Origin of the sequence: Clostridium coskatii (assembly GCF_001675205.1) — a bacterium.
In the GTDB taxonomy this organism is placed as follows: domain Bacteria; phylum Bacillota; class Clostridia; order Clostridiales; family Clostridiaceae; genus Clostridium_B; species Clostridium_B ljungdahlii.
In genome coordinates this window covers 1-53,683 of sequence record NZ_LROR01000026.1, presented here as the reverse complement: position 1 = coordinate 53,683, position 53,683 = coordinate 1, and the positions used below count along the sequence as shown (strand labels likewise).

54 protein-coding genes and 1 pseudogene are annotated in these 53,683 nt (G+C 30.7%); 46 read left to right on the top strand and 9 right to left on the bottom strand.

Annotated features, from left to right (window positions below):
* The first annotated feature begins 159 nt into the window (after positions 1-159).
* The 20 genes from CLCOS_RS02365 to CLCOS_RS22225 all read left to right on the top strand — a co-directional run bounded on the left by CLCOS_RS02365 (position 160) and on the right by CLCOS_RS22225 (position 17,236).
* On the top strand, positions 160-1,701 hold the full coding sequence (locus CLCOS_RS02365) for a flagellar hook-length control protein FliK (RefSeq protein ID WP_082853615.1): 1,542 nt from the start codon (positions 160-162) through the stop codon (positions 1,699-1,701).
* A 27-nt stretch (positions 1,702-1,728) separates the two neighbouring features.
* Complete coding sequence (locus CLCOS_RS02360) at positions 1,729-2,457, top strand: flagellar hook capping FlgD N-terminal domain-containing protein (protein ID WP_063602221.1); 729 nt, start codon at positions 1,729-1,731, stop codon at positions 2,455-2,457.
* Between the two features lie 18 nt (positions 2,458-2,475).
* Positions 2,476-2,880 carry a TIGR02530 family flagellar biosynthesis protein gene (locus CLCOS_RS02355; protein ID WP_063602220.1) on the top strand — a complete coding sequence of 135 codons (405 nt, stop codon included), beginning with the start codon at positions 2,476-2,478 and terminating at the stop codon, positions 2,878-2,880.
* An 89-nt stretch (positions 2,881-2,969) separates the two neighbouring features.
* Positions 2,970-3,941, top strand: coding sequence for a flagellar hook-basal body protein (locus CLCOS_RS02350; protein ID WP_063602224.1), 972 nt, complete (start codon positions 2,970-2,972; stop codon positions 3,939-3,941).
* A gap of 257 nt (positions 3,942-4,198) precedes the next feature.
* Positions 4,199-4,393: a flagellar FlbD family protein gene (locus CLCOS_RS02345; RefSeq protein WP_063602219.1), complete on the top strand. Its 195-nt coding sequence runs from the start codon at positions 4,199-4,201 to the stop codon at positions 4,391-4,393.
* Between the two features lie 79 nt (positions 4,394-4,472).
* Positions 4,473-4,997: a flagellar basal body-associated FliL family protein gene (locus CLCOS_RS02340; protein ID WP_063602218.1), complete on the top strand. Its 525-nt coding sequence runs from the start codon at positions 4,473-4,475 to the stop codon at positions 4,995-4,997.
* Between the two features lie 36 nt (positions 4,998-5,033).
* Positions 5,034-5,438, top strand: a complete 405-nt coding sequence (locus CLCOS_RS02335) for a flagellar biosynthetic protein FliO (RefSeq protein WP_013237698.1) — start codon at positions 5,034-5,036, stop codon at positions 5,436-5,438.
* Positions 5,435-6,235, top strand: a complete 801-nt coding sequence (gene fliP / locus CLCOS_RS02330; RefSeq protein WP_153042897.1) for a flagellar type III secretion system pore protein FliP — start codon at positions 5,435-5,437, stop codon at positions 6,233-6,235. The genes CLCOS_RS02335 and fliP overlap by 4 nt, the downstream gene beginning before the upstream one ends.
* Before the next feature lie 10 nt (positions 6,236-6,245).
* Positions 6,246-6,515: a flagellar biosynthesis protein FliQ gene (gene fliQ, locus CLCOS_RS02325; RefSeq protein WP_013237700.1), complete on the top strand. Its 270-nt coding sequence runs from the start codon at positions 6,246-6,248 to the stop codon at positions 6,513-6,515.
* 34 nt (positions 6,516-6,549) lie between these two features.
* Positions 6,550-8,370, top strand: a complete 1,821-nt coding sequence (locus CLCOS_RS02320) for a fused FliR family export protein/FlhB family type III secretion system protein (protein WP_063602216.1) — start codon at positions 6,550-6,552, stop codon at positions 8,368-8,370.
* Positions 8,371-8,425: 55 nt separating this feature from the next.
* The gene (gene flhA, locus CLCOS_RS02315; RefSeq protein WP_430392607.1) at positions 8,426-10,441 is read left to right on the top strand and encodes a flagellar biosynthesis protein FlhA; all 2,016 of its coding nucleotides are present in this window, start codon (positions 8,426-8,428) and stop codon (positions 10,439-10,441) included.
* Positions 10,441-11,634, top strand: a complete 1,194-nt coding sequence (gene flhF, locus CLCOS_RS02310) for a flagellar biosynthesis protein FlhF (protein ID WP_063602214.1) — start codon at positions 10,441-10,443, stop codon at positions 11,632-11,634. The genes flhA and flhF overlap by 1 nt, the downstream gene beginning before the upstream one ends.
* Positions 11,628-12,506, top strand: a complete 879-nt coding sequence (locus tag CLCOS_RS02305) for a MinD/ParA family protein (RefSeq protein WP_013237704.1) — start codon at positions 11,628-11,630, stop codon at positions 12,504-12,506. The genes flhF and CLCOS_RS02305 overlap by 7 nt, the downstream gene beginning before the upstream one ends.
* Positions 12,507-12,520: 14 nt before the next feature.
* The gene (locus CLCOS_RS02300; RefSeq protein WP_013237705.1) at positions 12,521-13,192 is read left to right on the top strand and encodes a flagellar brake protein; all 672 of its coding nucleotides are present in this window, start codon (positions 12,521-12,523) and stop codon (positions 13,190-13,192) included.
* 3 nt (positions 13,193-13,195) lie between these two features.
* Positions 13,196-13,921, top strand: coding sequence for a FliA/WhiG family RNA polymerase sigma factor (locus tag CLCOS_RS02295; protein WP_013237706.1), 726 nt, complete (start codon positions 13,196-13,198; stop codon positions 13,919-13,921).
* Positions 13,922-13,948: 27 nt separating this feature from the next.
* Complete coding sequence (locus CLCOS_RS02290) at positions 13,949-14,431, top strand: hypothetical protein (RefSeq protein WP_063602213.1); 483 nt, start codon at positions 13,949-13,951, stop codon at positions 14,429-14,431.
* 2 nt (positions 14,432-14,433) lie between these two features.
* Positions 14,434-14,628: a hypothetical protein gene (locus CLCOS_RS02285; RefSeq protein WP_035788091.1), complete on the top strand. Its 195-nt coding sequence runs from the start codon at positions 14,434-14,436 to the stop codon at positions 14,626-14,628.
* Positions 14,625-15,392: a flagellar basal-body rod protein FlgG gene (locus CLCOS_RS02280; protein ID WP_013237709.1), complete on the top strand. Its 768-nt coding sequence runs from the start codon at positions 14,625-14,627 to the stop codon at positions 15,390-15,392. The genes CLCOS_RS02285 and CLCOS_RS02280 overlap by 4 nt, the downstream gene beginning before the upstream one ends.
* Positions 15,393-15,416: 24 nt before the next feature.
* The gene (locus CLCOS_RS02275; protein WP_013237710.1) at positions 15,417-16,205 is read left to right on the top strand and encodes a flagellar basal-body rod protein FlgG; all 789 of its coding nucleotides are present in this window, start codon (positions 15,417-15,419) and stop codon (positions 16,203-16,205) included.
* 632 nt (positions 16,206-16,837) lie between these two features.
* Entirely contained in the window at positions 16,838-17,236 is a 399-nt protein-coding gene (locus tag CLCOS_RS22225; RefSeq protein ID WP_082853614.1) for a hypothetical protein, read from the top strand.
* Between the two features lie 65 nt (positions 17,237-17,301).
* Here the strand turns inward: CLCOS_RS22225 and CLCOS_RS02265 are convergent, their stop codons facing one another.
* Positions 17,302-18,933, bottom strand: coding sequence for a putative manganese-dependent inorganic diphosphatase (locus tag CLCOS_RS02265; RefSeq protein WP_013237712.1), 1,632 nt, complete (start codon positions 18,931-18,933; stop codon positions 17,302-17,304).
* Between the two features lie 493 nt (positions 18,934-19,426).
* On the opposite strand from CLCOS_RS02265, the gene CLCOS_RS02260 reads away from it, so the two are divergent.
* Together CLCOS_RS02260 and CLCOS_RS22635 are read left to right on the top strand one after the other, a co-directional pair.
* Entirely contained in the window at positions 19,427-21,967 is a 2,541-nt protein-coding gene (locus tag CLCOS_RS02260) for a calcium-translocating P-type ATPase, PMCA-type (protein WP_063602211.1), read from the top strand.
* A gap of 40 nt (positions 21,968-22,007) precedes the next feature.
* Positions 22,008-22,145, top strand: a complete 138-nt coding sequence (locus CLCOS_RS22635) for a hypothetical protein (protein WP_192847937.1) — start codon at positions 22,008-22,010, stop codon at positions 22,143-22,145.
* Between the two features lie 34 nt (positions 22,146-22,179).
* Here the strand turns inward: CLCOS_RS22635 and CLCOS_RS02255 are convergent, their stop codons facing one another.
* The gene (locus CLCOS_RS02255; RefSeq protein WP_063602210.1) at positions 22,180-22,584 is read right to left on the bottom strand and encodes a hypothetical protein; all 405 of its coding nucleotides are present in this window, start codon (positions 22,582-22,584) and stop codon (positions 22,180-22,182) included.
* A 225-nt stretch (positions 22,585-22,809) separates the two neighbouring features.
* Here CLCOS_RS02255 and CLCOS_RS02250 point away from each other — a divergent pair, with 225 nt between their 5' ends.
* Entirely contained in the window at positions 22,810-25,131 is a 2,322-nt protein-coding gene (locus CLCOS_RS02250; protein ID WP_063602209.1) for an AAA family ATPase, read from the top strand.
* Positions 25,132-25,240: 109 nt separating this feature from the next.
* On the opposite strand, the gene CLCOS_RS02245 is transcribed toward CLCOS_RS02250, so the two are convergent.
* Positions 25,241-26,014: an MFS transporter gene (locus tag CLCOS_RS02245; protein ID WP_343217886.1), complete on the bottom strand. Its 774-nt coding sequence runs from the start codon at positions 26,012-26,014 to the stop codon at positions 25,241-25,243.
* A gap of 110 nt (positions 26,015-26,124) precedes the next feature.
* Positions 26,125-26,373, bottom strand: coding sequence for a hypothetical protein (locus CLCOS_RS02235; protein ID WP_063602206.1), 249 nt, complete (start codon positions 26,371-26,373; stop codon positions 26,125-26,127).
* A 92-nt stretch (positions 26,374-26,465) separates the two neighbouring features.
* Here CLCOS_RS02235 and CLCOS_RS02230 point away from each other — a divergent pair, with 92 nt between their 5' ends.
* Positions 26,466-27,074 (top strand): TetR/AcrR family transcriptional regulator, encoded by a 609-nt coding sequence (locus CLCOS_RS02230; protein WP_063602205.1) that lies wholly within the window; start codon positions 26,466-26,468, stop codon positions 27,072-27,074.
* Positions 27,075-27,241: 167 nt separating this feature from the next.
* Here CLCOS_RS02230 and ychF read toward each other — a convergent pair whose 3' ends face one another.
* Positions 27,242-28,339, bottom strand: a complete 1,098-nt coding sequence (gene ychF / locus CLCOS_RS02225; protein WP_013237717.1) for a redox-regulated ATPase YchF — start codon at positions 28,337-28,339, stop codon at positions 27,242-27,244.
* Positions 28,340-28,619: 280 nt separating this feature from the next.
* Here ychF and mraZ point away from each other — a divergent pair, with 280 nt between their 5' ends.
* The 20 genes and pseudogenes from mraZ (at position 28,620) to CLCOS_RS02125 (ending at position 46,224) form a co-directional block, all read left to right on the top strand.
* Complete coding sequence (mraZ, locus tag CLCOS_RS02220; protein ID WP_013237718.1) at positions 28,620-29,048, top strand: division/cell wall cluster transcriptional repressor MraZ; 429 nt, start codon at positions 28,620-28,622, stop codon at positions 29,046-29,048.
* A gap of 80 nt (positions 29,049-29,128) precedes the next feature.
* Complete coding sequence (gene rsmH / locus CLCOS_RS02215; protein ID WP_013237719.1) at positions 29,129-30,058, top strand: 16S rRNA (cytosine(1402)-N(4))-methyltransferase RsmH; 930 nt, start codon at positions 29,129-29,131, stop codon at positions 30,056-30,058.
* An 18-nt stretch (positions 30,059-30,076) separates the two neighbouring features.
* Complete coding sequence (locus CLCOS_RS02210) at positions 30,077-30,565, top strand: hypothetical protein (RefSeq protein WP_242872323.1); 489 nt, start codon at positions 30,077-30,079, stop codon at positions 30,563-30,565.
* Positions 30,566-30,571: 6 nt separating this feature from the next.
* Positions 30,572-32,347 (top strand): annotated as a pseudogene (locus tag CLCOS_RS02205) (stage V sporulation protein D); the annotation flags it as partial.
* A gap of 215 nt (positions 32,348-32,562) precedes the next feature.
* Positions 32,563-34,011, top strand: coding sequence for a UDP-N-acetylmuramoyl-L-alanyl-D-glutamate--2,6-diaminopimelate ligase (locus tag CLCOS_RS02200; protein ID WP_063602203.1), 1,449 nt, complete (start codon positions 32,563-32,565; stop codon positions 34,009-34,011).
* A gap of 352 nt (positions 34,012-34,363) precedes the next feature.
* Positions 34,364-35,758 carry a UDP-N-acetylmuramoyl-tripeptide--D-alanyl-D-alanine ligase gene (locus CLCOS_RS02195; RefSeq protein WP_063602202.1) on the top strand — a complete coding sequence of 465 codons (1,395 nt, stop codon included), beginning with the start codon at positions 34,364-34,366 and terminating at the stop codon, positions 35,756-35,758.
* A 34-nt stretch (positions 35,759-35,792) separates the two neighbouring features.
* A complete protein-coding gene (gene mraY / locus CLCOS_RS02190) occupies positions 35,793-36,746 on the top strand; it encodes a phospho-N-acetylmuramoyl-pentapeptide-transferase (RefSeq protein ID WP_063602223.1) in 954 nt (317 codons plus the stop codon).
* Between the two features lie 92 nt (positions 36,747-36,838).
* Positions 36,839-37,951, top strand: coding sequence for a stage V sporulation protein E (spoVE, locus tag CLCOS_RS02185; protein ID WP_063602222.1), 1,113 nt, complete (start codon positions 36,839-36,841; stop codon positions 37,949-37,951).
* Between the two features lie 397 nt (positions 37,952-38,348).
* A complete protein-coding gene (locus CLCOS_RS02180; RefSeq protein WP_063602201.1) occupies positions 38,349-39,119 on the top strand; it encodes a cell division protein FtsQ/DivIB in 771 nt (256 codons plus the stop codon).
* A gap of 14 nt (positions 39,120-39,133) precedes the next feature.
* Entirely contained in the window at positions 39,134-39,847 is a 714-nt protein-coding gene (locus CLCOS_RS02175) for a DUF881 domain-containing protein (RefSeq protein ID WP_013237727.1), read from the top strand.
* Between the two features lie 17 nt (positions 39,848-39,864).
* Positions 39,865-40,206 carry a small basic family protein gene (locus CLCOS_RS02170; protein ID WP_013237728.1) on the top strand — a complete coding sequence of 114 codons (342 nt, stop codon included), beginning with the start codon at positions 39,865-39,867 and terminating at the stop codon, positions 40,204-40,206.
* A gap of 10 nt (positions 40,207-40,216) precedes the next feature.
* Complete coding sequence (locus CLCOS_RS02165; RefSeq protein ID WP_063602200.1) at positions 40,217-40,942, top strand: DUF881 domain-containing protein; 726 nt, start codon at positions 40,217-40,219, stop codon at positions 40,940-40,942.
* 123 nt (positions 40,943-41,065) lie between these two features.
* Positions 41,066-41,734, top strand: coding sequence for a YggS family pyridoxal phosphate-dependent enzyme (locus tag CLCOS_RS02160; protein WP_041705052.1), 669 nt, complete (start codon positions 41,066-41,068; stop codon positions 41,732-41,734).
* Positions 41,735-41,746: 12 nt separating this feature from the next.
* On the top strand, positions 41,747-42,211 hold the full coding sequence (locus CLCOS_RS02155) for a cell division protein SepF (protein WP_013237731.1): 465 nt from the start codon (positions 41,747-41,749) through the stop codon (positions 42,209-42,211).
* Positions 42,212-42,243: 32 nt separating this feature from the next.
* Positions 42,244-42,510 carry a YggT family protein gene (locus CLCOS_RS02150; RefSeq protein ID WP_013237732.1) on the top strand — a complete coding sequence of 89 codons (267 nt, stop codon included), beginning with the start codon at positions 42,244-42,246 and terminating at the stop codon, positions 42,508-42,510.
* Between the two features lie 36 nt (positions 42,511-42,546).
* Positions 42,547-43,320 carry an RNA-binding protein gene (locus CLCOS_RS02145; protein ID WP_013237733.1) on the top strand — a complete coding sequence of 258 codons (774 nt, stop codon included), beginning with the start codon at positions 42,547-42,549 and terminating at the stop codon, positions 43,318-43,320.
* A 17-nt stretch (positions 43,321-43,337) separates the two neighbouring features.
* Positions 43,338-44,021, top strand: a complete 684-nt coding sequence (locus tag CLCOS_RS02140; RefSeq protein WP_013237734.1) for a DivIVA domain-containing protein — start codon at positions 43,338-43,340, stop codon at positions 44,019-44,021.
* A 125-nt stretch (positions 44,022-44,146) separates the two neighbouring features.
* Positions 44,147-44,839: a 5'-methylthioadenosine/adenosylhomocysteine nucleosidase gene (locus CLCOS_RS02135; protein ID WP_013237735.1), complete on the top strand. Its 693-nt coding sequence runs from the start codon at positions 44,147-44,149 to the stop codon at positions 44,837-44,839.
* Positions 44,840-44,870: 31 nt separating this feature from the next.
* Positions 44,871-45,326, top strand: coding sequence for a signal peptidase II (lspA, locus tag CLCOS_RS02130; protein WP_013237736.1), 456 nt, complete (start codon positions 44,871-44,873; stop codon positions 45,324-45,326).
* Positions 45,316-46,224 (top strand): RluA family pseudouridine synthase, encoded by a 909-nt coding sequence (locus CLCOS_RS02125; RefSeq protein ID WP_063602199.1) that lies wholly within the window; start codon positions 45,316-45,318, stop codon positions 46,222-46,224. Before lspA ends, CLCOS_RS02125 begins: the two co-directional genes overlap by 11 nt.
* A gap of 57 nt (positions 46,225-46,281) precedes the next feature.
* Here CLCOS_RS02125 and uraA read toward each other — a convergent pair whose 3' ends face one another.
* From uraA to CLCOS_RS02110, 3 genes are all read right to left on the bottom strand, one after another.
* Positions 46,282-47,580, bottom strand: coding sequence for a uracil permease (gene uraA, locus CLCOS_RS02120; RefSeq protein ID WP_013237738.1), 1,299 nt, complete (start codon positions 47,578-47,580; stop codon positions 46,282-46,284).
* Positions 47,581-47,623: 43 nt separating this feature from the next.
* Positions 47,624-48,157: a bifunctional pyr operon transcriptional regulator/uracil phosphoribosyltransferase PyrR gene (gene pyrR / locus CLCOS_RS02115; protein WP_013237739.1), complete on the bottom strand. Its 534-nt coding sequence runs from the start codon at positions 48,155-48,157 to the stop codon at positions 47,624-47,626.
* 314 nt (positions 48,158-48,471) lie between these two features.
* On the bottom strand, positions 48,472-50,208 hold the full coding sequence (locus tag CLCOS_RS02110) for an Rqc2 family fibronectin-binding protein (RefSeq protein WP_063602198.1): 1,737 nt from the start codon (positions 50,206-50,208) through the stop codon (positions 48,472-48,474).
* Between the two features lie 154 nt (positions 50,209-50,362).
* On the opposite strand from CLCOS_RS02110, the gene dapF reads away from it, so the two are divergent.
* Positions 50,363-51,184 (top strand): diaminopimelate epimerase, encoded by an 822-nt coding sequence (gene dapF, locus CLCOS_RS02105; protein WP_063602197.1) that lies wholly within the window; start codon positions 50,363-50,365, stop codon positions 51,182-51,184.
* On the top strand, positions 51,184-52,263 hold the full coding sequence (locus tag CLCOS_RS02100; RefSeq protein WP_013237742.1) for a hypothetical protein: 1,080 nt from the start codon (positions 51,184-51,186) through the stop codon (positions 52,261-52,263). The genes dapF and CLCOS_RS02100 overlap by 1 nt, the downstream gene beginning before the upstream one ends.
* Positions 52,264-52,542: 279 nt before the next feature.
* On the opposite strand, the gene CLCOS_RS02095 is transcribed toward CLCOS_RS02100, so the two are convergent.
* On the bottom strand, positions 52,543-53,142 hold the full coding sequence (locus tag CLCOS_RS02095; protein ID WP_063602196.1) for a nitroreductase family protein: 600 nt from the start codon (positions 53,140-53,142) through the stop codon (positions 52,543-52,545).
* Positions 53,143-53,683: the final 541 nt, after the last annotated feature.

Sequence of the window (53,683 nt, the reverse complement as noted above, 5' to 3'; positions counted from 1 at the left end):
TTCTGAGGTATATGGTGATTTTGTTTCTTTACAATTCAATTTTACCATAAATCAGTGAGGAGTTATTTTATTTTACGACAAAAAATATCCCGCATTTATGCGGGTTACAGCGTTTCGCAAACGCCTAATAATTTTTTATTTTGAAAGGAGGTGAAATAAATGAACGTAAATGGATTAAATTTCATGTCTTCTATGAATGTACAGTCACCAAAAGTTCAATCAAGTTCTTCAAGTGAAAATAATGGCTTTGCTTCTTTTGTTAAATCCAACAGCAGTAATGATAACAATAAGGTTGATACTAAAGACACTACGTATAAAGCATCTAATGAATCTATAGATAAAAATAATAACGTAAGTGTGGATAAAAATACAACAAAGGTACAATCATCAAATTCCAATAGCGAAAATAAAAATGCTGTAGATAATGAACAAAATGATGATTCTAAAATTGAAACTTATTTAAGGAAAGCTGGATTTACAGATGAGGAGATAGCAGATATTAAACAGAAGATTAAAGATGGCAGTATAGATAAGAACAGTGTACTTTCACTTTTAAGTTTGCTATTTGGAAATAATCAGGGTATTCAAAGTAAATCCAATGATTTTCTAAATATGGTAACCAAAGAATTAAGCAGTGAAATTTCAAATGTTTCAACAAATGGAGATTCTCTACAATCTAGTTTAAATCAGGAAATATCTAAAAGTCTTAGTGATACTTCAAATAAAGATGTATCAGGTAACGTTAAAGATGTCTTAAATAAGACATTAGATAAGAAACTTGATTTCCTAGTGGATATTCTAAATAAATTTGATAAAAGTGGACAACTTACTCAAAAGCTTTCTAAAAAAATAGCAGATAATATTATGTCCAAGTTATCTAATGTTATGTCAAATTCATCTGGAAATGATATAAGTGATTTAAAATCTCAAATATACACTGAACTTTTACAAAAGTTAAATCCAAAACTAGCAGACAATTTAAATTCGGGAAAGAATGTATCAACAAATAATTTATTCCAAATTATAAGCCAAAATAGACAAATGATAGAGAATTTAGATACAACAGGTAGTTCTCTTCAAAATTCTTCAAATGGTAATAAAAATTCTACAGGTGGTAACAGTAAAAACACTGATATATTGAATAAAATACTAGGCAGTGATGGAGAAGATACTAAGGACAATAAAATTTCTAAAGCAGTTAACTTTATGACGCAATTTAATAACGTCAAGGGAGGAAATATACTTGTAAATGCTACTGATGCTCAAAGTCTTAATTTAAATAAAGCTACTTTTAATTCAGATATGATAAAAACACTTAAGTATATGGATTTAAATAATGTGAAACAGTTAACTGTTAAAATTAACCCTAGGGAATTGGGAGATATAACTATAAATCTTGTTATGGAAGAAGGAAAGATGAAAGCAGTTCTCACAGCTTCAAACAAAGATGCCTATAATCTCTTAAATTCAAATATGCAGGATTTGTCAAATAAGCTTCAGAATAATGACATAAAAGTCCAGAGCTTTTCATTGAACTTATATCATGAAGACACAACTTTCTTCAAAAATGGAGATAATGGAAGACAGAATCAAGATAATGAAAAAAGAAATAGAACTTTAACTGTAAATAGCATACAGGAGGAAGATGATCCAGAGAAAAATGACTATTACAGTGACAGCAACGTAAATATGCTGGCCTAGTTTTAAATTTAATAAAGGAGGAAAAAAATGGCTATTGATCCGGCATCAGGTACAGATAACAATAGTACCAATCAGAAAAGTTATTCTTATCCTATTTCTACCGATAATACTTCAAATAATACTTCAAATGGAACTAAAGTAGTTAAAAAGAATAATGACATAGATAAAAATATGTTTTTAAAAATACTATCTGCAGAGCTTGCAAATCAGGATCCAACTAGCAGTGATTCTCAAAGTTCAACTCAGTATATAAGTCAGCTGGCACAATTTTCATCTCTAGAACAGATGGCAAACTTAAATAGTTCAACTAAGATGGGGACTGCAAACTCACTTATGAATAAATATGTGACCTTTAGTGATACAGATGACCAGGGAAATAATGTAAGTGGACAGGTAGTTGGAGTTATTAAAGATGGAGATGATATAGAGCTTAATGTGCTTATGGGACAGGAAAAAGACAAAGATGGAAATATGGTTGATAAATATGAAAAGTTCAATATAGATGATGCAGAAAAGATTGTTGATTTAGGAGATACAACTAATTTCACTGTTAGTAGTAATATGTTGTTAAATGCAACTTCACTTATAGGAAAAAAGGTTAATTTAGATGATAAAGATTCCAGTGGAAATAATTACAGCGGGGTTGTACAATCAGTATCAAGACTATTTGGTGGAATAACAGTAAAAGTAAAACTTTCAGACGGAAGTACAAAGGATTTTGATTTTAAGGATGTTTCAGATGTAGAAAATTCATAGATAAGAAGGTGAATATCTATGGGCTATAGGGTTATTAATGGCAAGTTGTATTTTGCAGCAAATTTAAAAGCAGTATGTAACGAGAAAAATAGTATAAAAAATAATTTGAATGATTCTAAAAGTAAAATATCCTTTAAGGATACTTTAACTAGTGAAATTAATAAAGATTCAGGCTTTACTATATCAAATCATGCTGCAGAAAGGCTAAGAAGTAGAAATATAAACTTAAATGAAAATGATATGAAAAATATAAATTCTGCCATAAATAAGGCAGAAAATAAAGGATGTAGTGAATCTGCATTGCTTTATAAAAATTCAATATTTATTATATCTATAAAAAATAGAACAGTAATTACAGCACTGGATAAGAATTCAAATAGCGACAATGTATTTACTAACATAGATAGTTTAGTAATAGTATAAAAAGTGGCTGGACCCAAGTGGAAGCCATGTTCTGTGGAGTGAAAGAAGCAGAACAACAATACATTAATAAAAAAATTGGAGGAAAAAATATGTTACCATCATTATATACAGCAATTAGCGGACTTAGAGTAAATCAGCAAAAGTTAAATGTAACATCAGATAACATAGCAAATTCATCTACTACGGGTTTTAAATCTAAAAATATGATTTTTGAAGATATGCTGAGTCAAAATCTTTCTGATCCAAGTGCACCAGTAGATGGCGGTCTTGGAGGAATAAATGCGAGACAAAGTGGCCTTGGAGTTAAAGTAGCAGGGATAAATACGGATTTTACTGCAGGAAGTAGTCAAACTACAAATAGAAGTTTGGATTTTATGGCGAATAAGGGAGGAAGCTATTTTGTAGTTAGCCCTGACGGAGATGTCAGCAATGCTAATGGCGGCAATGCTAGTGATACTACTAGTAAAAGTTATTATTATACAAGAGATGGAGCTTTTACTTTAGATGAAGCAGGTAATCTTTTGACCCAAGATGGTTACCACGTTATGGGATATAATGTAGATGATAAAACTGGTGCAATTACAGATACTGCTTCTGGAACAGATACTAGTAATATTGTACCCCCCAAATGTCTTCAAATTGCTCAGTATTATACTAAGGATGGTGCAGTTGATACTGCTCCTGCAGATCAGACTACTGCGGATAATGAAAAGGTTACTTCTTGGTCTGTGGGGCCATCAACGGGAATTATAACTGTAAAAACTGCGCTTGGTTCACATCAGGTGGGACGAATAGCACTAGCTTCTTTTCAAAATGAAGGGGGTCTTGTAAAGGATGGAGGAAATTTGTATGAATCATCTCCAAACTCAGGTGATGCAGCTTATGGAACCCCTGGTACAAATTATGGTTCTCTTAATCAAGGAGCTCTTGAAATGTCAAATGTAGATTTAGCGCAACAATTTACAGATATGATAGTAGCTACCAGAGCTTTTCAAGCTAATGGAAAGATAATAACTACAGATGACACTATACTAGAGGATTTGGTTAATTTGAAGAGATAGACATAATTAAAGCTTAAAGTTCAAATATCAAAGTTTAAATAATGATTATCATTAATCTAGTATTTATTCTTTGTTATGTGATCTTTAGTAAAAGGTGATAGGTGACAAAGTTAGTGAAATATTGCCACCTATCACTAAAAAATTATTTTTTAGAATAAATATGACGTTTTTAACTCCTGCTAAATGAAAAAATTGTACATATGAACTCAAATTGGAATTATAATATAATATATAACAGTACATTTAGGAGGGTTTTTATGATAAAATTAACTGGACTCGACAATAAAGAATTTATTATAAATGCAGATACTATAGAAAAATTAGAGGCTATACCTGAAAGTTTAATAACTTTAACTAATGGCAAAAAATATTTAGTAAAAGAATCTAATGAGGAAATAGTAGAAAAAGTAATAAAATATAAAAGAAAAATATACACAGGAAATTTTGATTAATTAATAATTAATAGTTAATAATTAATAATTAATAATTATTAATTATTAACTATTAACTATTAAGTAAGGGGGATACACTATGGAAAATAAAGCAGAAAAAAAAGGTTCATCTAAAATTAAAATTATTGCTATAGGTATATTAATACTGGCAGTGGTAGCAGGAGGAGCCTTTTTTGGATATAATAATTTCATAAAAGACAAAAAAAGCACTGCTAAAAATACTGTACAACAGGTTAATACTCAGCAGATTGTAAGTAATGGACAAACTGCTGGAACAGTTGTAAATTCATTAGATCAGGTTGTATCTTCCCAAACTTTTCAACTTGATGAGGTTACAGTGAACTTGGCAGATGAAGGTGGAAATAGATATTTAAAGGTTGCAGTTTATCTGGGATTTAATGATAAAAAACTTACGTCTGAATTGACTGCAAAAAAACCAATTGTAACTGATGCAGTTATTGAAATTTTAAGAACAAAGAAAGCAGCAGATATAAGTGCTAAAAATATGAACAATATAAAATTGGAAATAATTCAAAAAATAAATCCTATGCTGGAAAAGGGACAGCTAAACAATGTATATTTCACAGACATTATAATTCAATAGTACTTTTATGAGTTTATCCTAAAAAGGAGAATATAAATGGATTTACAATTTATGTGGATGATTTTTAGAACAGTAATAGCTCTTCTATTTGTAATTTTTTTAATATATATTTCTGCAAAATATGGTGGAGAAAAACTTAAGAATGTTCAAAAGGGTAAATTTATAAGAATAATGGAAAGAGAGCAACTGTCAAAAGAAAATAGTTTACTTGTAGTAAAAATAGGAGAAAAAATGCATGTTGTATCTTCTGCATCAGGAAAAATTGAAATAATATATGAATTGAATGAAGAAGAAGTTTCGGAGTTCAAAAATAGAAGTACTATACCAGAATATAAAAATTTAAAAGATTTTTATACAAGATCAGGAATGGAGCAATTAGTTAAAAGAGCAAGTGGCAAGTTAACTTTAAAAAAACTTATAGATAAAAAGGAAGATAAATGATGAACAGAAGAGATAAAAAGATTTTTATAACTATTTCAATTTTAATATTTGTCATTCTTGTTTTCAAAGCACATAGTGTATATGCAGCTCCAGATGCATCACAGACGATGCCTATACCAAATATAAATGTATCTATGGATAATGCAGGTACTTCTACTCCACAGCAGTATGTACAAAATATAAAATTGCTTATATTTCTGACAGTTATAACATTGCTTCCATCTTTTGTAATGATGATGACGAGTTTTGTAAGAATTATAGTGGTATTTGGTTTTTTAAGAAGTGCTATGGGAACACAGCAGTCCCCCCCAAATTCAATTTTGATTGGACTTGCACTATTCATGACAATTTTTATTATGTATCCTGTTTATTCAAAAATGAATACAAATGCCATTGAGCCCTACATGCAAAATAAAATAACCCAGCAGCAGGCAATAGATGAAGGGGCTAAACCAATTAGGAGTTTCATGCTTAAGCAGACATATAAAAAGGATTTACAGTTATTCATAGACCAAGCTAAATTAAATTACAAGGTTACTGCAGATGGACAAAATGCACCACTCTATGTAGTAGTTCCGGCCTATATGATAAGTGAGCTTAAAACTGCCTTTGAAATAGGATTCTTAATTTATATACCGTTTATGGTAATAGATATGGTGGTATCAAGTGTACTTATGGCCATGGGAATGTTCATGCTCCCACCAACTATGATATCTCTGGCATTTAAACTACTTTTATTTGTAATGGTAGATGGATGGTATTTACTTGTAAAATCTTTAATTGTAAGTTTTTCATGAGGTGAATTGAATGAGTGAAAATATGGTAATTGGTATTATAAAAGATGCAGTACAAACGGGACTTATAGTAGGAGCTCCCATACTTATAGTTTCAGTGGTGGTAGGTCTTATAATAAGTATATTTCAGGCAACTACTCAGATACAGGAGCAAACACTTACTTTTGTACCTAAGCTTATTGCAGTGGCTGTAATAGGACTTATTACAGGAAGCTGGATGTTACAGCAGGTTGTAGCTTTTACTGAGAGAATTTTTACGTATATAGCCCATATAACACAATGAACATTGCTGCAAAGTATAATTGGAGAGGAATAAATTGATAAATACATTATATTTTACCGCCTTAATTTTAGTATCAATAAGAATTTTTTCTTTTTTCATATTGGTTCCAATATTTTTCCCAAGTGGAATTCCAAATGTAGTTAAAGTGGGACTAACAGTAGTTATGGCATATATATTGATGCCAGGTATAGATTACTCTTCTATAAGCAGTATAGATAATACAATGTTTTTTGTAATGAATTGCTTAAATGAGGCAGCAGCAGGTCTTACCCTTGGATTTTTAACTAGCTTGTGTTTTTCTATGGTGAGAATAGCTGGAAATCTTATGGATATGCAAATGGGATTTGCTATGGTTAGTATGTTTGATCCTACTTCAAATAGTAATACTACTTTAGTTGAACATTTACTTTATTGGTTTAGTTTGGTTATTTTCTTTATAGTAGATGGACACCATATGCTTATAAAATCTTTAATTCAAAGTTTTAGCGTAATAAAACTTGGAAGTTTCTTTTTAAATCAAGCTTCAATTAATATAATTTTTAAAGCCTTCATAGAGTATTTTGGCATTGCAATTCAAATAGGAATACCTATAGTTTTAATACTCCTATTTACAGATTTAACAATGTCACTTATAGCTAGAACAGTTCCGCAGTTAAATATAATGATATTGGGACTGCCTGTTAAAGTACTGATAGGGTTTGCATCATTTTGTTTTGCACTTCCAATTTTTCTTAAATTAATAGAAAATTTATTTACAGCTATACCTAATTCCATAGACGGTCTTTATAAGGCATTGCCACTGCTTTTGATATTTGCAAAAGATGATAAGACAGAAGAGGCTACTCCTAAAAAGAAAAGTGATTCTAGGAAAAAAGGTCAGATAGCTAGAAGTAAGGAAATAGGACTTACTATGACACTGCTTGCATCAACTTTAGTTATAGCAGTTCTAGGAGGATATGTTGGAACATCTCTTGGTTCCACAATGGTAGCTTTTTTAAATGACTATATAAATACATCGCTTAATTACAGTAGTGTAAATAAAATAATGTTTATAACCATATGGAGAATAGCTATAGTTTTTCTACCTATAGCACTTCCAATACTTGCGATAGGAGTATTGGCCAATATGGTTCAAACAAGAGGGCTTATAACTTTTGAAACTTTAAAACCAGACTTTTCAAAATTAAATCCTATAAGTGGATTTAAAAGAATGTTTTCTGCTAGGTCTGTCATGGAACTTTTGAAGGATACCGCTATAGTGTCTATAGTAGGATACGTAGGGTACAAATTTATAAAAGACAATTATATGTATATATTGAACTTAGGTCAATTGGACTCTAGGGCTGTAGCAAAGGCTATAGGAAGCTTAGCTGTGGGTATATTTTTTAGAATAACTTTAATTATGCTTATAATTGCAATTCTTGATTATATGTTTCAAAGATATCAATATAATAAAGACCTTAGGATGTCAAAGCAGGAAATTAAAGAAGAATTTAAACAAGATGAAGGAGATCCACAAATAAAGGGCAAGAGAAGACAAAAACAGAGAGAATTAGCTATGCGAAGAATGATGCAGGAAGTTCCAAAGGCTACTGTAGTAGTTACAAATCCTACTCATGTTGCTGTGGCTTTAAAATATGAAGAGGGGCAGAATGCACCTGTCCTTGTGGCAAAGGGATTAGATGCTGTAGCCCTTAAGATAAAAGAAATAGCAAAGGACAATGATGTGCCAATAATTGAAAACAGGCCACTTGCAAGGCTTATATATAAAGAAGTTGAAATTGATATGGAAATACCAGCTGAGATGTATCAGGCAGTGGCGGAAATACTTGCGTTGGTTTACAAGATGAGGTGATATTTTGGAAAGAAGTAAAAAAAAGTTTAGACTAAAAGATAACTTAGATATAATAATGGCATTAGTAGTTATTACAGTAGTGTTTATGATTATAATTCCAATGCCCGCAGGACTTTTAGATGTATTGATTTCATTTAATATAACATTATCTATAATAATTATACTTTTAACCTTGTTTACTACGGAAGTATTACAATTTTCTATATTTCCTACTTTACTTTTAATAACTACAATTTTTAGATTGGCTTTAAATATATCCTCTACAAGACTTATACTTAGAGATGGATATGCAGGGGAAGTTATAAATGCTTTTGGCAGCTTTGTAGTGGGAGACAATTATATAGTAGGAGTAATAATATTTTTGATTATAATTATCATACAGTTTGTTGTAATAACAAATGGTTCTGGCAGAGTTGCGGAAGTTTCTGCAAGATTTACTTTAGATGCAATGCCAGGAAAACAAATGAGTATAGATGCAGATTTAAACTCTGGTTTAATTGATGAAAAAGGTGCTAAAGATAAGAGAGAAAAACTTCAAGAAGAAGCAAGCTTTTATGGAGCTATGGATGGTGCATCTAAATTTGTAAAAGGAGATGCTGTTGCATCGCTTTTAATTGTAGTAATAAATGTAATAGCAGGTATTGTAATAGGTATAGTAATTAAAGGACTTGGGGCTTCTGAAGCTGCCCAAACTTATGCAAAGCTTAGTATAGGTGATGGACTTGTATCTCAGGTTCCAGCACTACTTATATCTACAGCTTCAGGTATACTTGTCACCCGTTCAGGAAGTGCCGAAGGTTTTGGTACTCTTGCTATTAAGCAGTTGACAGGATTCCCTAAAGTAATTGCTATTGCAGGTGCAGTGCTGCTGTTTCTAGCCATAGTGCCTGGTCTTCCTCATATAGCGTTCTTAATTTTATCAGTAGCTTGTATGATAGCTGCATATATGCTTTATAAAGATGAAGTGCAGCATAATATGCAGCAGCAGGAAATAAAACAACAGGAAATAACTCAAATAGAAAATAAAGAACCAGAAAATGTAATGAACTTAATATCTGTGGAACCTATGGAAGTGGAAATAGGATATGGATTAATACCACTGGCAGACGAGAGTTCAGGAGGAGATCTACTTCAGAGGATAACCTCTGTGAGAAGGCAGTGTGCTATTGAAATGGGGATAGTAGTTCAACCAATTAGAATTAGGGATAATTTGCAGTTAAATACTAATAGTTATGTAATAAAAATAAGGGGTACAGTAATTGCAAAAGGAGAGCTTATGCCAAATATGCTTCTATGTATGGACCCTACTAATTCAAACAGTGATATTCAAGGAATAAGCACTACAGAACCATCTTTTGGACTCCCTGCTATATGGATAAATAAAGATCAAAGAGAAGAAGCAGAAATAAAAGGACTTACAGTAGTGGATCCTACTACGGTTATGGTAACTCATCTTACAGAGTCAATTAAAAATCATTCTTATGAATTACTTGGGAGACAGGAAGTTAAGCTTATTGTGGATTCTGTGAAGGAAAAATATCCTACTGTAGTGGAGGAACTCATACCAGACCTTCTTACTATAGGAGAACTTCAAAAGGTGCTGCAAAATCTTTTAAGAGAAAGGGTTTCTATAAAGGATATGGTAACTATTATGGAATCTCTTGCAGATAATTCAAGAAATACAAAAGATATAGAAGTACTTACAGAGTATGTTAGATTTGCATTAGGAAGAAGTATATGCAATTCACTTATAGATGAAAATGGAGTTATAACAGTAGTTACTTTATCTAAACAATTAGAGGATTTGATAGGGAGCAATATTCAAAAGTCAATGCAGGGTTCTTTCCCGGCAGTAGATCCGGATACTACGAGTAAGATATTAAATTCAATTAAAAGTTTACTAGAATCAGTCTATTTTTATGAAAATCAACCTATAATTTTAGTTTCACCTAATATAAGAGCACCTTTCAGGAGATTAATTGAAATGGTATTTCCATCGGTAAATGTATTATCATTAAATGAAATACCAAATGATGTAGAGATAAAAACCGAAGGAGTGGTTTCAATATAATGATCATTAAAAGATATAAAGTCAATAATATGAATGAAGCTATTACGAGAATTAGGTATGAACTTGGGAAGGAAGCCGTAATAATAAGTCAGAGAAAAATAAGAAAACCTGGCATATTAGGTTTTTTCTCTAGAAAAATTTTAGAGGTCACTGCAGCTGTAGACAACAAGAAAAAGCAAAACAACCGTGAAGAAGATATGCAAGATAGTATTGCAGCAATAAAAAAACTTGTAAATGATAAAATGAAAAATAACACCTTATGTAATGATATAAAAGGTGATAAAATTATAGATAATGATGCTAAAGAAAATTATAATACATCAGAGTGTAATTATGAAAATAATATAGTGGATAAAAATAATGACTCTATTATAAAAGAAATGCAGCAGATGAAAGGCATGTTAAATGAAATGATGAAAGGATCTTATGGAAATGTAGGAAAAAGTGCATTTCAGATAAAGCTTGAAAATAGTGATTTTAACAGTAAAGTAGTGAGCACAATTTTAAATGGAGTAAATATAATAGAAGATGATAGGGATGAAGAGGAAAAGTTAAAAGAAGTAGTTACAAGTATGATAAAAGTAGAAGATAAAGCACTTGAAAACATAGTAGTATTAGTTGGACCTACAGGTGTTGGAAAAACTACTACTATTGCTAAACTTGCAGGAAAGCTTTCTCTTATTGAAAAGAAAAAAGTAGGACTTATAACTATAGATACCTATAGAATAGGTGCAGTAGAACAACTTAAGACTTATGCAGATATAATGAATATACCTTTTCAAGTAGTATTTACTATAAAGGACATGGGAAAAGCTATAGAGAATATGTCAGACTGTGATGTGATTTTAATAGATACTACAGGAAGAAGCAGTAAAAATAAGATGCAGATATCAGAACTTAGGGCATTTATAGATAAGGTAAATACGGACAATATACATTTAGTTATAAGTTGTACTACTAAAAATAGAGATATAGATGTGATAGTAGAGGGATACAAGGAGCTTAATTATAATAATGTGATAATAACTAAATTAGATGAAACATCTACTTATGGATCTATATTAAATATTTTACAAGCCGCAAAAAAACCTATAAGTTTTGTTACTACAGGACAAAATGTTCCAGAAGATATAAAGGTTATGAATACAGAGGAATTAGTTAAACTTGTACTTGGGGAGGATATTATATGCTAGACCAAGCTGAAGAGCTTAGAAAATTAGCTCAAGAGGACAAAAAGGCAAGAAAAGAAAAAGTACCTAGCAGTAAAAAGCCTAGGATAATAACTGTTACTTCTGGAAAAGGGGGAGTTGGAAAGAGTAATTTTGTAGTAAATGTATCTATAGCACTACAGAAGATGAAAAAAAATGTACTTATATTTGATGCAGATATGGGAATGGGTAATGACGATGTTTTAATGGGATGCTTACCTAAATATAGTGTATATGATGCCATATGTAAGAATAAAAATATAGAAGAGGTTATCATACAAGGACCTTTTGGAGTAAAATTACTTCCAGGTGGAAGAGGAATTTCAAAAATTGCAGATATAACAAAATCCCAGAAAAAAGAATTTATAAAAAAGGTATCTTTGCTAGAAGATTTGGATTATATAATATTAGATACAGGTGCTGGAATAAATAGAGATGTGCTAGGATTTATTGCCTGTTGTCAGGAACTTATTATAATTACTACACCAGAACCTACATCGCTTACGGATGCATATAGTTTAGCAAAAGCTGTAAGTTATTTTAAATTAAATGATTTTGTACAAGTAATTATAAACAAAGCTTCTAATGTTGAAGAAGGGCAGAAAACCTTTAATAAATTTAAAAGTGTAGTAGATAAATTTTTAAATGTGGAAATAAAATATCTCGGCTGCATATTAGAAGACAAAAAACTTGTTCAGGCAGTTAGAAATCAAGTACCATTTTTGATAAATTACCCCAACTCTCAAGCTTCTAAGGATATAAATTTAATAGCTAGCAAGTTGTCAGGAACTGAAATAGACAGCAGGAAAAGTAGTATACAGGATTTGTTTAAAAAGATTTTTAATACTTTTTCATAAGGAGAAGGAATAAGATGAATTCCAATATTGAGTTTACAGTTAATAGCAGAATTGAAATAGACGTGGACAATGAAATATATAAAAGTAATATTCAGGATGTGTCAGAGGATTGTATAAGTATAAGCATACCCGTAAACAATCATAAGTATATGCCTCTTTCAAAAGGTGAAAAGGTGCATGTTATATATTATGATGGGAAAAATGTATACAAATTTAGTACTGTGGTTGTAGGGCGTAAAATAGAGAGAATACTTATGATTATGTTGAAGAAACCTGAGAAAGTTCAAATTTGCCAAAGGCGGAATTTTGTAAGAGTACCTTTGATCTTAGATGTGCTGTGTGCCATGTTTCCTTTAGAAAAGGACTTATATCACTTAAATGATCAAGTTGAAGTGTTTAAAGCGTGTTCTGTAGACATGAGTGGCGGCGGAATGAAAATAGTAGTAGATGTAAAAATGAAAGATAAATTAAAACGTGGAGATATTATTATAGTGACGATTCCAATGGAAAATGACAGTTTAACTTTAAAAGGAAAACTAGTTAGAATTAGTAACAACAAGGATGAAAGTAAATTGACCTGTGGATTATCTTTTATAGATATGGACAAGAACAGTAGAGAAAGAATAATAAGGGTATTATTTCAAATTATGAGACAGCACATAAATAAAGGAGCAAAGGAGGATTAAAATATGGCTTTGGCGGATAAATTAGATATAAAAGAAGAATTGGTAAAAAAATATCTTCCTCTAGTAAAATACATTGCTTCTAGGGTTATAATAGGAAAGACCAAATACATTGAATATGAGGATTTAGTTAGTTATGGAATGTTAGGGCTTATTGATGCAATAAACAAGTTTGATAAAGACAGGGGAATGAAATTTTCTACTTATGCGTCAATAAGAATAAAAGGTTCTATGATAGATGAACTTAGGAGAAATAGCCCTATTTCTAAAGGCGCCATGGACAAGCTTAATAAATACAATGCAGCTATGGATTCCCTTCGTACTAAACTAGGAAGAGAGCCATCAAGTGAAGAAATAGCAAATGAACTAGGTATGCCCTTGAAAAAAATGATGGAAATTGAAAATTATATAAACTATATATCTATAGTATCTCTAGAAGATTTGATATTTTCTGAAGATGATGATATTCCACTTATGGGAACTGTAGAAGATACTAAAAGTCCAAGTCCAGAAAAAAGTCTGGAGAAAAAAGAAATGCTAGAATATTTAGCCAAAGCATTAGATCTTTTAAATGAAAAAGATAATTTAGTTATTACTCTATACTATTATGAAAAGTTGACTTTAAAGGAAATAGGTCATATATTAAATGTATCCGAGTCTAGGGTATGTCAACTTCACAGCAGAGCAATTTTACATTTAAGAAAAAACATGACTAAATTGAAGTATGTATAGAAATGTTTTTAAGAAGGAGAAAATTTTATGGTTCCAATCATATTGATTATAGCAGGAATACTTTTAGTAGTATTGAATTTTAATGCAGTACGTAAAGAGAAAAAATCTTTTCAAGACAAATTAAATGTAAAGCGAAATGAAATGGGAAACTGTGAACTGGAAATTGGCAAAATAAGAAAGGAATTTGCAGAAACTATACTTGAACTGCAAAAAGAAATTGAAGATTTAAAAAAACAGGGTAATCAGGATTTTCATGAAGTTATTTTATCTGAAGAGGCATTTGAAGGTTCAGAGGAAAAATTAGTAGAAGAAGAAATCAAAGACAATAATGAAGAGGAATCAGAAAAAAGTGAAAATTTAGATGAGGCTGTTGAAGAGGATGCAAATAATATTAAAATTGATGAAATAAGAGGACTATTGAAAGATAATATTTCTGTAAGTGATATCTCTGAGAAAACTGGTATTGGTAAGGGGGAAGTTCTATTAATAAAAGAATTGTATACAAAATAAAAATGTTTTTTGATTTTTTTAGTGATAGAAAGATACTTATAGGTATAGGCATAGGTATTTTAATAACTACTTTTATAATGAGTGGTGTTAAGATCCAATATCAAATGAGTAAAAGTCAAATTGAGGATAAGGCAAGATCAATGGGAATGCATTATCCTGATGAAATGAAAGTTATGGATAAAGGAGGAAGCAAATGATTAGAAGTTTTTACTCTGCAGTATCTGGGATGATAACTCAAGAGGCAAAACAGGATGTTATAACAAATAACCTGGCAAATGCAAATACTGTAGGATTTAAGCAGGATGACCTTAGGGTGAAAAGCTTTAATGACATGCTTTTACAAAATTATGACAAAACAGAAGGAAATAGAAGTGTTAGAAATATAATAGGATCTATAAGTCTTGGAAGTGGAATTGATTCAGTTAAAACAGGCTTTACCCAAGGATCAATAGATTCTACAGGTGTGTCTACTGATTTTGCTATTGATGGAAGAGGATTTTTTACTGTTAGGGGACAGGATGGAAAAGAATATTATACGAGAGATGGACATTTTCACGTAAATACAAATGGAGTACTGGTAAATGATGCTGGAGACAGTGTTTTGGCAAGAAATACTAGGACAGGTGCTTTGGGTGAAATGAATGTGGGAAACGGGAATATGACCTCAGATGACCACGGAAATATAAATATAGATGGAACCCCAAGTTATAAGCTCTATACTGTGGATTTTAATGATTATAATACTTTGACAAAAGTGGGAGACAATCTATATACAGGAACAAATGCTGCAGAGACAAATGTTGTTGTAAGGCAGAAGTCACTTGAAAAATCTAATGTAAATATAGTAAATACAATGTCACAGTTGATGACTACTATGAGGTCTTTCGAAACTGATCAGAAAGCAGTTCAATCAATAGATGAAACTTTGGAGAAGCTAATAAATGAAGGTGGTAAAGTATGATTAATATAAAAGGGATGATTTTGTATGCTTAGAGCTATATGGAATAGTGTAAGTGCTATGAATGCACAGCAGGATAAGTTAAATAGTATATCCAATAATTTAGCAAATTCAGATACTGTAGGATATAAAAAAGAAAATGTAGAATTTAATGATCTAGTGTATGAAACTTTAAACAGAAAGGGATATCCTACTAATTCTAATGGAACAAATACGATAAATGGTACAGGGGTAAAGGCTACAGAATGGATTAGAGATAATGCTCAGGGTCCAATTCAACAAACAGGGCTAAAGACAGATATGGCTATAGACGGAGATGGATATTTTAAAGTAACTCTAGGGAATGGAACGGCAGCTTATGAGAGAGCAGGAAATTTTACTGTAGACAGAAATGGCAATTTGGTTGATAGTAATGGAAATAAGCTTGAAGTCAACCTTACAGCAGAGGGAAGTAGTTTGTTCAATTCAGGGACGGTATTTAAAGATAATAATTTTAAAGTAGATGAAAAAACTGGACAAATATACATGAATGTTGGTAATCAAAGTGTACTTTATGGAAAGATAAACATATATAATGCAGTAGGACAGGATGCCATGAAATCTATAGGAGATAATTTATATCAGCCAGCAAACAATGTGCAAATGAACATAAATACCAAAGCACATATTATCCAAGGTTCTCTGGAGCAGTCTAATGTAGATTTGGGAAGAGAAATGACAGATATGATAATGGCACAGAGATCTTTTGAACTTGCATCAAAAGGGCTTACTACTTCAGATGAAATGTGGGGACTCATAAACAGTATGAAGAGATAGAGAGTTTCTAATCATAAAGTCAACTTATACTCCGGATATTTTTTACAACCTTCAGCTCGTTAAATATTTTGATAAGGCTAAGCAAAAAATTTTAAAAAATGCTGAGAACTTTTGAAAACTCGTACCTCAAACAATTCAAAAGTTCTAGATTTTTTAAAATTTTTTGCTTAGCCTTATATACAAAATATTTAAAAGAGCTTCATTATTGTAAAAATATGCCTGCGTATAAGTTGATTTTTAAGTTAAAAAGCTTTATAAAGTATTTCTTCATATATATTTATTTTCAAGAGTAACACTGTATGAGGTATTTTAAGTTGAAACTTGAACTTATACATAAAATATAATAACAAAATTGAAATCACGTTTAAAAACTTTTTTAAATAAGTCTTAGCTTGGTATTTTAGGAAACCTTAGGTACTTAGATATGTCTGAGGTACGAGTTTATCTAAGTACCTTTAGGTTTTCAAAATACCAAGCTTTAGACTTATTAAAAGTTTTTATAGTGATGAAATTTGTTATTATATGATCTATATAAGTCAACTTTCAACTGAGAAACTCTATAATTTTATGAAACATATGCAAGGTACATACATATAATGTACAGATGTAATATTTTCAGGAGGATCAGTGTTATGTATAGATGTCCTTTTATGGACCAAGATGAATATATGGAAGAAGATTATATGTATGATGGGGATATGGACTATCCTCAGAATATGTACTCCCCTGACTTTTATAGAATGTGCCCTATGTTTTTAAATGCTAGGAAGAATGCATATATGAGGTGTATGTATCCTAAAAATTATATGCAGACACCAGCACCAACATATCCATATTATGATTCTGAAGAAAAAACGGAATATGTACCTTTTGATGAAAAATATGAAGATTTGGAAGAAGAAACAGAACGAAAGGAAGAAGATACAGAAGAAACAGAAGAAAAAGATACGGAAGACGAACAGGAGACTGTAGATGACAGTTATGGTGGTACAAGAATTAGAACTGTAGATATATCGGATATTCAGGATTAAAAAGAAAAATGGACTACTCAAAGCAATTTTAAAAAATTGCTATTGCAGTAGCCCTTTTATTTGTATTAAGACATGGCAGCAGTAAGAGGTGGTATAACCTGCTTTTTCCTTGATAGAATACCAGGAACATAAGCACCATTATCAGTTAAAGTTATGTTAAAGGCTTTAGAAACTACATCCTGTTTTTCACCTATGGCAATTAATTCAGATCCACCTTTTAATATATCTGTTACCATAAGAACTATAAGCCCATAATTTTCTTCTTTACATTTTGATTCCATAACCTTTATAATGTCTTTTCTAATAGATTTAAACCCTTCGGTATCCATAGTTGAGATCTGTCCAACACCTACTTTTACTTCTGAAATATTAAATGCTTTGAAATCTTGATTTAACAATTCTTCAGGAGTTTCTCCTTCAAGAGAAGAACCTGCTTTAAACATATCATTAGAGAAGGTTTCAGGATCTATTTCAGCTATAGCTGCTAATCTTCTAAGTATCATTTTGTCTAAATCTGTGGAAGTAGGTGATTTAAACAAAAGGGTATCTGAAATTATAGCAGAACATAAAAGTCCCGCAACTTTTTGAGATGGTCTTATACCATTTTCAAAAAATTTGGATGCAACTATAGTTGCTGTACAACCTACTGGCTCATTCCTAAAATATATAGGTGAACCAGTTTGGATATCTCCTACCTTGTGATGGTCTAATATTTCAAGTATTTCTGCATCCTCCAATCCTAAAACAGATTGGGATTTTTCATTGTGATCTACAAGTATTACTTTCTTTTTGTTTTGTGATATTAAATGATATCTAGACATACTACCAATAACTTTATTTTCTAAGTTTACTACAGGATAACTCCTGTATCTGGTTTGAAGCATAACTTCTCGTACGTCTTCTATTAAGTCATTTGTCTTGAAGCAAACTAAGTTATCTTTTTTCATCACATATCCTATAGGAATACTTTGAGGTATTAGCCTAGCAGTTGTAAAAGTGTCATAAGGGGTAACTATAATGGAACAATTAACTTTTTTTGCTTTTTCCAGTATATCATCATTTACTGTATGATTTCCTGTTATTATCATAAGTGAAGCTTTGGAATCAAGTATAATATCCTGTGCGTCTACCCTGTCACCACATATAACTATGTCCCCTTCTTCTATGAATTCACAGATACTTTCTGGCTGCATTGCAGCAATTATAACTTTTCCTGTAAATTTGATGTTTTCATTGGAAGCATAAGCACACTTGGCTGATAATGTATCCAGTATATTTTCAAGGGTAGTGCCGCTTTTTTGAATTACGTTAGAATCCCATATGTCCATATAACAGGAAGTTATATTGGATTGAGATGCAACACCTATTAATTTATCATCTCCATCTACTACAGGGAGAGTTTTAACATTATTTTTACTTATCATTGACCAAGCTGTTTTTATGGAGGTTTCAGGTGATATAGGATTTACATTATCAATATCTAAATCAGAAATCTGAGGTTTAACATTTTCCATTAGTTTTGGTGGGGTAACTTTAAAGTAATCAAGTACAAATTGAGTTTCTTTATTTAGTTCTCCTAACCGTATAGGAATTGTTGTAACTCCTATTTTATTTTTAAATTCAGAATAAGCTATTGCAGAACATATAGAATCTGTATCTGGATTCTTATGTCCTGTAATATATACAACATCGTTCATAATTTTTCCTCCTAAGTGTATATATATGAATAATATATCTATTTACAAAAGTAATGTTACCAATACACATAATATTATAGCAAAAAATCACTTAATTATCTATATATAGGGTTATAATCAAAATTAACTTATACAGGTCATGTAATGACAAATTTCAGCACCATAAAAACTTTTCACAAGTCTAGCACTCGGCATTTTGAAAATCTAAGAAGCTTAGCTAAACTCGTACCTCAAACATATCTAAACTTCTAAGATTTTCTAAAATACCTCGCTAAGACTTATGGAAAAGTTTTTAAAGGTGCTTTCAATTTTGTCAGTATATTTTATGTATAAATTTAAAATTCAAATAAAAACTCTCTATTGATTATATCCAAATATCATTAAAATTAACATGCAAATACATAGTGAGCAATGAATTAACTGTCATAATAGAATATAAAGGGGGCATATATTTAATTAACGTAGAGAAAATAAATGCCTTGGAGGGATAAGATTGATTAATGAAAGGGAGTTAGAAAGTGGTTTAACTCAAGTTGAGGCAGAGAGAAGGCTTAAAAAATATGGAGCCAATGTACTTAAAAAGAAAAAAAGGGTGTCTCCTATAAAAATATTTATTTCGCAGTTTAATGATTTTATAACCTGGATACTTATAGTAGCTACAATTATATCCGGATTTATGGGAGAAAAGGCAGATGCAATAACTATACTAATTATTGTAATTATGAATTCTATACTAGGTTTTGTACAGGAATTTAAGACAGAAAAATCTTTAGAAGCATTGAAAGAAATGGCATCCCCTACTTCAAAGGTTATAAGGGATGGAAAAGTGAAGGTTATAAATTCAGGAGAACTAGTAATAGGTGATGTGATACTTCTGGAAACAGGGGATAAGGTTCCAGCAGATTGCATTTTACTTTCTATTGGAAATTTCATGGTAGACGAATCCCTTTTGACTGGTGAATCTGTAGGAGTGGAAAAAGATAGTGGAGACAAGAATAATTCACTATACATGGGGACTATAGTGGTAAAAGGTAAGGGAAGAGCAAAAGTTGTAGAGACAGGTATGAAGACGGAAATGGGAAAAATAGCAGGTATGCTTCAGGACATTGAAAAGGAAAGGTCTCCTCTTAAAGAAAAGCTTGCTTCACTTGGAAAAGTACTTGTAGTCATGTGTATTGCTATATGTATTATAGTTACATTGACTGGAGTATGGAGAGGTCAAGACAAATATGAGATGTTTTTAGTAGGAGTTAGTTTAGCCGTAGCAGCTATTCCAGAAGGTCTTGCAGCTATAGTAACAGTAGCACTAGCTCTTGGAGTATCTAGAATGTTAAAGAGAAATGCATTAATAAGAAAATTACCTGCAGTAGAAACACTTGGATGTACTTCAGTCATTTGCAGTGATAAGACAGGAACTCTTACTGAAAATAGGATGACTGTTAAGGCTCTTTATTTTAATGGAAGAGTACACAGGATAGGAAAGGATATTTTACCAGAAAATATTCTTATGAAAAAGGCTTTTACATATTGTAATGATTGTAATTTTGATATGAAAAAGGCAGATATTTCAGGAGCGCTTATGGGAGATCCTACGGAAGTAGCACTTATAAAGGCTTTTTTCAAAGATATTAAAACTTTAAAAACCTTTTTAGGAAAGGCCAGGAGAACTTATGATATACCTTTTGATTCTGATAGAAAAATGATGTCTGTTATAATGAAAGAAGGTTCAAGAAAGATAGGTTATGTGAAAGGAGCACCGGAGAGAGTTATAAGAAGGTGTAAATATATATTAGATGGAAGTGAAGTACGAATTTTTACTTCAAATGATAAAAATAAGGCTCTGAAAGCAGTGGAAAAAATGTCTTTTGATGCCTTAAGGTGTATAGCAGGTGCCTACAAAGACAAAGAAGTAGTGCCAGGTAAGTCTTTGGAGGAGAATTTAATATTCATAGGTGTAGCGGGAATTATAGATCCACCTAGAAAGGAAGCAAAAGAAGCAGTATTAAAATGTAAATTAGCAGGTATAAGGCCAATTATGATAACTGGAGATCACAAGAATACAGCTTTTGCTATCGGAAAAGAACTGGACATATGTAAACATGAATCAGAGGTTATAACTGGAGAGGAATTAGACAAGCTGAGTGATAGACAGCTTGCAGTTAAAATACAAGATATATCCATATTTGCAAGAGTTAATCCAGGTCATAAACTTAGAATAGTAAAAGCCTTTAAAGCTAAAGGTAATATTGTAGCTATGACTGGAGATGGAGTAAATGATGCACCTGCAGTAAAAGAAGCGGATATAGGAATTTGCATGGGAATTGCAGGTACAGATGTAACAAAGGAGGCTTCTTCTATGATACTACTTGACGATAATTTTGCTACTATAGTATCTGCTGTAGAGGAAGGAAGAGTCATATATGATAATATAAGAAAGTTTATAAGATATCTTTTATCTTGCAATTTAGGAGAGGTTCTAACCATGTTTCTTACTTCTATTTTTTATTTAGATACTCCACTTTTGCCGATACAAATACTAATGGTAAATTTAGCTACTGATGGTCTTCCTGCTATAGCTCTTGGAGTTGACCCAGCTCAGGGAGATATAATGAGGGGCAAGCCTAGAGCTAAAAATGAAAGTATATTTGCACGAGGATTAAGTGAAAAAATTATTGTGAGGGGAGCACTTATTGGAGTGTGCACAGTGCTTGCTTTTGTAATAGGATTATATCTAGGCTTTGGACTTAAAACATCCAGAACTATAGCACTTTGTACTCTAATAATGTCACAACTTATACATGTGTTTGAATGTAGATCAGAAAATCATTCACTGTTTGAGATAAATTTATTTACAAATGTTTATCTTTTAGCAGCAGTTGCTACATCTATTACTATGGTTTTATGCATACTTTACTTGCCATTTTTACGTGGAGTTTTTCATACATCTGCACTTAGAATTTCACAGTGGGCAATAGTTTTGTTTTTCTCTGGGATAATCGCATTTTTAAACAGTCTTTACTTATACTTTAAATAAACAGAGTTCTTGGCGTCAGGTGGAGTTTTAATTCCACCTGATGCTTATTAACAGGCTTCTTAGTGCTTCAGCACTTAGAAGGCGTTATCCTTTAGGGGAAATCGTTATCCAAGGACGTAGTAGCTCTTTACTTCCACTTGGAGAAGTAGGAGTATTAGAGTGGGTAGTCATCGGATAAAAAATTAGAATTGCTTTTAAGCAATTCTAATTTTTTATTTAAATCTTTGAACTTTTTGAACTTTAGGTATTTTCCCTTCTATAGGAATTAAGTCCTTTTTTGTGGTCATATTTCGTATATTTATAAGTTCTACGCTTTCTCTATTCTCTTTTCCTCTTTTTCCTTTGAGTCCTTGAACTAAAACCAGATTGCCTTGATGTATAGATATAAAATCAGGCTTCTTAAACCACCTTTTTTTAATATAAGAGCATTTTACTATGTTTCTGCTTCTATCAGGTCTTACTAAAAGTGTTACTGTTAATTTATTAAATATCCATAATATAGTTTTTTTACTAATTTTGACAGATACAACAGTACCTTGAACCTGAGTTAACCTGTCACCATACTTTTTTAAATAAGATTTTGTGTAATATTGAGCAATTTTCTCCTTAAAACTCATGTATATACTAACTCCTTTGTTACTTTATTTTGTTTATACGATTATTAGAAATAACAGACAAAATTTGATTATATTATACCATAGTATATTTATTTTTGAAACATACCTATAATTTTTAGTATGTTTTTTATATGAGGTTGATATACTTATTTTTTTATTTTCGTTCCTAAACAAACTTTTTAAGAATACTATTATATTAGACTAAGTATACAAGGAGAATGAAATATGAATTATAGGGAATTACCTAAAGACCAAATCATATATGATTTTAAGTTGGATGATATTGACTTTAGCGAAGATGATAGAGATGATTTAAATAGAAATGTTAATTATATGCCTGAGTATAGTAGAGTATATGAAAATATGAGAGATGCATTAACAATAGATAAACAAGGATATAATGTTTATCTTATAGATGAATTTTCAAAAGATAAACTTAAAAATATTAAGAAATTTATAAATGAAACTATGAAAGATAAAATAGAACTTCAGGATATATGCTATATAGTTATGAAAGATATTAAAAATCCTAAAGTGTTGTTTTTAAGATCCGGAAAAGGTAAAAAGCTAAAAAATATGCTAAAGAAAATACAAAATATATATGCTAATTCTACTTATGAATTTTACAATGGATACGAGGACAAACAAAAAAAATTATTGGTGCAAAACATTCAAAAAAAACGAAGTTATTTAATAAATAAAATTGTAGAAATGTCTAAAAATGAAGGCTTTTCATTAAAAATTACGGAAAGTGGTTTTAGTTTTGTTCCTTTAAAAGAAAATGGGAAAATGATGAATGAGATAGAGTATGAGTCTTTAGATTTAGAAAAAAAGGAACAAATGGTGAACAAAGTAAATACACTTAAGATTCATGCAGAGAGGATATTAGATAAATTAAAAGATATGGAATCCTATGAAATGGAAAAGATTAAAATCCTTATAGATGAACATTATAAAAAAGATACAAAGAAGTTAAAGGAAGAATATTTTAACGTATTTAGTAAGGATAATAAGGCCTTAGAATTTTTAAGCAATATATGTAACAATATAGAAAGTGAAATTAAAGAGATATATTCTATAAACTATGAAGATGATGTAGATAATATACGGAATATAATATATAGGTATTCTGTGAATGTACTCGTAGATAATAGTGATAACGACAAATTACCTATAGTGTTTGAAGAAGACCCGTCTATAAATAATTTACTTGGAAGCATAGAATATGAAAATAAAAATGGGACTTATGTTACTGATCCAAGCCTCATTAGGCCAGGATCACTTTTAAAGGCAAATGGTGGGATATTAGTACTTCGAGTTAGTAGTCTTTTAAGTAATAAAGGAGCATATTACTATTTAAAAAAGTCTATTATAAGTGGTAAAGTTGACTTGAATTATAATAGAGGATATTTAGAGTTATTGTCGTTAAGTGGATTAAAACCAGAACCTATAGAGTTTAATGAAAAAATAATACTTATAGGAGATTACCATACCTATGATTTACTTTATACTTATGATGAAGATTTTAAAAAGATTTTTAGAATAAGAGCTGAGTCCAAATCTATTTTACAGATGGATAGGGATGCAAAAAAAGCTTTCTTATATAAAGTGCTTTCTATATGTAAAAACAATAAATTGCATCCTGCGGATGAGGGAGCTGTAAAGGAGCTAGCAAAATTTTTATCCAGAAAAGCTGAAAATAGAGATAAATTATTTATGGATGACTATGATCTAGAAAGAATTTTAATAATTTCAGACAAAAGAGTCTGTGAGGATCATAGAGATTTTATAAATGAAGAAGATATCACAAATACGGCTTATAAAGAAGAAATTATAGAGGGTCAGGTAGTGGATTCTTACACAGAAGGTCAGATATTTATAGACGTAAAGGGTAAAACGGTGGGACAGGTAAATGCCCTGTCGATAATCGATACAGGGTACTTTAATTTTGGAAAGCCCATAAGAATAACTTGCTCGTGTTACAAGGGTAATGGAAATATTATAGATATCCAGAAAGAGAGTGATTTAAGTGGAAAAATTCATAACAAGGCAATAAATATATTAAAGGGACATGTTAAAAATTTAAGCGGTGGTTATAATAGAGTACCTGTGGATTTTTATTTAAGCTTTGAACAAATATATGGAAGAGTAGATGGAGATAGTGCTTCCGTAGCAGAGTTAGTTAGTATTATATCTGCACTTACGAAAATAAGTATAAAACAAAATATAGCTGTAACAGGTTCCATAAATCAGTTTGGAGAAATACAACCTATAGGAGGAGTAAATGAAAAAATAGAGGGCTTCTTTAAAATATGTAAAGTATTAGATACTACAAAAGGGAAGGGTGTACTCATTCCAAAGTCTAATGCAAGCAGTTTAGCATTAAAAAATGAAGTGGAAAAAGAAATAGCAGATGGTAATTTCCATATTTACATTATGTCTAATTTAAAAGATGCAGTGGAAATTCTTATGGGAGAAAATTATGATAATGTAATTCATGAAGCTAGGAAGGAGCTAAAAAAGTATTATAAAAATAAAGAACAATAGGAAAATTCCTAAAAGATAACGACTTCTTGAAGCACTAAGAAGCTTGTTAATAAGCATCAGATGAAGTTAAAATTCCATCTGATGCCAAGAATTCTGTTTATGATTTTATTTACTCATTAGAAGAAGAAAGTTGATTCCTATTTTTTATAAATAGAGTTGCTATTAAAGCGATGAGTACAAATAAAGTACACAGCATCAGTGTATAGTCGAAAGCATCTGAATATGCCTGACGACTTACTAGTTTTACAAGGGTACTTTTAGCTTGAACCTGCTTATCTTCTGTAGATAGTCCAATCTGTGAAAGCCTTTGCTGAATTTGGCTTAAAAGATTTAAAGCTGTATTGTTAAAAGGAGTTATTTGTTCTGAAAGCTTATGGTAATATATTTCTGCCTGGCTGCTAAGGGAATAAGTCATCATTGTTATTGAAATAGAGCCAGATATTTGTCTTATTGTGTTTTGGATGGTAGAACCTTCAGTCACTAATTTTTGAGGCAGCAGATTCATTCCAAAAGTAGAGAGAGGCATCATAGTGAGACCTATTCCTGCTCCACGAAGTATCAAAAATAAATTCGCAGTGTCTCTTGAAGTATTAGAGGTAAGCATGCTTAATTGATAACAAGAAAAAAGTAATAAAATTAATCCTGGTAGTATTACTATTTTTTCATTAACTTTATCTATTAGTTTTGCACTTATAGGCATCATAACACCGGTAACAATGGCAGAAGGAAATAAAAGCAACCCTGTTTGCATTGCAGTGTATCCATCAATTTTTTGAAAAAATAAAGGCATTGCATATACTTCGCCCATTAAACACATGTTTATGAGTGCCAGAGCAATCAAAGAAAAAGAAAAATCTAGTCGTGCTAATAATTTTAAGTCCAGAAGTGGCTCTGGGACAGATAACTCGTTTATAATAAATAGTATTAAATTAAAAATTCCTATTGTTAGTAGAAGGGGATTTTTTATATCACTCCAATCTATAGGATTTTGGCTTAGTATATAATAGGGTCTCCTGAGTTAACCTTGCTTCCTACATCTACTTTGATTTGAGATATTTTTGCATTGATTTTAGCAGATACATTAGAAGAGGTATTTGCTGCAATTTTTCCACCAAAGAGGTATATGTATTGGGATGATGAAGTAGAATTTTTTTTGTTAGACGAATCTAAACTGCCATTGTGAGAAGAGCATCCAATAAGTAATAAAGGACATATTAATAATATTGATATTAGCTTTTTCATTTTTATCCTTCTTAAATTAAAAATTATGTATTATAGAGATATATGTTTTAAACAATGTTTGATAATACATAGTTATTTTAGGAGGGCATTAAATGAAATATAATTCAAAAGATATTCCAAATGCTAAGGACCGAATATTGAATTCTACTCTTTATATTATTGGAAAAGAAGGATTTCAAAATGTTACTATAAGAAAAATAGCAGCGGCAGCTGATGTTAATGTAGCGTCAATTAATTATTATTTTGGTTCAAAGGAAGGTGTAATTAACGAGGCGTTAAAATGTCTTACCAGTAAATTTATGAGTTCTTTTGAAATTCTCGAAAATAAGCAGATTACACCAATAGATAGATTTAGGAATTTCCTTAGGAGTTACTCTGATGCTAGCGTTGAGTATCCAGATGTATTTAGAAATTTTGTCAATCAACTTATTATATATAAGGATGACTTGAAATTTGATTATATTAAATTTATTGAAGATGAAAGAGTCTTTAAGATAAAAGATATTTTATCCGAAGTTACGGGAATTAAAGATGAAGAAAAATTATCTATGATGGCACTGCAGGGAATTGCTAGTTTAATTTTTCCTGTAATATCTGATAACCAAACAAGAAAATTTTCTAATTTAAATTATAAGGATAAAAATGTAAGGCATAAATATATAGATGTGTTAATTAAGTCACTTCAAGGCAACAGTATATAATGTAAGATTCACGATGCACAATTCACAATTCACAATTGTATTAAGTTCCTATTCTCTGCTAGAAATTTGTATTGTAATATATAAAAAAAGAACAAAATGTTTTAACATTTTGTTCCTAAATTATTAACTATGCATTATAAGTTTTGCACTGTGAAATTATTTATTGCCTAAACATTGAACCTAAAGTTAACTACATCTCCATCCTGCATAATGTAGTCTTTTCCTTCCAATCTATAGCATCCCTTTTCTTTTGCAGAAGTCTCGGAGCCGCATTCCACAAGCTTGTCGTAGGATACAATTTCAGCTCGTATGAATCCCTTTTGTATATCAGTGTGTATTTTGCCTGCAGCTTCCGGAGCTTTAGTGCCTTTCTTTATGGTCCATGCTCTTACTTCTTTTTCTCCAGCAGTTAAAAAGCTCATAAGACCAAGCAGCTTATAGCTGCTGTTTATCAATTTATCCAGGCCAGCTTCATTTAAACCATATTCCTTTAGCATCTCGAGTCTTTCATCATCTTCTAGAGAAGAAAGTTCTTCTTCTATTTTGGCAGAAATTATTACTACTTCTGAGCCTTCTACTTTTGCATATTCTTGTACTTTCTTTACAAAATCATTTTCCAAATTTCCAGAAGTTAAGTCATCTTCAGAAATATTGGCTACATAGAGTACAGGTTTAGTTGTAAGCAAAAAGAAGCTTTTAACAAGTTCGGCTTCATCTTCATTTAGATCTAGAGTTCTTACAGGATTACCTTCCTCCAGATGTTTTTTTACTTTTAACATAATTTCATATTCAACTTTTGATTCTTTATCTCCACTTTTCGCAAGTTTCGACACTTTTTCAATTCTTCTGTCCATTACTTCTAAATCTGAAAATATAAGCTCTAAGTTTATGGTTTCAATATCACGAATAGGATCCACACTGCCATCTACATGGACAATATTATCATCTTCAAAACATCTAACCACATGTACTATAGCTTCTACTTCTCTTATATGAGATAAAAACTTATTTCCAAGGCCTTCTCCTTTGCTAGCACCTTTTACAAGTCCTGCTATATCGTAAAATTCAATAGCTGTATATACCTTTTTCTTTGAATTGTACATTTTTTCAAGTACATCTAATCTTTTATCTGGTACACTAACCACTCCTACATTTGGTTCTATAGTACAGAATGGATAATTGGCAGATTCTGCACCTGCCTTTGTTATTGCATTAAATAGGGTGCTTTTGCCAACGTTTGGCAAACCCACAATTCCAAGTTTCATCTATGTACATTCCCTTCTTAAAATATAATTAACTGGCGTAAAATTCATCTAAATTATACTCTACAGAGCATATTATTTCAATAAATGTAGTGAATATAAACTAATTCTGATGGTCGGTAGAAGGAGATGAAAAAAATTGATGAAAAAATAAATTTAATAGACTTAAAAAAAATATTAAAAGTCTATTAAAAAAGAGGAAATTTTATGTTAATATAGAATAAGTAATTTGGTGGATTAAAGTGGTTAAAAGTGGAGCGTAATAGCAGTAAGAGGTGTAATGATGTTTTTAGGTGAGTATGAACATTCACTAGATAGTAAAAATAGAATAATTATACCTTCTAAATTTAGAGAAGAATTAGGAAACAAATTTATTTTGACTAAAGGTTTAGATAGTTGTCTTTATGCTTTCCCACTTTGCGAATGGCATTTACTTGAAGAAAAGTTAAAGAAACTTCCACTTACTAATAAAAATGCCAGAGTTTTTGTAAGATTTTTTTTCTCCGGGGCAAATGAAATGGAACCTGATAAGCAAGGGAGAATTTTAATACCCCAGACACTCCTAGAATATGCAGCTATAAATAAGGAAATAGTAAGCATAGGAGTATCTAGCAGAATAGAGATATGGAGTAAAGAAAATTGGATAGAATACAATAATTTAAATATAAATTTTGACAATATAGCGGAACAAATGAATGAACTTGGAATATAAGCATCTTCAAAAAAATATCCGTCATATCTTTGAATTGTTATTTTTTTCAGATGCCATAGCAAAATTGGAGGACGTATTATATGAAATTTAAACATGTACCTGTACTACTTAACGAGACTATAAATAGTTTAAATATTAAAGAAGATGGAATATATGTAGACTGCACTTTAGGAGGAGGAGGGCATTCCTTTGAAATCTTAAAGAGGTTATCCGACAAGGGAAGGTTAATAGGAATAGATGAGGATACGTCTGCTATAAATGCAACAAGGGAGAGACTAAATGAATTTAAAAATATTACTTATGTTCACAATAACTTTTATTATATAGATGAAATTTTAGAAGAACTTAAAATAGATAAAGTTGATGGTATACTTATGGATCTTGGAGTTTCTTCTTATCAACTAGATGAATCAGAAAGGGGATTTAGCTATATGAAGGACGCTCCCCTTGATATGAGAATGAATAGGGATAGTTCGTTATCTGCTTATGAGGTGATTAACAATTATAGTGAGGAAAATCTTTATAACGTTATAAGAGATTATGGAGAGGAGAACTTTTCAAAGAGAATAGCAAAATTTATAGTAGCTGAAAGGGAAAAGGCTCCTATACAAACAACATTACAGCTTGTAGATATAATAAGAAATGCAATACCTGCAAGGTTTCAAAAAGAGGGTCATCCTGCAAAAAGAACTTTTCAAGCTATACGTATAGAAGTAAACGGAGAACTTAAAATATTGAACAAAGCAGTAGAAGATAGCGTAAAAAGACTGAATACAGGTGGAAGAATATCAATTATAACTTTTCATTCTTTAGAAGATAGAATTATAAAAACTAAATTTAAGAAATTAGAAAATCCATGTACTTGTCCACCGGATTTTCCCCTATGTGTGTGCGGCAAAAAACCTATTGTAAAAATAATAAATAAAAAGCCTATAATACCTACAAAAGAGGAAAAAGAGAAAAATTCAAGAAGTAAAAGTTCTAAGCTTAGGACAGCAGAGAAAATTTAGTTCTAAAATTTAAAAGAGGTGAATAAAGTGATATTAATGAACAAAGAGAGTATGGTAAATGGAAATACTGTCCTGCAGCCAGAGTACAAGCCTTACAAAGAGACAGAAGAAAAAAAGATTAAAACTAAGGATCCAAATAGGGCGTTAAAGGTAAAAAAGAAACTAAAAGTAATTAGAAACATATGTGTGGTTTTTATTGTAGGTGTTATTCTGGTCTATAGATATTGTGCAATATACAATTCACAGACGGAGCTAAATTCTATAGAAAATGATATAAGCGAAATTAACAAACAAAATGAAAACTTGAGGGTAGAACTTGTAAAATACAATAATTTGGGATACATAGAGGATAATGCAATAAATAAATTACAGATGAAAGTACCAGATAAAGGAAATGCAGTATATACAAATTTAGATAAGAAAGTTATTAAAGTAGAAGAAAATTCAGATGAATCAGAAATGCACAGGGGGATATTAAATGAGTTGAAGCAATTGATATGGAGGTAAATAATTTTGGCTAAAAGGGAATACAGAGATAGAGTAATTATCAGAAAGAGAATGGTAATTATTTTTAGTTTTCTATTTATGGTTTTCTTTTTACTAGTAGGGAGAATGTGTTATGTAATGATATACAGATCACCACAGCTTAAATCCATGGCAATAGCTCAATGGACAAGTGATGTCAAAATTGATGCGAAAAGAGGAAGAATTTTAGATAGAAGTGGAAATGAATTAGCAGTAAGTGCTAATGTGTACAGAATTGATTTGGATATGAATACGTTAAGAGACACTATGGAGGAGAAGAAGATATCGGAAGATAAAATATCAGGAGAGTTAGCAGAAGCTCTTTCTATGGACAAGAAAGAAGTGTCAAAAATAATGAAAAAAACTCTTCCAGGAGGCCTTCCTATTGCATCTGCTAATCTCAAAAGAAGAGTGGAAAAGGCCGAAGCGGATAAAGTTAGAAATTTGAATTTAAATGGAGTACTTGTATCGGCAGATACTAAGAGATATTATCCAAATAACAATTTTTTAGCACAGGTAATTGGACATACTAATTCAGATGGATTTGGACTTACAGGAGTGGAACTTTATTATAATAAGGATTTATCAGGCACTCCAGGTCGTAGAATTGCAGAATTAGATAGAAAGAGTAAAGAACTTCCATATACTATTTCAGAATTTACAAAACCTGTAGATGGAAAGGATATAGTACTTACCATAGATGAAATGATACAACATTTTGCAGAAAAATCTGCAGAGCAGGCACTAAAAGATTATAATGCAAAAGCAGTTTCTATAACAATTATGAATCCTAAAAATGGAGAAATACTGGCTATGGCAAATAAACCTGATTACAACCCAAATTCTCCTTGGGTAGATAATAAATCTTACTCAGAACTTCAAAATTTATGGAGAAATAGAGCAGTAAGCGATACTTTTGAACCAGGTTCCATATTTAAAGTTATAACTGCACAAACTGCGCTTGAAACAAATTCAGTTAGTGATAGTGATAAATTTACATGTAATGGAAGTATAAGTATAGGCAATAGAGTTATACATTGCTGGGTATCTGCTGGACATGGTGTACAAGGCTTTCCAGACATAATTAAAAATTCCTGTAATATAGGTTTTGCAGAACTTGGTAAAAAAATAGGAAAAGAAAAATTAAATGATTACATACACAAATTTGGATTTGGTCAAAAAACTGGAGTAGATTTACCAGGAGAAGCTAAAGGAATAGTTAAAAAGACGGAAAATATAAGCGATGTGGATTTGGCAACTATTGCTTTTGGACAGACAGATACATTGTCAGCAGTTCAGTATCTTAGAGCTTTTAATGCAGTGGCAAATGGAGGAACTTTAATTACTCCTCATGTTATGAAAGAAATAGAACATTATGATGAAAATAGCAGCAAAGAAGTTATAGATAAAAAATATGACCTGGCTGGTAATAGTAAAAAACTTTTGGATAGTAGTAAAACTGCAAAGCTTAGATCATACCTAGAAAGGGTAGTTACGGAAGGCAGTGGAAAAGGCACTTTTATAGAAGGTTATCACATAGCAGGAAAAACAGGTACAGCCCAGAAAGCTGGAGCTGGAGGATATCAGACAGGAAAATATGTTTCTTCATTTGCAGGTATGGCACCTTCGAATGACCCTAAAATAACAATTTTAATTTCTATAGATGAACCAGATCCATCCACTTATTATGCAAGTCAAACTGCAGTACCTACAGCAAAGCAGGTTTTTGAAGATGTACTTAATTATCTTGCAGTGAAAGGGGATACATCACCTTAAAATATTTATCTCATGGATTCATTGATAAAAATAATTAATTTGTTCTTTACATGAATTGATTAGAAAATTATAATAAAATAGTGAAAGATTTGATAGAAAATTACTTTAAGGCATGCAGTACTATTATTTGTTAAGTCTGCATGCCAATGCTATGTGTAGATTATGCACATATCGGATAATTTTAAATTTAGGGAGTGTATACCATGAAATTGAAGAAAGTGATGAACGGACTTACATATGAAGTTGTTAAGGGAAATGATGATTTAAATATAGGAGAAATTCAATATGACTCCAGAGAAGTCAAATCTGGAGATGTTTTTGTGTGTATAAAGGGGTATGTTACGGATGGACATAAATACATAGATAAGGCTTATAAAAATGGTGCAGCAGCTATTGTAATAAGCGAAGAAGTAGAGAATGTACCCGATTGTACTGTGATAAAGGTAAAGGATACAAGAAAAGCACTTGCTATTATTTCATCAAATTACTATGATAATCCTTCTAAAAAGATGAAAATAATAGGAATAACAGGAACTAACGGTAAAACTACATCTACATTTATGATGAAATCCATACTAGAAACAGCAGGTTATAAAGTAGGACTTGTAGGTACTATAGCAAATTATATAGGAGAAAAGAAAATACCTTCTCATAGGACTACTCCTGAATCTTTAGAACTTCAGAAGTTATTTAAACAGATGGTGGATGAAGGAGTTCAGTATTGTGTTATGGAAGTATCTTCTCATTCACTGTACCTAGATAGAGCATACGGAGTGAAATTTTCAGAGGCAATATTTACAAACCTAACGAGGGATCACTTAGATTTTCACAAGACCTTTGAAAATTATTATAAGGCTAAATTAATATTATTTAAAAATACTATTAATTCTGTTATAAATATAGACGACAAATATGGAGATAAAGTATATGAAGATGCATTAGGAACCAAGATAACCTATGCTATAAATAATGAAGCTGATTTAAAAGCTAATGATTTAAATATACATTCCAGAGGAGCTAGTTTTAATATAACATATAGGGGGCAGATAGCGCATATAAATTTAAATATACCAGGTAAATATAATGTGATGAATGCTCTTGGAAGTATAGGGGCATGCCTTTGCGAAGGTATAAGTTTAGAAGTTGTGAAAAAGGGACTTGAATCTATGAATGCTGTACCTGGAAGATGTGAAATAGTTACTAAAGGGTATAACCTTGGATATGAAATTATAGTAGACTATGCCCATACTCCAGATGGGTTGGAGAACATATTAAAAACTGCTAGAGAATTTACTACAGGAAGACTTATAGCTGTCTTTGGATGTGGGGGAGACAGGGACAATACTAAAAGGCCTATAATGGGTAAGATAGGTACAGAGTTATCTGATTTTGCAGTTATAACTTCAGATAATCCAAGAGGAGAAGAGCCTAGGGCAATAATTGATGAAATAGTAAATGGTGTTGAAAAAGATGATTACAAGGTAGTTGAAAATAGGAAAGAAGCTATAAAGGAAGCTATACATATGGCACAAAAAGGTGATGTAATTGTGGTTGCAGGAAAGGGGCATGAAGATTATCAGATATTAAAAGATAAGACCATACATTTTGATGAAAGAGAGATAATAGCTGAAATTTTAGACAATGCACAGTGATCAATTTACAATTATAGAGTTTCTAGTTTGAAAGTTAACTTATACTAGAGCATATAATGACAAATTGCATCACCTTAAAAACTTTAATAAGTCTAAAGTTTTTAAAAGTGCCTTCAATTTTGTTATTATATGTTATGTATAAGTTCAAATTTCAATTAGAAAGCCTATAGAGTTTGAAAAATAAATAACAGATAGCAAAGAACAAATATCAGATAATGATGGAGTACTTTCTAGTATAAGAAAGTATTAGGCTAAAATATTCTAAGACTTTAAAAAGTTATCATTTATTTGAACTCTGATATTTGAACTTTTAACTTTAAGATAACTGCCTAAAAGAGGGGAGAATAAAAATTTGGAATACATGAGTTTTGATGAAATAGTAAATGCTGTATCTGGACAAGTAATAATTTCTGGGAAATATAGTGGATATAGAAATGTAAGTACGGATACTAGAAAAATTGAAGAAAAAGATATATTTATTGCCCTTAAAGGAGAAAGATTTAATGGAAATAAATATGCTGCAGTTGCAAGTGATAAAGGTGCTTCTATATGTATTGTGGATGAGGTATGTTTTAAAAAAAGCGAAATAAATGAGTGTACTAGTGTAATTCAAGTTAAGGATGGAAATCAGGCACTGCTTGATTTAGCAGAATTCTATAGAAGTAAACTTAATGTAAAAGTAGTAGGAATTACAGGTTCTGCAGGTAAAACAACAACAAAGGACTTAATAGCATCTGTATTAAGTGCTAAGTTCAAAGTCTTTAAAACAGAAGGCAATCTTAACAATCAAATAGGACTTCCACATATGATATTTAGGTTGGATAATAGTTATGATGTGGCAGTGCTTGAAATGGGAATGAATAATAGAGGAGAAATACATAGTATGGCTAAAGCTGCTAGACCAGATGTTGCAGTAATAACCAATGTACTTAGGGCACATATAGGAAATTTAGGAACAAGAGAAAACATACTTGCAGCAAAACTTGAAATAACAGATTTTTTTTCAAAGGATAATACTTTAGTAATAAATTCAGATAATGATATGTTAGGCAATTTAAAAGAAGATAGATTTAACATAAGAAGAGTTGGATTAGAAGAGAATTCAGATATATCGGCTTATGATATAGAGGTAAAAGAAGATTTTATAAGTTTTAACATATGTGAAAACAATGTTAAGATGGAAGAGAGGTTTAAGGTAAATGTACCTGGAAAGTACAATGTATTGAATTCTCTACTTTCAGTTGCTTGTGGGAGAATTTTAAATATGACTTATGGAGAAATAAGAGAAGGCTTAAAAAATATAGAGACTACTGCAATGAGAATGGAGATATGTAAAGGAAAAAAGTTCAATGTAATTAATGATAGTTATAATGCCAATCCTGAGTCAATGAAAGCAGCTATTGATGTTTTGAAAAATTTTAAATCAAAAAGGAGAGTAGCAGTACTTGGTACTATGGGGGAATTGGGAGATGAATCCTGCAGGATGCACGAGGAAGTAGGAAAGTATGCAGGAGAAAATGGTATAGATATATTGATAGCCCTTGGAGAATATGCAGAAGATTTTAAAAGGGGATTCCAGGTCACAAATAGAAATGGAAAGTTTATTAGTTTTGATACCTATGCAGAAACTTTGGAGTTTCTTTTAAAAAAGTACATTGTAGAGGGAGACACAGTGCTTATAAAAGCTTCTAGAGTAATGAAATTTGAAACTATAGCAGAAGAACTAAAGAGAAGCAGCAATAATTAGGAGGTGAATGCCCTTTAGCTTAGGGCAATATGACATGTATAGATTAATTTATTCTGTACTAATTGCATTTTTTATAGCTATTTTAGAAGGACCTATTTTGATCCCTCTTCTTCATAAATTTAAATTTGGCCAAAATATAAGAGAGGATGGCCCAAAGAGTCATTTGAAAAAAGCAGGTACTCCAACTATGGGAGGAGTACTATTTATACTAGCAACTTTTATAACTATGGCAATTATAGTAAAAAAACCATCAGATGAGGCTATGATAGCCCTTTATGCTTTTGTGGCTTTTGGAGTAATAGGTGCTATTGATGATATCTTAAAGATATTGAGAAAGCAAAATTTGGGACTAAGAGCTTATCAAAAAATGATATTATTATTAATTGTATCTGGAATATTTGCCTACTATTCTGCCAATAATCCATATATAGGGACATCTATAATAGTTCCTTTTGCACATAAAAGTTGGAATTTAGGAGTATTTTATATTCCATTTATAATAATATATTTTGCAGCGACTACAAATGCAGTGAATTTAACAGATGGACTTGATGGATTGGCAACGTCAGTTACGCTTTTGATAATGACTTTTTTAGCTCTTGTAAGTTTTGCCATGGGGCATATTACTTTAGCTATTTTCTGTGCAGTTCTTGCCGGAGCACTTTTAGGATTTTTGAAATACAATGCTTTTCCAGCTCAAATATTTATGGGAGATACAGGATCCCTGGCACTAGGAGGTGCAGTAGGTGCAGTAGCTATGATACTAAAGCTTCCACTATTGGTTATAATAATTGGAGGAATATACGTAATAGAGGCAGCATCTGTAATGCTTCAAGTGGCTTCCTTTAAACTTACAGGAAAGAGGATATTTAAAATGGCTCCAATCCATCACCACTTTGAACTTTCAGGTTGGCATGAGACTAAAGTAGTTTCTATATTTTGTATAATTACAGTAATATTGTGTCTGTTAGGATTTCTATCTTTGTAAAGTGAAAAGAAGAAGGTTATCTTTAAATATAGTAATTTTTAAATGCTTTTGTCAGCCTCATATAGTAATAATCTAGGAGGATTTTTATGAGAATTAGTAAACCAAATACTAAAATGGGATCTATAGACTTTTTGCTCTTCGCAACTATAATGTTATTGGTAGCTATTGGAGTTGTCATGGTCTATAGTGCCAGTTCTTACAAAGCATTTTTTGATAAAAGTACAAGAGATAGCATGTTTTATTTAAAAAGGCAGGGGTTATGGGCAATAATTGGAACATTCCTTATGTTTTTTACAGTAAAATTTGATTATAAGAGAATAAAGAAGTATACTAAATTGCTTATGATAATATCTGTAATATTTCTACTTGCAGTTTTTGCCTTTGAATCTAGAAAAGGTGCACAAAGATGGATAACATTAGGTTCTGTTGGATTTCAACCTTCTGAAATAGCAAAATACATTGTAGTTTTATATATGGCGAAAAGCATAGAGCTTAAAGGGGGAAGAAAGATAGAAACCATGCTGTATGGTGTCCTTCCATATCTTTTGGTTTCTGCATTTTATGCAGGACTTGTATTTGCAGAAAAAAATTTAAGTATAGCAGCTGTAATAATGATAGTTACCCTCATAATTTTATACGTATCGGGAGCTAAAATAACCCATGTACTTGGTGTAGTTGGGCTTGTAGTCCTTGGAGGAATAGCAGGTATAATATTTGAACCTTATAGAATGGCTAGATTTACAAGCTTTCTAAATCCTTGGTCTGATCCTAAAGGAAAGGGATATCAATTGATTCAATCTCTTTTAGCAATGGGATCAGGAGGAATATGGGGAATGGGACTCGGTAGATCAAGGCAAAAGTGTTATTACATACCAGAACCTCACAATGATTTTATATTTTCTATTATAGGAGAAGAATTAGGACTTATAGGATGTACTGTAATTGTTATATTATTTATAGTTTTTGTGTGGAGAGGAATTGTTATTGCTATAAGGGCAAAGGATACTTATGGAACCATTTTAGCAACGGGAATAACTTCGGTTATTGCAGTTCAGGCAATAATAAATATTGCAGTTGTAACTGGTGCCATGCCTGTAACAGGAGTACCATTACCTTTTATAAGTTATGGAGGTTCGGCTCTCACAATAAATATGATAGCAGTTGGAATACTTTTGAATATATCAAGGCAAACAGAAAGTGGTTAAGAATAGCATTGCAAATTTTTTTGTAATGCTATTGTAGACTTTTAAGAACTTAGAAAGAAAATTATCCTTATTTGATATTTGAACTTTGGCAATTTTAACGAAATAAAGTATGTAAATATTTAATATAAATTTAAGGGTTATTTTAATGAAATTACTGTTATTAAGTGTTAATATATATGTATCTTATGTTATTTTATCCGATGACTACTTGCTCTAATACTCCCACTTATCCAAGTGAGAGCAAAGAGCATCTACGTCCCTGGATAACGATTCCCCCTAAAGGATAACGCCTTCTAAGTGCTAAAGCACTAAGAATCCTGTTAATAAGCATCAGGTGGAGTCAAACCTCCATCTGATGCCAAGAACTCTGTTTATATTATAAGTGAAAGGATAGAAAATGAGTCATATTATTACGAAAACAGATAATGAATTGATTTTGAAAAGACGAAAAAAAGTAAAAGTAAAACGAGTTCTTATGCTTATGGTATTTTTAATAGCATTATTTTTTACACTTTGCTTAAAATTGCCGTATTTTAATATAAAGTATATTAAAGTGTATGGAAATAAAAGTATTTCAAGTAATAGCATTATTGAGGATTCAAAAGTATATGGTGGAAATAATATCTTTTATATTAATCTGAGAGATGCATCGGAAAATATATTAAAAAATCCATATATAGAAGATGTTGATATAGGCAGAAAGCTTCCCGGAACCATTAATATTAATGTAAAGGAAAGAGAAGCGACCTTTTATATAGAAAGCAGCAAAAAATATTTCATTATAGATAAAAATGGAGTTTTACTTCAAAAGAGAGACAACATAAGTAATATGAAGTTAGTTAAGTTAAATGGAATTGATTGTAGTAAAGTTAAATTGGGAGAATGTATTTTAAATAAAGATGATAATAAAATTAAGGCTGTAACTACCCTAGGAAGTATAATTCAAAATAATAAGTTACCTTTTGAAATTACTTATATGGATGTAAGTAATTCTGTGGACATTAAAGTTTACTTTAAAGATATGTGTGTGGAACTTGGACAAGGAGATAATTTAGGTAAAAAGGTAAACAGGGCTTTAAATATAATGTTAAATGAAAAATTGGGCAGTGCTAGGGGATACATAGATGTAAGATTTGATGGAAATCCTGTATTTCACATTGAGAATTAGGAGGATAAAATAAAATGCGTAAAGTTGCTTCACAAATTAGTGTTGCTTTGGTGTGCTGTATACTTGGATTCATGCTTACCTACCAATTTAGAGTACTTATGAAACAGGATAATACATTAAATTTAAATAATCAAAATAGTTCTGATGTTACTGTGGAAATAGAGCAGTATAAAAAGGAAAAAGCTGCACTAGAAACGAAGGTAAATGATCTTCAAAATAAAGTAAAGGGCTACGAAGATGCTGCAGCAAGCAAGAGTGATTCTACAAAAAACCTTCTGGATGAATTAGAAAGTTCTAGAATACTTACAGGAGAGGTAGATGTAAAGGGACAAGGTGTCACTATATATCTTAATCCTAATGGCAATCTATTTGGAAATAGCATTAACAATCACATAACTGATAAAGATTTAGTGTATCTCGTAAACGAATTGAGATTTGCAGGCGCTGAAGCTATATCTATAAATGACATAAGGATTGTTTCAAAAACAGGTATAAGGACGGCAGGAAATTATATACTTATAAATGATGAAAAAATATCACCATCAAAAAGAATAGTTATACAAGCTATAGGTGATAAAAATTTGTTATACAGTGCTATGAGTTTCCCAGAAGTATTTTCAGATTTAAAAACGATATGTGACGTTAAGTTTGAAAAATCTGATAGTATAACTATAAAGAAATATAACAAACCATATAAATTTGAGTATGCAGAGCCTGTGAAGGAATAAATTAGGGGTGGTAAAAAATGATAGGATTTGTTGGACTTATATTGGGAATAATTATAGGTGTAGTTTGGAACGTGAATATTCCAGATAAATTTTCACCTTATATGTCTGTGGCTATATTAGCTTGCCTTGACTCGGTGTTTGGAGCTATAAGAGCTAATTTGTCTAAAAGTTTTAAAACAGATATTTTTATATCTGGATTTTTTGGAAATGCAGTGCTTGCTGCAGCATTTGCTTATTTAGGGGATAAGCTTGGAGTACCTATATATTTGGCAGTGGTTATAGTTTTTGGAGGAAGAATATTTAATAATTTTGCAATAATAAGAAGAGTATTAATTGAAAAAGCTAAATCACATCAATGAGGTGAAATAAATGAAGAGTAGTGAAGCTAATACTTTTGTTTTTATAGCTTCTATAATAATAGGTATATTAATATCCACCAATATAAGTTTTACAAAAGGTAAGACTAATAAGAGAGTGTTTTTAAATTCAAAACAGTATCAAGATGCATATAATTATAAAAATCAGCTTCACAGTGAGATAGCAGGATTATTAAAACAATATAATGATACCTATAACAAGCTAAAAAAATATAGAAGCAGTGAGAAGAATGAGGCTCAAGTCGTAGCTGGAATAAATCAGGAATTAAATCAAAACAATATGGTACTTGGGAAAGTAGCTGTAAAAGGTCAGGGAATAAATATATATTTGAATGATGCACCTATGAACGATGGACTTGATAGTTTTCAGTATCAGATGAAGCTTGTGCATAATACAGACATAATACAGGTTATCAATGATTTGAAAAATGCAGGATCTGAAGCAATTTCTATAAATGGTCACAGAATAGTAGGGGTTTCCGAAATTTATTGCAGTGGTCCATTTTTAAGAGTAAATGGAGTAAAAATAGCTTCTCCTTTTTTAATTAATGCTATAGGAAATAAGGAAGTACTCTATACTTATATGATGTCAAATGAAAATTACTTAAAAATAATGCTAACTAGAAAGATTGTGGTAGAGGTACAAAAATCAGATAATATAAAAATACCTGCCTATAAGGGAGAGTATAAAACAGAATTTATGAAAGAGATAGAGTAGATTATTTTATAAATTTGTTGAAAATGATTAAAAAAATAATTAATTTTTGCAGGAATTTTGATGTCTATGAAGAATACTAATAATTGTATATGTTTGTGCTTAACAATAAAGGAGACGGTAGTATTGTCAATTGAACAAAACTTGAGTAGGATAGAAGAAGAGTTAAAAGATAAAAATGTAACCTTAGTGGCAGTTTCAAAAACTAAACCTATTGAAGATATACAAAAAGCTTATGATGCAGGTATTAGAGATTTTGGAGAAAACAAAGTACAGGAGCTCACAAATAAAATACCAAACCTTCCACAGGATATAAGGTGGCATTTAATAGGTCATCTTCAAAGAAACAAGGTAAAATATATAGTTGGTAAGGTTTATCTTATCCATTCTTTGGACAGTATAAGACTTCTTAATGAATTAGAAAAACATTATAAAGATCAAAAGTTAATTGCAAATACACTGATACAAATAAATATAGGGTTGGAAGAAAGTAAGACAGGTTTACCTCTAGAGGAATTAGAAGATTTACTAAAAGCCTGTGAGAATTGTACCAATGTAAAAGTAAAAGGTCTTATGGCTGTAATTCCTAAAGGGGATGAAGAAAGTTGTAAAAACTATTTTCAAAAGCTAAAAAGTATTTTTGATGGCTTGAAGAAAAGAGAGTTTAATAATATAAGTATGAATATACTATCTATGGGAATGACTCATGATTATAAAATAGCAATTAAAGAAGGGGCAACACTGGTGAGAATTGGCGAAGGTATATTTGGAAAGAGAAATTACAATAATAAATAGGAGGTATTTTTTATGGCAGGTAAAATGATAAACAAAATGATGGGATTTTTAGGATTGGAAGATGACTTGGAGGAAGATATAGAGGAAGAAGAAACAAAGAAAGGAGAAAATGAAAAAATCGTAAATGATTTTGCAGAGGTGGACCCTATTGTAAATAGTAAAAGACAAAATAAAGTTGTAAGCATACATACTACAATAGCAGCTAAGGTAAGGATAGTTAAGCCAACTACTTATGAGGAAGCAGCTGATATATGTGATGAACTTAAAAATAGAAAAATAATAGTTATAAATACTACAGGACTTGAGATTAGAATAGCTCAAAGATTACTGGATTTTATGGGCGGTGCAAGTTATGCATTAGGAGGAAATTTGGAAGAAATAGAAAAAGGAATATACATACTTTCACCATCTAGTGTAGAAGTAAACAGTGATTTGAAAAATGAACTATCTGGAAAAGGAATATTTGGATGGAAGTAAGTATATTTACTGATAAATAATTGGAGGCAAAAATGATAAGTAGTACTTTAGCTGTTGCAATATCATTACTGTTTAGATTTCTTGAAGGTGCTATAATATTGGATGTAATTCTATCTTGGGTTATGCAGGGGAGAAGTAACGCATTTGTGGATTTTTTACATATATTTACGGAACCCCTTATGATACCTGGAAGAAAAATTCAGGAAAAACTTATGCCAGGGTTAATGATAGATTTTTCACCTATAGTGGCCTTTTTTATAATAGATATATTAAGAGGAATTGTATTTTCAATACTCTAGTATATGAAATAATGCATAGCAAATTAAGGGATAATTATGGATAAAAAGAGTTTTATAAAGAGATTTCATTTTTGTGATGAAAGTGAAATCTTACCTATATATGATAAAATAAGTTTAGCAAAAAAAACTAATAATACAGTATATACCTCAACATTTTATACTCCCAATGTATGGAATACTTTAGAGAATCTAAAGAAAGAAATTGGCTTAAATATATGTAGCTGTGGCATATTTGAAGATGCAGAAAGAAAACTTATAGCATTTTCAAAGTTTGATATAAGGAATTATCCAATAAAATTAATGGAAATAAAATGTAAGTCTAAATTTGTTAAATTACAACACAAGGATTATCTAGGGGCTCTTATGGCTCTTGGACTTAAAAGAGAGAAATTTGGAGATTTAATACTAAAGGAAGATAAGCAATGTTATTTAGCTGTTTGTGAAGATGTAAGTGATTACATAGAGATGAATTTAAATAGTGTAGGAAAGAGCAGCTGCAAAGCAAATGTTTTAGATATTAGTTCTGCGGAAATTCCCCTATATAATTTTAAAACTTCTGTTTTAAATGTTTCTTCCTTGAGAATTGATTGTTTAGTTAGTTCTCTATGCAATGTATCAAGAAATAAATCTCAAGAAATGATTAAGAGAGGTAAAGTCCTTCTGGATTATTTACCAGAAACAAGAAAAGATAAATCTATAGAAGATAATTGTATAATAACTGTAAGAGGCTGTGGAAAGTTTAAAATTGTGGGAGAAACGGGTTGGACGGGAAGCGGTCGATGCAAACTTCTTATAAAAAAATTTAGTTAATTTGTGAGGTGCTCGTGATGTTTATTACTGCTGCAGAGATAACAAATAAGGAATTTAAAAAAGGACTTAGAGGTTATAATATAGATGAAGTAGATGAATTTTTAGACAAAATAGCAGAAGATTATGAGTCTATATATAAGGAAAATTCTCTTTTAAAGGAAAAAATGCAGTCTTTGGATGAGAAGATAAGTCATTATACTAAAATGGAAAATACTATAAAAGATACGCTTTTATTAGCTCAAAATGCTTCTGAACAGGCTAAAGAAAATGCTAAAAAAGAAAGTCAATTTGTAGTAAAAAATGCAAATGATGCTGCACAAAAGATAATAGATAAAGCCCATAGTGATGTTATTCAAATTACAGATGAGTTTGAAAATGTAAAACAGGAATTTTCTAAGTTTAGAACTAAGTTTAGAAACTTTATGAAAACTCAAATGGAAATGTTTGATGATATGGAAAAAGACTTTGTAAAGAATTATAACATTGGGTATGAATCAAATGAAAATGAAGTAGAAGATAGTACTGTTAAGGAAAAGGAAATAGAAGTAGTAGAGCCAGAAAAAGAAGATGTTTCTTTAGCTGAAAAGCGCAGCAAAGAATTTGATGAAGATAATAAAGAAGATTCAAATCATACAGAAAAGGAAATTTTTGAAGATAAGGATGAACTCGAAGAAATTAAAAACTTTTTTATTAAAGGATAGAAAAAGCCACTCTAAAAGTAGAGTGGTTTTTTAGTATGCTCTGTTTACAGCGCATATTTGACAATCAATGTTGATTTAATATATGCTAGTAATTATAGAAATAAAAATGAGGAGGACATACAAACATGGTTATTGGAATTATAGGAGCTATGGATGAAGAAGTAGAAATACTTTTATCTGAATTAGAACTGGAGAAAGTTGAAGAAAAAGCTAATATGAAATTTAATTTAGGAAAACTTTATAATAAAGATATAGTGGTAGTAAGGAGCGGTATAGGTAAGGTAAATGCAGCAGTATGTGCCCAAATACTTGTAGATGATTTTAATGCAGATTATATAATAAATGTAGGCATTGCAGGGGGTGCAGGAGAAAATGTATATCCAGGAGATATAGTAATAGCAGACAATTTGGTACAGCATGATATGGATACGTCTGCTTTTGGAGATAAAGTAGGACAGATACCTAGGTTGGATACATATGATTTTAAATGTAATAGAAGACTTGTAGAAAAAGCTAAGGATGCCTGTAATAAATTAGGAAATATAAATAGTTTTGTAGGAAGAATAGTTACAGGAGATCAATTTATTTCAAGTACAGAAAAGGTTAGATATTTGAACAAGGAGTTTGGAGCACTGGCTTGTGAAATGGAAGGTGGAAGTATTGCACAGGTAGCCTATTTGAACAATATACCTTTTGTAATAATAAGATCTATATCAGATAATGCAAACAATGGTGCTAGCATGGACTATAAAAAATTTGCACCTATTGCCATAAAAAATTCTACACAAATAATTAAAAGTATGATTATGAGCTTGTAATTTTTATGCATTGCGTTTTGGGAGGAAAATAGTGGAAATATTTATAATATTACTTGGAATTTTAATAGATAGGGTTACGAAAATATGGGCCATTGAAGTTTTATCTAAAGTTTCTCAGGTAATAGTAATAAAAGATTTGTTTTCATTACTGTATTTGCAAAATAAGGGAGCTGCTTTTGGAATTTTACAGGGTAAGCTTTACTTTTTAACTATAATTACAATAATTGTAGTTGGAGGAATGATATTTTATATTATAAAATATAAACCTAGTGAAAAGCTTATAAGAATAAGTTTTTCACTTATAATAAGTGGAGCTTTGGGAAATTTGATGGATAGAATGGTGTATAAATATGTAGTTGACTTTATTTCTGTCCATTATAAAGACATTTATTATTTTCCTGTATTCAATATAGCAGATGTGATGGTGGTAGTAGGAACTGCACTTTTGGCATTCTATTTATTAAAGGAAGAAAAGTATGGAAAGTAAAAAATTTTTGGTTTGTAGTGAAGAAGAAAATATGAGGCTTGATGTATTTCTGTCTAAATGCTTCCAAGATAAATCAAGATCATATATTCAAAATGTAATAGAAGATAAGTTAGTAGAAGTAAATGGAAAAGCAAAAAAGTCCAATTATAAGATTAAGTCAGGGGATAATATAGAAATTACTATACCTGACCCTGTGAATTTAAATATACAGTCGGAAGATATACCTCTTGATATATTATATGAAGATAAGGATGTTATTGTAGTGAATAAGCCTCAAGGGATGATAGTGCATCCTGCACCAGGAGTATATGAAGGTACTTTAGTAAATGCTCTTTTAAATCACTGTAGTGATTTATCTGGTATAAATGGAGTAACAAGACCGGGTATAGTACATAGAATAGACAAAGATACTTCAGGAATACTCGTAGTAGCTAAAAATGATAATTCTCATAATAAATTAGCGAAACAGCTTAAGGATCATTCTATGACTAGAGAATACATAGCCTTAGTAGAGGGAGTCGTAAAGTTAGATGAGGGAACTGTAGATGAGCCTATTGCAAGACATCCTAAAGATAAAATAAAGATGGCAGTTTGTGTGAATGGAAAAAGGGCCATTACCCATTATAAGGTTATTAAAAGATTTAAAAATAATACTTTGATAAAATGTATACTTGAAACAGGAAGAACACATCAGATAAGGGTACACATGGCATATATAGGGCACCCTCTTGTAGGAGATCCAGTATATGGATATAAAAAGCAGAGGTTTAAACTAGGCGGTCAGCTCCTCCATGCTGAAAAGCTTGGCTTTATTCATCCAGCTACAGGAAAGTATATAGAATTTGAAACAGAAATACCAGATTATTTTAAAAAAGTGATAAAGGTTTTAGATAATTAGATAATATGGATTAAAAAAGCAGTCTATATAATTTTAGACTGCTTTTTAGAGCAATTTTTAAACAGCTTCTTCATTTGATTTTTCAGAAGCACTTTCTTCTGGTAATATTAAATTAAGTATTATTCCAACAATAGTTGCAAGAGCTACACCGGATATTTGAACTGGTGATCCACCTACAGAAAAGTTTATGGAAGCGCCGCCAATTCCTATTACTATTATGACAGACGTCAATATTAAGTTTCTATTTTTACTAAAATCTATTTTATCCTCTACAAATATTCTAAAACCTGAGGAAGCTATTATTCCAAATAGCACTATGCTTACACCACCTATTACAGGCATAGGCATATTTTCAATTACAGCAGCTACAGGGCCTATAAATGAAAGCAGTATAGCTATTACTCCAGCACCGCCTATAACCCACACACTGTAAACTTTGGTTATAGCCATAACTCCTATATTTTCTCCATAAGTTGTAGTTGGAGGTCCACCTGCAAAACCTGCAAATATAGTGGCTAATCCATCTCCTAATATAGATCTATGAAGTCCTGGATTTTTGGTAAAATCTCTTCCTACTACATTGTTTGTTACGTAAATGTGACCTATATGCTCTGCTAAGGTTACAAAAGAAATAGGAGCCATAAGCATGACGGCATTTATGTTGAATCTAGGAAACATAAATGGAGGTAATTTGAAGAGTTTAGTACTTACAATAGTATCTAGTGCTTGCTTTGGTACTACACCTAAAATTAAGGCAGATATATATCCAACTATTATGGCTATTAGTATAGGTATTATTCCTAAAAATCCTTTAAAATACATGGTTCCAATAACAGCTACGGCAACTGTAATTGCAGACACTGTCATCCATGCCCATCTTGGTATACTTTGCATCTGATCAGTTGTGTAAGTAGGGTTGAATCCTGCCCAGTTTATAGCTGTAGCTGCAAGACCTAGGCCTATTACTATTACTATGGAACCAACAACTACAGGTGGAAGGGCTCTGTTAAGCCAGTTTACACCGCAAAGCTTTATTATGCCAGCTACAATTAAATATACACAACCTGCTGCTATTACACCAGAAAGCATAGCTGCTGGACCATAGCTTTTAGATGCTATAAGGATTGGACTTATAAAAGCAAAGGAAGAACCTAAGTAAGCTGGAAGCTTGGCCTTGGTACATAAGATATAAATAAGGGTTCCAATACCGCTGCAAAATAATGCTATGGATGGACTCATTCCTGTTAAAATTGGAACAAGTATAGTTGAACCTACCATTGCAAATAAATGCTGAAAACTAAGAGGTATGGTAACTCCTATAGGTAATTTTTCTTCTACATCAACAATATTTTTCATTTATGTGCTCCTTTTCTAGTCTCTCAAGGACTATTTTAAAAGTTTATAATTCATATATTTTTACTGAGTCATTTTTGTCTATTTCTGCAATTTCAACTGATATCATTTCATTTCTAGAGGTAGGAATGTTTTTACCTACATAGTCGGCTCTTATAGGAAGTTCCCTATGCCCTCTATCAACTAAAACTGCCAATTGGATTAATTTTGGCCTTCCAGAATGTATAATAGCATCAATTGCTGCTCTTGCAGTTCTGCCTGTATAGATAACATCATCTACTAATATAACTTTTTTGTTTTCCACATCTATTACATTAGATCCTTTTAGTATGGGTTGTCCTGCAAGACTGCTTAAATCATCTCTATAGAGGCCAATATCTACATCTTCTACTTTTAATTTTATTCCTTCAATGTTATAAATGTTTTCGGCTATTCTTTTTGCTAAGGGGTATCCTCTTCTCTTTATGCCTACAAGTATTATATCCTCTGTACCTCTATTCTTTTCTAATATTTCGTGGGATATTCTTTTTAAAGTTCTATTCATAGCCTTTTCATCTAAAATAAGTGCTTTTAATTTCAATATATGACCCTCCCTTCTTTTTAATTTACAATTATAATTGTGCTTATTTCAATTTAATTTACACTATAAGCATTATAAAAAATGTCCTTCACGCAGTGAAGGACATAATAGTCATACGGATATAAAAATACTTTATTGACCTCACTGGATCATTTTAAAAGATATTAAATTCACAACCTATTATAAGATAGTTTTTTTAATATTGCAAGTTTTTTTAGCACTACATTGGCTTTACGGAATAAATATGGTCTATTTTGTCTCAAAAGATTATTTTTTAAAAAGCTAGTAGTATTCAAAAATCTACTTGAAAGTTTTTATTGAAGCTGTTTTATATCCGGTTTTGTAGGTTCTGTATAAATGGTTTGATTAGTATAATATATTACCATTCCTGGTTTGGCCCCATTTGGTTTATGGACATTTTTAATTTCTGTATAATCTACGGCTACTTTGGAGGAATTTTTAGCTTTACTGTAATATGCCGCAAGATTTGCAGCTTCTTCCAAAGTTTTATCTGGAACTTTGCCAAAATTTTTTATTATTACGTGAGATCCAGGAATCTCTTTAGTATGAAGCCATATATCCCTTTTATCTCCAAATTTGAGAGTAAGGTAATCATTTTGAAGATTATTTTTACCTACATATATCTCTATTCCATCACTGGATACAAATTTCATTGGCTTGGAATCTCTACCCTTTTTTTTAGTATTTGATTTTTTAAATTTTATATACCCGCTTTCCATAAGTTCTCTTTTTATTTCTTCAATATCATCGTAGTTTTCACAATTCTTTATGTTGGTCATTACAGAAGTCAAATACTCCATTTCCTCTTTTGCTATTTTTAATTGTTCATTTGCAGCTTGTTCTGTTTTCTTTAATTTATTGTATTTTTTAAAATAACGTTGTATATTTTCGGAAGGAGTTTTATTTTTATCAAGTTTTATATCTAAATACTCCATTTTTTCACTATAGTAATTTTGAATTCCTATATGGCTGTCACCCTTTTTTATATTGTAGATCTGTGAAGTTAAGAGTTCACCATATATTCTAAAAGTATCTTTATTTTTAGCTTCTTTAATGTTATCTGTTAGAATTTTTATCTTCTTAGTGCATCTTTCTAAGTTTATATTTATAAGTTTAGAAAGGTCAGAGCTTTTGTTGCTTAATCTATCGCATTTGTCCTTTTCATAGTAAAATTCTTCTATTAATTGGGAAGGTGTAGTATAATATTTTTCTTTGCATTTATTTAAATAGGTTAATTTATAACAGTAGAAATCTTTTACTTTTTCATTTTCTATGTAGGATGCAAAGTAAAAATTATCATTTATCACTTCATCAAAAATTTTCCTGCAAGAGTCGTATAGAAAGTCTAAATTGTTATTTCCTGAAAAATCTTTTTCACTATTTAATTTGTAGGATAATTCCTTTGAAAAGGAGCTACTTATGCCAGTAAACACTTTTGAAAAAAAACTTTTATCAATTTTTGTTGAGGTAGTTGTTAAAAACTTTACAAAATCCTCTTTTGTAAAGGAAAGGGGATTTAGTTTATTTGAAGTTGGTGGAAATACGTATTTTATTCCGGGAAATAGGGATCTCACGGTGTTTATTTCAGGTGTTATATGTTTTATACTATCCATGATCAAATTATCTCTTTTTCGAACTAAAGTTATATTACTATGTCTTCCCATTATTTCTATTACTAATGTATATATACTGTTAAAACCCAATTCATCTGAGCTTTCGAAATCTAAAAAAACAATTCTATCTGTGTCCAATTGCCTTATGTCAACTAATTTTGATGGGCTTAGGTGCTTCCTCAAAACCATGCAAAACATAGGGGGCTGAAGCGGATTTTGTTTGCTTTTAACTGTAATATGCATTTTAGGATATACTGGACTTGCACTTAATAAAAGCTTATAATTTTTTCTCCCATTTTTAATGCTTAATACTATTTCATCCTTTTCAGGTTGATTTATTTTTTCAACTTTTCCTCCTAGTATTTTTTCTTTCAATTCTTTTAAAACGCTGTGTATGAAAATACCGTCTAAAGCCATATTGTTCATCCTCTCGTAAGTTATGTATTTAATAAATTATATCATCTAGAATTTTTAAAATAAAGTTGTAAAAATTTTATTGATAAAAGATTATTACAGTAGTAAACTTAATTTGAAATATACAGCATCTTTATGGAAGGGTGAAAAATTTAATATGAAATTTATTAAAATGCAAGGTACTGGAAATGATTTCGTAGTAATAGATGACAGAGATAATAGATTTTTAGGAAAAGAAAAAGAACTTGGATTAAAGCTTTGTAATAGACATTTTGGAATAGGCGGAGATGGGATATTGATAGTTCGCCAGAGTGAAATTGCACAGATCAAAATGATAATAATAAACTCAGATGGTTCTTATGCATCTATGTGTGGAAATGGAATAAGATGTTTTGCAAAATATGTATGGGAAGAAAATTTAGTAAAAGAGTCTCCTATAAAGATAGAAACGGGGGATGGTATAAAGGAAGCATTTTTGAATATAGAAAATGGTAAAGTGAAGGAAGTCACTATTGATATGGGAACACCTTCTTTTGATCCAAAGAAAATTCCGATAAACTCCTGTGATGAAGTTGTAAAAAAGGAATTAAAAATTAATGAAAAAACTTATAGTATTACTTCAATGTTTATGGGAGTACCTCATACAGTTATATTTGGTGATCTTGAAAAGTATGATGTGAAAGAAGGAAAGGCTATTGAAAAATATTCTATTTTCCCCGAAGGAACTAATGTAAACTTTTGTGAAGTTTTAAATAAGGACGAAATTAAAATAAAAACTTGGGAAAGAGGAGCAGGTCCTACTTTAGCCTGTGGTACGGGAACTTGTGCCTGTGCTGTAGCTTCAAATAAGCTTGGCTTTACAGAGGGAAAAGTTAAAGCTCACGTTCCAGGAGGAATTCTTTTTATAGAAGTGAAAGACAATAAAGTTTTTATGACAGGTCCTGCAGAGGTTTCGTTTAAAGGGGAATATGATATTTAATGAAAAACTTTAGAATGATAATTTTTTTTGTTTTCATGTCTTTTACATTTCTCATATTAAGTAGTTGTACACCTAGAGATGTAAACAAAGGTAAAAGTGGAGCAAATATTCATTATTCTAATGTTATAGCGGTTGAAGCTAAAGAAACTGATACGAAGATATTTAATGTGGATAATTATAAGTTATCTCAAAACTTAACGAATAACAATATAAATAATATAGAGGAAATGCTATATGACACAAAGAAAACCACTTTTATTTATTTAAATAAGGAAAAAGATTCTAATAAAAATAAAATAGATATAATTACTAAAGATTCTGTAGATGAAGTTAAAGATTTTTATAATGCACGAGATATTAAAATGGATTCTACAGGAGATAAGATTGCCTTTAGGACTTTTAAAAACAGCTCGGTATATAGTGCTGAGGGAATGAAAGTATACGATATAAAAAATAAAAAGTATTTAGATATTAAATCGAAGGTTCTAGTTTCTGGAGATTTATATGAGTGGCTAGACGATCATAGAATAATTTATTATGGAAGCATAGAAGGAAAAGCAAATTCTAATAGAGTATATATATATGATTTTAATACAGACAGAGAACAAATATATTTAAATGACATTAAAGGGTACTGTATATATTTTATTCCTTTAGGAAATGATATATTATTTTTATCGAGAAGTTACAATGAGTTATATTTATATTTTTATAATAATGAAAGTAAACAGTTTACACTTTTAAGTGATGGATTTACGGAAATATATAGTTCAGTATCAGATAAAAACAGAAAAAGTGTATTTTTTATTGGAAATCAAAAGGACAATAACACTGCACTTTATGAGTTTAAAGAGGAAAGTGGTACAGTAAACAGGATTACCTATGACTTTCCACAAACTCTTGGTATTTCTTCAGGAATAGCTGAAGATGAAAGTGGTAATGTATATTTTACAGGTATAGGAAATTCAGGTCAGCAGGATAATTTGGATGTATTTATGTATAATGCAGATGAAAAATCTATAAATGTTATATCTGAGCATGCTGGCAAGTATAAAATTTATAAAAATAATGAAATGTAAGGGTACTATGAAAATTACAGTTAAAGTAGTTTTTATAGTATCTTTTTTAATTAATAGTTAAGAATTAAGAATTAATAGTTAATGTGGATTTTTTTGAGTCGGGGTGTGGACATTTTCTTGGACTATCTAGGCTGTAAATTATTGTGCAGTGTCATTGCATAAATAATAAGAAGAGGAATATGGGAGTACTGAAATTTAATTTCAATAAAAGCTCATGTAATGACTGTATGGGCTTTTATTGAAATAATATTAAGAGTTTATAACTTATTAAAGTACAGTCTATTTAAATACCTTAGCACGGTCTTCTAATGGTTGAAACTGTTTTTCATCTGGTTGTGCCGTTGGCTTTCCGAATGGCATTTGCGCAATTAACTTCCAATTGCTTGGTATACTCCATTCTTTTTTTACATCATCTTCAATAAGTTCGTTATAGTGTTGTAGTGATACTCCAAATCCTTCGACTTCTAATGCAGTCCAAATAACAAATTGGTGCATTCCACTTGCTTGTTGAGACCAAATTGGGAAGTTATCTTTATAGCGAGCAAATTGTTGCTGAAGAGACTCTATTACACTAGTATCTTCAAAGAATAAAACTGTACCATATCCACTTTTGAATGAATTTATTTTATTTTCAGTATCACTAAATTGATCGGCTGATACAACCTTTCTCAATGCTTCTTTTGTAATGTTCCATAATTTATCATGATGATTTCCTAATAATAAAACTACCCTTGCACTTTGCGAGTTAAATGCGGATGGGGTATGTTTAACAGTATGGTCTATGATTTCTTTAATTCTATCATCTGAAACTACAGCTTCCTTGCCAATTCCATAGAATGTACGTCTGTCTGCAACAGCAGTTAAAAAATCTTTTGACATTTAATTATTCCTCCAACTTATATGAAATTTTTCTTTTTTATTATTTGTAAATAGAAGTCAGTATATTCTTATTTAATATTAGCTGCTGCAACATCAGCAGATTTCTCTATATATGTATACTGTATAGCTATCTCTATGATATAATATACTTTAGATGTAAATTTGTAGTTCATGATGTTATTTATATAAAGACAATGGATTAAAGAGAAATTCACAGTTGTAATTTATTGTATAAGAAACTAAAAAGGAGGTTACTTCTTATGGATTCAGATATAGCTCCACTTGTAATAGGAACTTTAGGTGGCATTTTAATGATAATTTTAGGTTATATAAGCAATAAAGAGGATGAAAAAGAAAATAAAAATTGATACGTAGTTTCTTATATTGTTTACTAACTAAGGCTACATCAGGATGTTAATTCCAGCATGTGATCTATTTTTATACATATAAACGTTCATTTTAACATTGATTAAAATTTATAAAGAATTTTAGCCAAACCAAATTCATTAAATATAAAGAAACGTCCTAAAAACATAGCACA

Coding starts and splice junctions, on each gene's coding strand:
- CLCOS_RS02365 (WP_082853615.1), top strand. CDS start 160: ATGAACGTAAATGGATTAAATTTCATGTCTTCTATGAATGTACAGTCA.
- CLCOS_RS02360 (WP_063602221.1), top strand. CDS start 1,729: ATGGCTATTGATCCGGCATCAGGTACAGATAACAATAGTACCAATCAG.
- CLCOS_RS02355 (WP_063602220.1), top strand. CDS start 2,476: ATGGGCTATAGGGTTATTAATGGCAAGTTGTATTTTGCAGCAAATTTA.
- CLCOS_RS02350 (WP_063602224.1), top strand. CDS start 2,970: ATGTTACCATCATTATATACAGCAATTAGCGGACTTAGAGTAAATCAG.
- CLCOS_RS02345 (WP_063602219.1), top strand. CDS start 4,199: ATGATAAAATTAACTGGACTCGACAATAAAGAATTTATTATAAATGCA.
- CLCOS_RS02340 (WP_063602218.1), top strand. CDS start 4,473: ATGGAAAATAAAGCAGAAAAAAAAGGTTCATCTAAAATTAAAATTATT.
- CLCOS_RS02335 (WP_013237698.1), top strand. CDS start 5,034: ATGGATTTACAATTTATGTGGATGATTTTTAGAACAGTAATAGCTCTT.
- fliP (WP_153042897.1), top strand. CDS start 5,435: ATGATGAACAGAAGAGATAAAAAGATTTTTATAACTATTTCAATTTTA.
- fliQ (WP_013237700.1), top strand. CDS start 6,246: ATGAGTGAAAATATGGTAATTGGTATTATAAAAGATGCAGTACAAACG.
- flhA (WP_430392607.1), top strand. CDS start 8,426: ATGGCATTAGTAGTTATTACAGTAGTGTTTATGATTATAATTCCAATG.
- flhF (WP_063602214.1), top strand. CDS start 10,441: ATGATCATTAAAAGATATAAAGTCAATAATATGAATGAAGCTATTACG.
- CLCOS_RS02305 (WP_013237704.1), top strand. CDS start 11,628: ATGCTAGACCAAGCTGAAGAGCTTAGAAAATTAGCTCAAGAGGACAAA.
- CLCOS_RS02300 (WP_013237705.1), top strand. CDS start 12,521: ATGAATTCCAATATTGAGTTTACAGTTAATAGCAGAATTGAAATAGAC.
- CLCOS_RS02295 (WP_013237706.1), top strand. CDS start 13,196: ATGGCTTTGGCGGATAAATTAGATATAAAAGAAGAATTGGTAAAAAAA.
- CLCOS_RS02290 (WP_063602213.1), top strand. CDS start 13,949: ATGGTTCCAATCATATTGATTATAGCAGGAATACTTTTAGTAGTATTG.
- CLCOS_RS02285 (WP_035788091.1), top strand. CDS start 14,434: ATGTTTTTTGATTTTTTTAGTGATAGAAAGATACTTATAGGTATAGGC.
- CLCOS_RS02280 (WP_013237709.1), top strand. CDS start 14,625: ATGATTAGAAGTTTTTACTCTGCAGTATCTGGGATGATAACTCAAGAG.
- CLCOS_RS02275 (WP_013237710.1), top strand. CDS start 15,417: ATGCTTAGAGCTATATGGAATAGTGTAAGTGCTATGAATGCACAGCAG.
- CLCOS_RS22225 (WP_082853614.1), top strand. CDS start 16,838: ATGTATAGATGTCCTTTTATGGACCAAGATGAATATATGGAAGAAGAT.
- CLCOS_RS02265 (WP_013237712.1), bottom strand. CDS start 18,933: ATGAACGATGTTGTATATATTACAGGACATAAGAATCCAGATACAGAT.
- CLCOS_RS22635 (WP_192847937.1), top strand. CDS start 22,008: ATGCTTATTAACAGGCTTCTTAGTGCTTCAGCACTTAGAAGGCGTTAT.
- CLCOS_RS02255 (WP_063602210.1), bottom strand. CDS start 22,584: ATGAGTTTTAAGGAGAAAATTGCTCAATATTACACAAAATCTTATTTA.
- CLCOS_RS02250 (WP_063602209.1), top strand. CDS start 22,810: ATGAATTATAGGGAATTACCTAAAGACCAAATCATATATGATTTTAAG.
- CLCOS_RS02235 (WP_063602206.1), bottom strand. CDS start 26,373: ATGAAAAAGCTAATATCAATATTATTAATATGTCCTTTATTACTTATT.
- CLCOS_RS02230 (WP_063602205.1), top strand. CDS start 26,466: ATGAAATATAATTCAAAAGATATTCCAAATGCTAAGGACCGAATATTG.
- ychF (WP_013237717.1), bottom strand. CDS start 28,339: ATGAAACTTGGAATTGTGGGTTTGCCAAACGTTGGCAAAAGCACCCTA.
- mraZ (WP_013237718.1), top strand. CDS start 28,620: ATGTTTTTAGGTGAGTATGAACATTCACTAGATAGTAAAAATAGAATA.
- rsmH (WP_013237719.1), top strand. CDS start 29,129: ATGAAATTTAAACATGTACCTGTACTACTTAACGAGACTATAAATAGT.
- CLCOS_RS02200 (WP_063602203.1), top strand. CDS start 32,563: ATGAAATTGAAGAAAGTGATGAACGGACTTACATATGAAGTTGTTAAG.
- mraY (WP_063602223.1), top strand. CDS start 35,793: ATGTATAGATTAATTTATTCTGTACTAATTGCATTTTTTATAGCTATT.
- CLCOS_RS02180 (WP_063602201.1), top strand. CDS start 38,349: ATGAGTCATATTATTACGAAAACAGATAATGAATTGATTTTGAAAAGA.
- CLCOS_RS02175 (WP_013237727.1), top strand. CDS start 39,134: ATGCGTAAAGTTGCTTCACAAATTAGTGTTGCTTTGGTGTGCTGTATA.
- CLCOS_RS02170 (WP_013237728.1), top strand. CDS start 39,865: ATGATAGGATTTGTTGGACTTATATTGGGAATAATTATAGGTGTAGTT.
- CLCOS_RS02165 (WP_063602200.1), top strand. CDS start 40,217: ATGAAGAGTAGTGAAGCTAATACTTTTGTTTTTATAGCTTCTATAATA.
- CLCOS_RS02155 (WP_013237731.1), top strand. CDS start 41,747: ATGGCAGGTAAAATGATAAACAAAATGATGGGATTTTTAGGATTGGAA.
- CLCOS_RS02150 (WP_013237732.1), top strand. CDS start 42,244: ATGATAAGTAGTACTTTAGCTGTTGCAATATCATTACTGTTTAGATTT.
- CLCOS_RS02145 (WP_013237733.1), top strand. CDS start 42,547: ATGGATAAAAAGAGTTTTATAAAGAGATTTCATTTTTGTGATGAAAGT.
- CLCOS_RS02140 (WP_013237734.1), top strand. CDS start 43,338: ATGTTTATTACTGCTGCAGAGATAACAAATAAGGAATTTAAAAAAGGA.
- CLCOS_RS02135 (WP_013237735.1), top strand. CDS start 44,147: ATGGTTATTGGAATTATAGGAGCTATGGATGAAGAAGTAGAAATACTT.
- CLCOS_RS02125 (WP_063602199.1), top strand. CDS start 45,316: ATGGAAAGTAAAAAATTTTTGGTTTGTAGTGAAGAAGAAAATATGAGG.
- uraA (WP_013237738.1), bottom strand. CDS start 47,580: ATGAAAAATATTGTTGATGTAGAAGAAAAATTACCTATAGGAGTTACC.
- CLCOS_RS02110 (WP_063602198.1), bottom strand. CDS start 50,208: ATGGCTTTAGACGGTATTTTCATACACAGCGTTTTAAAAGAATTGAAA.
- dapF (WP_063602197.1), top strand. CDS start 50,363: ATGAAATTTATTAAAATGCAAGGTACTGGAAATGATTTCGTAGTAATA.
- CLCOS_RS02100 (WP_013237742.1), top strand. CDS start 51,184: ATGAAAAACTTTAGAATGATAATTTTTTTTGTTTTCATGTCTTTTACA.
- CLCOS_RS02095 (WP_063602196.1), bottom strand. CDS start 53,142: ATGTCAAAAGATTTTTTAACTGCTGTTGCAGACAGACGTACATTCTAT.